Genomic DNA, 57,231 nt, shown 5'->3' on the forward strand with positions numbered 1-57,231 from the left:
CGCCCGGTCCCATTCCGAACCCGGAAGCTAAGCCTGACTGCGCCGATGGTACTGCAACCGAAGGGTTGTGGGAGAGTAGGACACCGCCGAACTTAACCAAACAGTCTGGGCCCCGGTCCGAGAACCCTCGCGGTTCTCCCGGGGCCCAGACTCATTTCCCGGCCCGCACGCGGCAAGGCCCGAACCCCGCCGGGGTTCGGGCCTTCGTCATATCCGGGTCACAGCGGCAACCCGCGGCCTCGGACGGGGGACGAGAACACCAGCGAGGTCGTCGTCTCGCCGTAGCGATGGGCTCGCTCCACGAACTGCTCCAGCTCCGCTGTCGTACGGCAGTGCACCCGGAGCAGCCAGCACTCGTCTCCGGTGACATGGTCGGCGTCCGTGATCTCCGGCAGCGGGAGGATCGCCTCGCGGAACCGCGGGCCGTCCAGGCTGCGGACGCGGACCCGGACCATCGCCTGGATCGGACGGCCCAGCTTCTCCGGATCGACCCGCGCGGCGTAGCCGGTGATCACCCCGCGCTGCTCCAGCCGGCGCACTCGTTCCGTCACGGCCGGCGCGGACAGCGAGACCCGGCGGCCGAGCTCCGAGAACGTCAAGCGGCCGTCGGCCTGGAGCAGCTCCAGCAGGTGCCGATCGACGTCGTCCAATTCCACCTTCAGCACCTCTTCCACAAACTCCAGGCTAACTGCCGTCCAGGCCCGGAAAACCCTGGTGAGAGCGGCGGAACACCTGGATCTTCCCCTGTCTCCCACTGCCCTGGGAACGGAAGGATCAACAGCGTGAAACCTCGCATCCTCTCCCTTCCCATCGAAGCTCCTGCCAACGCCGTCGAGTGCTTCGGGCGCGAACTCGCCTTCGAGGTCGACCCGGTCGACCTCGCCCTGGACCTGGCGGACGGACGCACCGACGGCTACGTCCTCGTCGAGACCCGCAGCCCCGGCGCCTACGCCGAAGCGCATCTGCCGGGCGCGATCTGCTTGCCGTACCGGGAAATGACCGAGGAAAGCACCCGCGACCTCGACCGGAGCCTCGTCTACGTCTGCTACTGCGAGAGCATCTACTGCAACGCCGCCACCCAGGGCGCGTACCGGCTCGCGCAGCTCGGCTTCACGGTGAAACGGCTCTCCGGCGGCATCACGACCTGGCTCGCCCACGGCTATCCGACCGAGGCCGGCATGGCCGTACCCTGGACGGCGTGACTCGTCTGCTCATCATCCAGCCCGATGCCAGCAATCCCGTCGGGCCGCTCGGGGAGTGGCTCACCGAGGCGGGCGCTGAGCTCGACGTGCGGCTGCCGCCGGAGCAGGACCTGCCCGCGAGTCTCGACGGCTACGACGGGCTGATCTGCCTCGGCGGCGGCATGGGTGTGCTCGACGACTCCCAGCACCCCTGGCTCATCGACGTCCGGAAGCTTCTCGCCGCCGCGGCGGGCAAGGCCGTGCCGACGCTCGCGATCTGTCTCGGCGCGCAGCTGCTCGCCGTCGCGACCGGCGGGCAGGTCGCGGAGGGCGGGGCCGGTCCCGAGGTCGGGCCGGGGCTGGTGTCCAAGAAGGACGCCGCGTGGATCGATCCGCTGTTCGCGGACATGCCCTTCCTCCCGGATGTCCTGCAGTTCCACCGCGATGTCATCACCGTCTTGCCGGCGAGCGCCGAGCTGCTCGCGTCCACGCCGAAGTACGCGAACCAGGCCTACCGGATGAACCGTTGTGTCTACGGTGTCCAGTTCCACATCGAGACCACGCCGGACGTCGTCCTCGCCTGGGCCGAAGCGGAGCCGGAAATGGCGGAACTCACCCGTCCGGGCGCGCTCGAGGGCGAGAGCCTGATCTCTGCGCATGCGGAAATCGCGGAGACGTGGCGTCCGTTCGCGCGCCGGTTCGTCCAGTTGGCCGCCGGGCAGCTACAGGCGGCTCCGGAAAGTCAACGCCAGTTGCCGTTGGCTTAACGGATGACGTCGGGATCACTTACGGCGCGTTAACGGTTCACCCAAACGGTCAGGTACCTTGCGAGAGGTATTTCCGTAGGGTTCGGAGGTCGGGGTGGACCCCTCGCTGCTCGTCGTCGTCGTGATCTGCACGGCGCTGGTTTTCGATTTCACCAACGGCTTCCACGACACGGCGAACGCGATGGCGACCTCGATCGCCACCGGAGCACTCCGGCCCCGCGTTGCCGTCGCGATCTCTGCGGTCTTGAACCTGGCGGGCGCGTTCCTGTCGGTCGAGGTCGCGAAAACGATTTCCAGCGGTCTGGTCGACGAGACGAGGATCGGGCCCGCCATCGTGTTCGGCGGGCTCATCGGGGCGATCGTCTGGAACCTCTTCACCTGGTACGTCGGCCTGCCGTCGAGCTCGTCGCACGCGCTGTTCGGCGGCCTGATCGGCGCGACCTGGGTGTCAGCGGGCGCGGACTCCGTGCACTTCGCCAAGATCGTCGACAAGGTGCTCGTTCCGGCCGCCGCGTCCCCGATCATCGCGGGAGTGGCGGCGGCCGCGGTCACCTTCCTCGTCTACCGGTTCCTGGTCCGCAAGCGCGGCGGGCGCGGATTCCGGGTTGGCCAGATCGTCTCCGCGTCGCTCGTCTCGCTCGCGCACGGCACCAACGACGCGCAGAAGACGATGGGCGTCATCACCCTGACGCTCGTGGCGGCTGGCAGCCTCCCTGCCGGGTCGGCGCCGCCCGTCTGGGTGATCATCAGTGCCGCGTCCGCGCTCGCGCTGGGCACGTATCTCGGCGGCTGGCGGATCACCCACACCCTCGGCAAGGGTCTCACCGACATCGAAGGCCCGCAGGGCTTTTCCGCGCAGACCAGCAGCGCTGTCGTGATCCTGCTGTCCTCGCACCTCGGTTTCCCGCTGTCGACCACGCACGTGTGCTCGGGCGGCATCGTCGGCTCCGGCGTCGGCCGGCGCGAGGCTCCGGTGCGCTGGCGGATGGCAGGCCGGATGGTCATCGCTTGGCTGTTCACGCTGCCCGCGGCGGCGATCGTCGGCGCGGCGGCGGGCAAGATCGCTTCGCTCGGCGAGGCCGGGACCATCTCGGTCGGCGTCGCGGGAATTCTCTTCGCGGCCGGGATTTACCTCCTGTCGCGGCGCAAACCCGTCACCGCACACAGCTTCCAGGTCCCCGAGCCGTCCACCGCCGATACGGAACCGGACCGCCTGGCTGCCTGAACCGCCCCGTGTCCGGCTACGGTGTGAGCGATGGCAGAGCGCGCGCGGACCACAGCTTCGGCGGCCAGGTACGGCTTCACTGACACCCGGGCCGACGGTCAACTGCGCGCGGCGGGCTGGTGGACCGAAGGCGGACCCGCCGACGGTGCCACGGACGTCCTCCTCGCCTTGTCTCGCGCCGCGGATCCCGACCTTGCGCTGGCCGGGCTCGACCGCATCCGCGAGGCCGACGAGCCCGGCTGGCCCGACCTGGACAGCGCGCTCCGAGAGAACCGCACGTTCCGCGGGCGGCTCCTGGGCGTGCTCGGCACCTCCACCGCGTTGGCGGACTTCCTGGTCGCCAATCCCGGTGAGTGGCGTTGTCTGGCGGACAACCGCTGCACTGATCCGGCGAAGTTCGCGGAACGGCTGCTTGAGCGGGTCCGGCAGGACGACGGAACGTATGTCACCGGAACCGCGGCCGAACACGAGCTGCGTGCTGGCTATCGCGGGCTGCTGCTCGGCATCGCCGCCGCTGACCTCGGACACCTCGTGGAGCCCGGGCTGGAACACCCGCAGTTCCGGGACGTCGCCAGCGAGCTGACCACCCTCGCCGAAGCGTCGCTGCAGGCGGGGCTCATGGTCGCCGAGCAGGAGGTCGGGGCGTCCGCCGAAGGCACGCTCGCGGTGATCGCGATGGGCAAGACCGGCGGTCGCGAGCTGAACTACGTGAGCGACGTCGACGTCATCTTCGTCGGGGCCGGCGACCTCGGCGTCGCGACCCGGCTGGCCAGCACGATGATGCGGCTGGTCGGCAACGCGTGCTTCGAGGTCGACGCGGCGTTGCGGCCCGAAGGCAAGAGCGGCGCGCTGGTGCGCACGCTCGAAGGACACACCGCGTACTACCGGAAATGGGCGAAGACCTGGGAGTTCCAGGCTTTGCTGAAGGCGCGTCCGGTGGCGGGAGACGCCGAGCTGGGGCGGCAGTACGCCGAGATGGTCGCGCCGATGGTGTGGTCGGCCGCGGACCGCGACAACTTCGTGACCGAGGTCCAGCAGATGCGCCGGCGGGTGGAGGACCACGTCGCGTCGGAGCATCTCGAACGCGAGCTGAAGCTGGGGCGCGGCGGACTGCGGGACGTCGAGTTCGCGGTGCAGCTGCTGCAACTCGTGCACGGCCGGGTGGATCCCGCGCTGCGCTCGCCGTCCACTTTGGATGCCCTGGCCGCGCTTGGCGACGGCGGGTACGTGGGCCGTGCGGACGCGGCGGAGATGAGTTCGTCGTACGAGTTCCTGCGCACCGTCGAGCACCGCCTGCAGCTGCGCCGGTTGCGGCGGACGCACCTGTTCCCCGCCTCCTCGGACACCGATGAGCTGCGGATTCTCGCCCGCGCCTGCGGGATTCGGCCGGTTCGCGGGCGCAGCCAAGGCGAGGCGCTGCTGGCCGAGTTCCGCCGCCACGCGCAGGGGATTCGGCGGCTGCACGAGAAGGTCTTCTACCGTCCGCTGCTGCAGTCGGTCGCGAATGTGCCGACGGAAGCGTTGCGGCTCACCACGAAACAGGCCGCCAGCCGGCTCGCCGCGCTCGGGTACGCCGCGCCGGAAGGGGCGCTGCAGCACATCAAGGCCCTGACCTCGGGGGTGTCGCGGCGCGCGGCGATTCAGCAGGCGCTGCTTCCGGTGTTGCTCGACTGCCTGGCCGATACGCCGGATCCGGACGGCGGTCTGCTCTCGTATCGCAAGGTGTCCGAGGCGCTTCAGGACACGCCCTGGTACCTGCGGGTGCTGCGTGACGAGGGCACTGTCGTCGAGCGGTTGGCCTTCCTGCTCGGCACGTCGAATTTGGTGCCGGACCTGCTCGTCCGCGCGCCGGAAGTGCTTCAGCTGCTGGGAGATCCGGCGCGGCTGACCGGACGCACTCCGGCAGAGGTGGCGACGTCGCTGCGGGCTGCCGTGCGTCGTCAGCCCGGGTTGAGCGCTGCCGTCACCGCGGCCCGGTCGTTGCGGCGGCATGAGCTGCTGCGTGTCGCGTGCGCGGATTTGTTGGGACTGCTGGATGTTCCGTCGGTCTGCGAAGCGCTGTCGAGCGTGTGGGTGGCGGTGCTGCAGGGTGCGTTGTCGGCGGCTTACCGGCAACGGCAGGCTGAGCTGGGGCGTACCCCGGCGACGATCGCGGTGATCGGCATGGGGCGGCTCGGCGGAGCGGAACTGGGCTACGGCTCGGACGCCGACGTTCTCTTCGTCTGCGAGCCCGCCGAAGGGGTTCCGGACGCCGAAGCGCTGCGGTTCGCCTCTTCGGTCGCGGAGACGGTGCGGAAGATCCTCGGCGCGCCGAGCGCGGACCCGGCGCTGGTCGTCGATGCCGATCTCCGTCCGGAAGGACGCAGCGGGCCGCTGGTCCGGACACTGGAGTCGTACCGGGCGTACTACCAGCGCTGGGGCGAGGTGTGGGAGTCGCAGGCGTTGCTGCGGGCCCGGTTCGTCGCCGGTGACGAGGAGCTCGGCCAGCGGTTCATCGAGATGATCGACCCGTTGCGCTATCCCGACGGCGGGCTCGACCCGACGGACGCGCGCGAGATCCGGCGCATCAAGGCCCGGGTGGAGACCGAACGTCTCCCGCGCGGAGCCGACCCGACGCGGCACACGAAGCTCGGCCGCGGCGGTCTCGCCGACGTCGAGTGGACCGTCCAGCTTCTGCAGTTGCAGCACGCGCACGAGGTGCCTGGCCTGCGGACGACGTCGACTCTCGACGCACTGACCGCCTTGGCCGAAGCGGGCCTCGCGCCCGCCGAATCGGTGGAGTCGTTGCGCGAGGCATGGCTGCTGGCCACGCGCGTGCGCAACGCGACGATGCTGGTGCGCGGCAAGGCAGCGGACGAGGTGCCCGGCACCGGCCGCGACCTGGCTGCGGTGGCGCGCGTGTTCGGCTACTCGGTGGACGACGACCCGGGCGAGTTCCTCGACGCTTACCGCCGTGTGACGAGGCACGCGCATGCCGTGGTCGAGGAACTTTTCTACGACAACTAACGTGGGCTGCGTGACTGATCGCGAACCGTTCCGCACCCGGATCAAGGTGCGCCACTACGAACTCGACACGCTGGGCCACCTGAACCACGCCGTGTACCACTCGTACGGCGAGGTCTCGCGACTGGAAGTCGTCGAGGCAGCCGGCGGCGCGGGCCTGTACGAATCCGGGCTCGCGGCGGTGCTGCTCGAGTCGAACATCGTGTACCGGCGGGAACTGCGTGCCGGTGACGTGGTGGACGTAACCTGCGACGCCTCGTTCGGCGACGGCAAGGTGTTCTGGATGACCTCGCGGATTGTGAAGCTGGACGGGACGCTCTCGGCCGAGATCAAGTGCACGCTGGGGCTGATGGACCTGGAGAAGCGCAAGCTGGTGCCGGATCCGCGGGGGCATTTCGAGCGGGCCGGGGTTGACCTGAAGGTGTTGTCCACTTCGGAATGAGGTTTGCGGCGGCTGTGCGAGGAACCCTGGGCTCCGAGGAGGTCAGTCCAGCCGCATTCCGTGCCACACCAGGTCGACCACTCCTTCGGTCTCTGCCTTCCAATTCCCTTCCGGGGTGAGGAAAAACAGCCCGCCGAGGCCGCGCATCAGGGTGTCCGTCTTCAGGTCCGGCCGGATCGTGCCCGCCTCCGCGTTGGCCTTCCTCAGGGTGTCCAGCGCGTCGAGCATCCGCGCGTACGCCTGCGTCGGCAGTTCGCTCTGCGACGCGCGCAACGCGTTGGCCAGCCCGCGTTTCGTCATCATGTAGTGCGCCAGGTGGTCCACGATCCAGACGCGCAGCGCCTGATCGGGGGAATGTTTGGCGAGTAATTCGGGCACGATCTCGACGAGCTGGTTCACCTCGCGCTCGTAGACGGCCAGCACCAGCGACTCCGGCGTGGGGAAGTGCCGGTACACCGTGCCGACGCCGACGCCCGCTTCCTTGGCGACCGCGTTGAACGACACTTCTCCCGCTCGGCTCACGGTTTCCGCGGCCACCGCCAGGATCCGTTCGTGGTTGCGCCGGGTGTCCGCCCGCCGCGGGCTCACCGGCATCGCGCCTCCCGCGTTTGCTTCGCCTTGTCTGACCTGGAGCTGCTCCAGCCCCACCTGGAGCAGCTCCACTTCGTTGCGTAGCGGATTCTAATCCGCTAGCCTCGTTCAAAGCGAGCCAAGCGGATGAATATCCGGTTTACCCCGGCGGCTCGTGTTCCCGAAGGGCCGTCACCACCACCATCACGCTGCAGGACGTCCGCCGCGGACGGGCTGCGGGAAAGCGAACCCTACTGTGGACATTTCCCTTGAAGTCAATGGAAGAACCGAACAGGTCAGCGTCGAGCCGGGAGTGACCCTCCTGGACGCGCTGCGCGAGCGGCTCGGCGTCACCGGTCCGAAGAAGGGCTGCGACCGCGGCCAGTGCGGCGCGTGCACCGTGCACGTCGACGGCAAGCCGGTGCTGTCCTGCCTCACGCTCGCGGCCGCCGTGCGCGGTCCCGTCACCACCGTCGAAGGACTGTCCACTGAGGACGAACTGCACCCGGTGCAGCAGGCGTTCGTGGACCAGGACGCGCTGCAGTGCGGGTTCTGCACGTCCGGTCAGGTGATGTCGGCGGTCGCCGCGGTGCGCGACGACGTGTCCGACGTCCGCGAGTTCATGTCCGGAAATCTGTGCCGCTGTTCGGCTTATCCGAACATCGTGCGCGCCGTGGAGCAGGCGAGGCAGGCCGATGCGACCGTTTGAGCTCACCGCACCCGCCACGGTCGAGGACGCGCTGGGCAGCGCGGGAACCTACCTGGCCGGTGGCACCACCCTGGTCGACCTGATGAAGCTCGACGTCCTCACCCCGCAGCAGGTGCTGGACATCAACGACCTGCCGCTGCGGGGCATCGACACCGCCGACGGCCTGCGGTTCGGCGCGCTGGAGCGGATGGGCGACATCGCCGCGCATCCCGGCGTGTACCCGGCGATCTCGCGCGCGCTGCTGCTCAGCGCGTCGCAGCAGCTGCGGAACATGGCCAGCATCGGCGGCAACCTGATGCAGCGCACGCGGTGCTCGTACTTCCGTGACGTCGCCATGCCGTGCAACCGGCGTTCGCCGGGCAGCGGGTGTTCGGCGATTTCCGGCGTCAACCGGATGCACGCGATCCTCGGCACCAGCGACTCCTGCGTGGCCACCCACGCCAGCGACGTCGCGGTCGCATTGGTCGCGCTCGACGCGGAGGTCGTGCTGGCCAGCGCCGAGGGCACCCGCACGGTCGCGCTCACCGAGTTCTACCGCGAACCGGGCGACACCCCGGAAATCGAGCACGACCTGCGTCCCGGCGAGCTGATCACCGAGGTGCGCGTGCCGCGGCTCGACTGGGCGGAGAACTCCACGTACGTCAAGATCCGCGACCGGCAGTCGTACGAGTTCGCGCTGTGCTCGGCGGCGGTCGCGCTCGACGTGCGCGACGGGAAGATCGCCGACGCCCGCGTGGCGGCGGGCGGGGTCGGGACGGTGCCGTGGCGGCTGCCCGCCGTGGAAGAGGCGCTGCGCGGCGCGGAGCTGACCGAGGAAGCCTTCGCCGCTGCCGCCGCGGTGGCTGTCGAGGGGGCAAAGCCGTTGTCCGGCAACGTGTTCAAACCTTCGCTGCTGAAGCGGACGATCGTCCGCGCGCTGCTCGAACTGACCGAAGGGAGCCGGGCATGACGGCGCGGCTGGACGGTCCGCGGAAAGTCACCGGCCAGGCCGATTACGCGCTGGACCGCACGTTCCCGGGCATGCTGTACGGGTACATCGTGCTCAGCACGATCGCGCACGGCGAGGTCACCGCGATGGACGTGACCGCGGCGAAGGGCGCGCCCGGGGTCGTCGGTGTTTACAGCCCGTTCGACCCGCTCGAGCTGCACCCGTTCAAGTCGCAGCTGATGGGCGACGTGTGGCTGCCGCTGCACGACCGGGACGTCGTGTTCTACGGGCAGCCGATCGGGCTGGTCGTCGCGGAGACGTTCGAGCAGGCTCGGGACGCGGCGGGGCTGATCGAGGTCTCGTATCAGGAAAAGCCCGCGCAGACGTCGATGGAGGACGGGCTCGCGACCGCGGAGGACGCGCCGGAGAGCCGGGGAGCCGCGCCGTCGATCGAGGTGCTCGCCGACGGCGTCGAGTCCATTGTGGACGCACTGGCGCAGAGCCCGGTCGTCGTCTCGCAGACGTACCGCACCGCGACGCAGAACCACGCGGCGATGGAACCGCATTCGGCGGTCGCGAAGTGGGACGGCGGCGAACTCACCCTCTACAGCGGAAACCAGGCCAGTCACCTGCAGGCCATGGAAATGTCCGGGGTGCTGGGCATCGAACCGTCGGCCATCCACGCGGTGAATCCGTATGTGGGCGGGGCGTTCGGCGGCAAGGCGGGCACTTCGGCACCGGGCATGCTGGCCGCGGCCGCGGCCAAGGCGCTGGACCGTCCGGTGAAGTGCGCGCTCACCCGCGAGCAGGTGTTCACGGCGACCGCGAACCGGCCGGCCACGGTGCAGAAGGTCGCACTGGGCGCGGACCGCGACGGCACGCTGATCGCGGTGCAGCACGATTCCTGGTCCGCCACGTCGATGAGCCGGTCCTTTGTGGAACCGACGTCGCACGGCACCTCGCGCGAGTGGTACGCGACGCAGAACCTGTCGATCAGCCAGAAGATGGTGCCGCTGCACATCCCGCCGGGCACGTTCATGCGCGCGCCGGGGGAGGCGTCGGGGTCGTTCGCGCTCGAAAGCGCCGTCGACGAACTCGCGATCGCGCTCGAGATGGACCCGATCGAACTGCGCAGGCGCAACAGTTCGCTCGCTCCTCCCGGGGTCGATCTGCAGTGGTCGAGCAAGCACCTCGACGAGTGCTACGAGATCGGGGCGCAGCGGTTCGGCTGGGCGAACCGGTCGCCGCGCGGGCACGTCGACGGGGACTGGCTCGTCGGCATGGGCACGGCGACCGCGATGTTCCCGGGGCTGCGCTTCCCGGCGACGGTCGAGATCACGCTCAACGCGGACGAGACCGCGGACGTGTCCACGAGCGGGGCGGACCCGGGCACCGGGCTGCTCACCGTGCTGGCCACGATCGGGGCCGAATCCCTCGACATCGAACCGGACCGCGTCACCCCGCACCTGGGCGATTCGCGGTACGCGCCGGGCGGGATGTCCGGCGGCTCGACCGCGACGGCTAGCACCGGCACCGCGATCATGCTCGCGGCGACGGAGTTGCTCGACGAACTGGTGGCGCTCGCCGCCGAACCGGGCGCGCCGTTCGAGGGCGAGGTGGTCACGTACGCCGAGGGTCTGCTGCACGGCAACCGCGGCACCATGCCGTTCGGTGAACTGCTGCGCGCGATCGGCCGGGAGTCCTTGTCCGCCAAGGGTTCCTCCGCGCCGGGTGAGGAGATGACGAAGCATTCGTTCAGCTCCTTCGGCGCGCAGTTCTGCGAGGTCCGGGTGCACCGGCTGACCCGGGAGGTCCGGGTGTCGAGGATGCTGGGCGTCTTCGACGGCGGCCGGATCATCAACCCGACGCAGGCGAGGAGCCAGCTGTCCGGCGGCATGATCTGGGGCGTGTCCGCGGCTCTGCACGAGGGGCTGGAAGTGGAGCCGAGCGGGCGCTTCGCGAACGCTGACTTCGCGAGTTACCTGCTGCCGGTCAACGCCGACATCCCGGAGATCGACGTGCAGTTCGTCGAATACCCGGACACGCTGCACAACGCGGTCGGCGCCCGCGGTGTCGGCGAAATCGGCGCGGTGGGCATGGCGGCCGCGGTGGCGAACGCGGTGTGCAACGCGACCGGCGTTCGGGTGCGGAGCATTCCGATCATGATTGAGGATCTGCTGGTGGACTGATCCGGGTGGGGGCGTCCGGGTTCGGGCGCCCCTTCGCCGGGGTCCGGGGTGATGTGGGGGAGTGCTGCGGGTGGCGCGCTGGATGCGGCGCTGCGGCGGGTAGCGCGCTGGAATGCCGGGCGGCGGATCTCCGCTGGTGGGCAGGTAGCGAGTCGGGCTGGGCGTGGTGTGTCGGGGTGATGCGTGGCGGGGCCTGGAGTGGCGGGTCGGTGGTGCGCTGGAGCCTTGTGCGCAGGCGAATTCCGAGTGCGGCGGGTGAGCGGTGCGGTCTCACGTGACGGCCGGATAGCGCGGGGCGGAGTGTTGCGCAGCGGGCAGTGGGCGAGTCGCGCATCGGAGTGTTGCGCGAAGTCGGAGCGCGGCGGCGGGTGGTGCACCGGAGGGCTGCGTGCCAGGTCTCCGTCCACAGCCTGCAGATCAACGGCATGCGGCGGGTGGACGATCTGCACGCCGGGGCAAGCGAGTGCGTGCGCAGGCGGTCCCGGAGCGGCGGGCAGCGCATTCCGGAGTGTGTGCGCACGGTCGTGGAGCAGCGGCGAAGGCATGGCACCGGGCCACGAAGGCGGTGACCTCTGCGGTTCGCCCAGCACAGCCGAACCTGGCTAGATCGCCGCGCACGCCGTTTCCGCAGAGCACCTCGAACCGCCTCCGGAACTGCTCCTCGGCATCATTCACCCCATTGCCCACATCCGGAAAATTGTCCTCAGCTGTGCCTCGCCAGCCTGACCCGAGCGGCCTTGATGCGTCCTCCGCAGGTCAGCGGCCAGATTCTCCTCGCCATTTCCCCTAGTGAGAAATTCGCTCGTGCTTCCGCTCCCGAGCGGTATGGTTTCGTGGGCACTTGTTCGGGGAGGCTGGCGAATGGACGCAGCACCGGCCGGGAGTGCGGACCTGCCGCGAAGAGGCGGGGTCGGCTCGTATCGCGGATCTGAACCGGGCGTTCCGCTGATCGGCCGGGACGCCGAATTCGCTGTGCTGGCAGGGGCGATCGCCGCCGCGGGCCGGGGAAAAGGGGGCGCGGCTCTGGTGTGCGGGCAGCCGGGGATCGGCAAGTCCCGGCTGGCCGCGGAGGCGATCGGGGCGGCGCGCGGCAAGGGATTCGCGATTGTCGAGGGGCGCGCGGACCCGTTGTTGTCGGGCCTTTCGTACGCGCCGATCGTCCAGGCTTTCCGCGGCCATCTGAGTGAATCCGCCGGATTTTCTCCGGAGCTCGGTAATCTCGGCGCATTGTTCCCCGATCTGCGTCCGGTTTCGCCCGAATCCGGGGATCCCGGACTGCAGCGCACCCGGATGTGCGAGGCGGTGCTCGCGGCGACCCGGCAGCTCACTGTCCGCGGCCCGGTGCTGCTCGTCGTTGACGACCTGCATTGCGCTGATCGGGGGACCATCGAACTACTGCACTATCTCGGGCGCAACGCGGAGGAACTCCCGCTGCTCGTGATCGGGTGTTTCCGCTCGGGCGTCGACAACGAGGCGCTCGACGCGATGGCCGAGGCGACTCGGCGGCATCAGGCGGGAAGGCTGCTCGAACTCGCGCCGCTCACCGACCAGGCGGTGCGCGATCTGGTGCAGCACGTCCTCGGCACTCCGCCGCCGCTCGCGTTGCTGCGCGCGGTCACGGCGCGGGCGTCCGGGTTTCCGTTGTTCGTCGTCGCGCTGACCCGGCATCTTGTCGCCAGCCGGATGTGCGGGCCGCTGCCCGAGGTGATCCGGGACATCGTGCGGGAGCAGATCAGCAGGCTCGGCGAGGTGGACCGGCGGCTGCTGGAGGTGGTCGCGGTCGCCGGGACGCACGGGCGGCCGGAGGTGCTCGCCGACGTCTCCGGGATGAGCTTGTCCGCGCTGCACGCGGCGTTGCGGCGGCTGGTCGGGCGTCGGCTGGTCACTGAACACCAGTCCGAGGTCGAGCCGCATTATCAAGTGGCGCACCCGCTTTACGCCGAGGCGGTTTATCACGAACTTCTGCTCGGCGAGCGGAGGGCGCTGCACGCGGCGATCGGGGCGGCGCTGCATCGTGCGGACCGGACCGTCGCGGCGGCGCCGCACTACGCGGCCGGCGGGAACAGCGTTCCGGTGGACCGGGCGATCGAGGCGTTCAGCGCGGCGGGGACTCGGGCGCTGACCGTCGGGGACTTGGACGAAGCTGCCGAGTACCTCGCGGCCGCATTGCGGCGGGCGCGGGACGCGCGGCCGGACGCGGTGCCTGCGTTGCTTGTCGACTTAGCGAGATTGCAGCAGGGACGTGGCCGGTTGGACGAGGCCGCTGAGCTGTTGCGGGACGCGGTCGCGCTCAGCGAGCGGCGCGGGCAGGACACTGAGCGCCGACGGGCGTGGCGGCATTTGCAGGCGCTGCTCGAAGTCGAGCGCGGGAATCTTCCGGCGGCGGTCGGGCTGGCCAGGGCCAGCGGCCGACGTCCGGACACGGATCCGCCGACCCGGTTGCTGATCCATTGGATCATCGCGCTGCGGCACGGCGATTTTCCGGAACTGGCGGTGATTTCGCGGGAACTCGTCGCGCTTCCGTCCACAAGCGACACTCCGGGGGCGCATTCGGTCGCGCATCTCGGGGCCGGTGCGCTGGCGGCGTTGGCGGGTGATGTCGAGACGGCGGTCGTTGAGCTGCGCAGTGCGCTGGAGCTTGCGCTTCGCTGCGGTGACGAAGGTCCGCGGCTCGCGTTCGCTCCGCGGATGATGCTCAACGGGTTGTCGACGCTGCGCGGCGATCTCGTCACGGCGATCCGGGTCGCGGACGTCAGCAGTACTCCGGCGGTCCGGCAATGGCTGCCGTCCGCCACGTGTTATCTGCAGACGATGCTCGCGACCACGCGGTACTTCTCCGGCGATCTCCGGACCGCACTGTCTGAAATGGACAGTGCGGTGGCGGAGGCACGCCGGGTCGGGCAGGACCGGTTGGTGGGGCGAACCCTTGCGGGGCGGGCGTTTGTCCGTGCCGAACGCGGTCACCTGGACGAGGCGGCGGCGGACCTGGCTGACGCGCGCCGCCACTACGACCCTTCGCAGATCGACCTCCTGGACGCGTTCGACCTGGCGGCGACGGCGCTGGCGGTGCGGCGCGGGGTGGCGGCACAAGCCCCGGCGTTGACCGACACGCTGCCGTTCGGCGACACGCAGCTCAACTGTCTTCGGGTGTCCTTCGCCGGGTACGCCGCGGTGCAGCGGGGAGATCTGGCGGAGGCTGACCGCGTGGTCGGCCTGCTTCGCGGGGCGGGCAGCAACGCTCCGGTCCTGCACGCGCTGGCCGACCGTCAGCAGGGATTCGCCGAGGCGGCCCGGGGGAACGCGACAGAGGCGGTCGACCGGCTGCGCGGTTCGGCCACCGTGCTTCGCGGGTTCGGGATGAATCTGCTTGCCGCGCAGGCGGAATTGGAGCTGGCGGAACTGCTGGAACCGCCGGAAGCGGAGGTGGTGGCGTCCTCGGCGACGGCGGCGTTCACCGCGGCGGGCAGCGCGCCCTGGCCGGAGCGGATCGTGAAGCAGGGGCATTCGGTGCCGGCGCAGCGGTCCGGGCCGCTCACCCGGCGGGAGTCGGAGATCACTGTGCTCGTCGGGAAGGGACTGTCGAACGCGGACATCGCCTCCGCGCTGTTCCTCAGCGAGCGGACGGTGGAGACGCATCTGCGCAACGTCTACCGCAAGCTCGGGCTCAAATCCCGGGTGCGGCTGGCGCAGTGGGTTCGCGACCGGCGCGCTCGCTGACCAACGACAGTGCCGCGGAAAAGGAATATGTCGAATTGACCGGCTGTCGCTGGGAAAACGGTGACGTCGCGGTGACGGGTCTCGATCACGCTGCCCGGGTGGTCCAGTGATCGGGAGGGTCCTCGATGGAGCAACGCGTCCAGGTGCCCGCGCCGGCTGAACCCGGACCTGAGACCGTGCGCGGAGGGAATCCTCTCGAACCGGACATCCGACACTTCATGGAGCAGCGCTTCGGCCAGGACTTCAGCCAGGTGCGCGTGTACTCGGACCGGACGGCGGCCGATTCGGCGGCCTGGCTGGGCGCGAAGGCGTACACGGTGGGCGAGCGGATCGTGTTCGGTACTAGGGAATACCGGCCGGAGACGACGCCGGGCAAGCGATCCCTCGCGCACGAACTGGCGCACGTCGTCCAGCAGCGTCGTGGCGGTGGACCGGCGACAGGGCATCAGCTCGAACGGTCAGCGGACGTGGCGGCGGACGCGGCAGTCAGCGGCGAGCCGGTAGCGGTGGCCGGGGCCAGTGCGCCCGGCGTCGCCCGGCAGGCTGAGCCGGATACCCGGGTGGTGGTCACGAATCTTCGCGGCAACCGGATCTTCGGGGCCGCGCGGGCGGCCGCCTCGGTGTTGTCCGCGCCGTTGCGGTTGCTGGGGTGGGCGATCACCGGTGCCGCGATCGGGATGCGCGCTTCCGGCAATGCCGGTGCCGGATTCGGGGCGGGCGCGGGGCAGGACACGATGCTCTTCGTCAACATCGAGTCCGGCGAAGTGACCACGGACGTCATCGGCTACGGCGAACTCGGGGTCGGCGTGACCGCGGGAGCCAGCGAAGCGATCGTCGTGGCGTTCCGGCTCGGTCCGGCTGGCCGGGCGGGCAATGTGTCCGGCGCGTATGCGGGCGGGAGCGTCAACGTCGCGGCGAAGCTGCTCGCTGGGGTGGGATTTTCGGTCAGTACCGGGCTTTTCTCGGGGGAGGAAGGATGGGTGGCGGCCGCGTTCAGTCTCGGGGCCGAGGCTGGCGCGCGAGCGTCGGGCAGTTACGGCGTGAGCGTGACGGACACAGTCGCGCCGGCGGTCGCCGCGTGGACTCAGCGAGTCGCGACCGGACTGGCGTCGGGGGTGCAGACGGCGGGCGTGGTCGCACAGGGCGTCAGCAGTGTGGTGGCGCAGATGTTCGGCAATGTGATCGGCATTTTCGACTCGGCCAACTGGGACCTCAGCGGGTACACGCCAGCGGAGCAGCAGGCGTGGCGCGAGTTCGGCGGATACCTCGCGCGGGTCATCACCAGCACCACCCTCGACCGGTTTCTCGCCGGGGAAGCTCAGGGCGTGCCGGTGTCGCGGCGGATCGCGTCGATCGGCGACGTGGGGGTGTTCATCCGGGTTTCCGAGGCGATCAACGCGCGGTACCGCCGAATGGCTGGCGCCGCGCTGCGGGCGGGTGACGAGATCTGGCCCGCCAACGCGTTCAACCAGCGCACGTATCTTCAGTTCCTTTCCTTCCTGCGCGACCAGCGACTGCTGGCCGGGGCCGGTCCGGGAGGGTCGTTCGCGCCGGTGCGGGAACGACCGTGAGCGAAGTTACGTGGTAGCACGGATGGCGCGGCGGCGGGACGGTCACGATCATCGGAGTTCGACCGGCAGTGCTCCCGGGGGACGCTGCCGAGGATCGAGGGGGTGTCGGTTCGGATGGTCGGTTCGCGGACAGAAACGGTGGACTACGAATCGGGAGAGGGAACTGGAACGGCGTCGGTGCTTGTCGTGCAGACGTTGCCGGCCTTCGCGGTGGACGGCGCGGCTGACGCGCGTCCGCTTTCCCGTGCGGCTCAACGGTTAGTGACTTACCTGGCGCTTCGAGACCGTCCCGTGCGGCGGGCCGAAGTGGCGCACGCGTTGTGGGCGGACTCGTCGGAGGAACACGGTGCGGCGAGTCTCCGCACCACGTTGTGGCGGATCGGCCGGGTGCATCGGGATCTGGTGCAGGCGACGGCCGAGCGGCTGTCGCTCTCGGACACCGCGGCCGTCGACGTGCAAGCCGCGTCTAGTCTGGCGCGTTCGCTCGCGTCGGCCGGTGCGGAGCTGCCCGACGACAGCGAACCGGTGATCGGCTTGCTGTCGACCGATTTGCTGCCGGACTGGTACGACGACTGGTTGTTCGTCTTCCGTGAACGGTGGCGGCAGCTTCGCTTGCACGCGCTGGAATGCCTGGCGGGACGGCTCGGCGAAGCGGGCCGGTTTTCCGAGGCGATCGACGCCGCGCTGACGGCGGTCGACGCTGAGCCGTTGCGGGAAAGCGCGCATCGCTGTTTGATCCGCGTTCATCTTCTCGAGGGGAATCGCGGCGAGGCGGTGCGGGCTTATCGCGCGTTGGCGGAATTGCTGCACACCGAACTCGGCGTGCGGCCCAGTCAGGGGGTGCGGGCTCTGCTCGCCTGAACCGGGTGACTGTGCCTTTGCCGTCCGTGAGGGCCTCCCTGAGGGAATCTGATTCCCTCAGGGAGGCCCTCACGGACGCGCGGAAACGGTCATGCGAGCCTTCGCCGGTGCCTCGCCGACCTTGACGTCCTTTGTGGATCGTCGGCGGGCTGAGGCCGCCCGGTGCGAGTCCCTGGCATCGGGTGACGGTGCGGTGACGGGGAACCGTTGTACTGCACCGTATGGCAGGTGCGGACCCGGAGCGAATCGCGCTGCACGTCCTTCGGGCGTGGTGCACGTCCGAAGGACAGTTGCGGGTCCGCATCACGACCACCGCGGACGTGCGCACCGACGCGACGACGTCGGAGGTTCTCACGACCCGCGAACAGGTTCTCGCGTCGGTGGACCGCTGGCTGAGCCGGATCGGCGCGCGGGACGGCGACGTGACGCCGCGGTGACGGAACCAGTGCACGCTCACGACCACGGCCGAGAAAGCCGCGGAGGGAGACGGCCATGCCCATCACGCCCACCTTTCCGGGTGTCTACATCGACGAACTGCCGAGCGCGGTTCGGACCATCACCGGGGTGCCCACCTCGGTCGCGGCTTTCGTCGGCACCGCACCGCGCGGCGTCACGAACGTGGCGGTGCACATCACGAGCTGGGAGGACTACGAACAGCAATTCGGCGGCCTCGACCCGGCGAGCGACCTCAGCTACGCGGTCTGGCAGTTCTACCAGAACGGCGGCAGCGAGGCCGAAATCGTGCGGGTGACCGGCACCGCGCCGCCTGCTAGTGCTGATCAGCCAGCGGCCGACGACGCCACGTCGGCCAAGGCGGTGCCGGCGAAGATCCTCCTGCCGCCGAACGGGCCGACGCTCTACGCGCGCGGAGAAGGGGTCTGGGCCAACGGCACGCTGCTGGCGCGGGTCGACTACAACACCGCCAAGGACGACCTCAACCAGCTGTACAACCTGACTGTGCACGATCGGACCAGCAAGGTCACCGAGCAGTACCTCAACGTCAGCATCGACAAGAACTCCCCGCGCGCGTTGAAGAACGTCATCGCGTCCTCGGGACTGATCGGGTCGGTGGAGAACACCGATCAGCGGCCGACCGCGCACAGCTCCGACAAGCTGGAAGACGGGCAGGATCCGTTCCAGGACACCACGAAGAAAGACATCTGGTACACCGCGGCGGGCCAGGGCGCCGACGGACCGACGCCGAGGCGCGAGGATTACCTTGGCGACAAGGTCCAGCAAACCGGCATGTACGCCTTGCTCAAGACCGACATTTTCAACATGCTCTGCCTGCCGGGCGCACCGGGGCTGATCGGCGGTGCGCGGAGCGTGCTGGACGACGCGATCAAGTTCTGCGTGGACCGCCGGGCGATGCTGATCGTGGACCCCGATCCGCAGTGGCAGGCGCCGGATGCCGTCGCCAGGGCCGTAAAGGCGGACGGCTTCGTGATGAACAACGATTTCGCCCGGAATGCGGCGCTCTACTTCCCGCGGGTCAAACAGCCGGATCCCAAGCAGGAAAACTTCGTTCGTGATTTCCCTCCCTGCGGGATGATCGCCGGTACGTGGGCGCGCACGGACGTCCAGCGGGGCGTCTGGAAGGCTCCGGCCGGGACCGAGGCGACGCTGAACGGGGTCAGCGGTCTCACCGTCCGGCTCACTGATCTGCAGAACGGCGTGCTCAACCCGCTCGGCGTCAACTGCTTGCGCGGCATGCCTTCGGTGGGGAACGTGATCTGGGGCGCGCGTACTCAACGCGGCGCGGACGTGCTCGCGAACCAGTGGAAATACCTGCCGGTGCGGCGATTGGCGCTCTTCATCGAGGAAAGCCTGTTCCGCGGCACGCAGTGGGTGGTGTTCGAACCGAACGACGAACCGTTGTGGTCGTCGATCCGGCTGAACGTCGGCGCGTTCATGAACAATCTTTTCCGGCAAGGCGCTTTCCAAGGGCGTACGCCGAAGGACGCCTATCTCGTGAAATGCGACGCGACGAACAATCCGCAGAACGACATCGACCGCGGCATCGTCAACATCCTGGTCGGGTTCGCCCCGTTGAAGCCCGCCGAGTTCGTGCTCATCCACATCCAGCAGCTCGCCGGCCAGATCCAGGTGTAGCAGGAGGCAGACGTCATGTCCGAAAGCAAGACGAGACGGCGCGACCCGTACAAGAACTTCCGGTTCCGGGTGAAGTTCGCCGGCGGCGACTATCTGCTCGGGGTCAGCAAGGTCACCGGGTTCAAACGGAGCACCGAGGTGATCAAGCACCGCTCCGGCGGCGATCCGGCGACCAGTGCGAAGCTTCCCGGGCGCACCGAATACGACGCGATCACCCTCGAACGCGGCGTCACCGCGGACAAGGTGTTCGCGCAGTGGGCGAACCGGGTGTGGAGTTTCGCCAACTCCGGGCAGGGGCTGGAGACCTCGCTCAAGGACTTCCGCCGCGACCTCATCGTCGACGTCTTCGACGAGGGCGGCCAGAAAGTCCTGTCCTATCAGGTCTTCAACTGCTGGGTCTCGGAATGGCAGCCGGTGTCCGATTTGGACTCCAACGCCAACGCGGTCGCCGTGCAGCACATCAAGGTCGAGAACGAGGGGTGGGTCGCCGAGGAGGTTTCGGAGCCGCAGGAGACGTCCTTCGAAGACCCGGCGTGATGTTCACCGAAGCGAGCCTCCTGGATGTCTGGGAGGCGGCGCACGGGCTGGGCGCGCTGCGGCGGGCGCTCGCGCTGGCGGTGGCGGGCGGTGCGGAACCGGCCGAGGTCGGCGATCTCGCGGTGGGCCGGCGGGACGAGTTCCTGCTGGCCCTGCGGGAACGGTGCTTCGGGACCGCGTTTCCGTGCCTGGTGAGTTGTCCTTCGTGCGGCGAGGAGCTTGAGCTGGAACTGTCGAGCCGGGATCTGCGTCCGTCGCAAGTGGACGCTTGCGCGGTCGTGGCTGTCGACGGGTACGAGGTTGAGTTCCGTGCGGTGACGAGCCGGGATCTGCTGGCAGTCCACAGTAGACGGTCTCTGCTCGAACGGTGTGTGGTGACCGCGCGGTTAGGCGACCAGGAGGTGGAGCGATCCGAGTTGCCGGACGCGGTGCTCGGCGCGCTCCCGGACGCGTTGGCCGCGGGGGATCCGCAGGCGGACGTCCGGATCGACCTGGACTGCGCGGTGTGCGGTCACCGGTGGGCGTCTCCGTTCGACATCGCGGTTTATCTGTGGACGGAACTGGAAGCTTGCGCGCGGCGGTTGTTGTACGACGTGCACGCGCTGGCGCTCGCCTACGGCTGGTCGGAGGCGGAGGTGCTCGCGGTGAGTCCTGGGCGGCGCCGACGGTATCTGGAACTCGCGGGGACGATGGCATGAACGATTTCGTGGACCGGTTGCTCGGCCGGATCGACGCGCCGCCGATCCGGCCGCTCGTGCCGACGTTGTTCGAACCCGCCAGCCCGGTCGGGGCGGAACCCGGATTGCCGATGGGCACGTTCACCGAATCGGCCCGGAAGCCGGTGGTCGCCAAGGAAACAGAACGTGCCCGTGAGGTTCCGGGCCTCGGGCAGGTTATCCGGGAAACCCTGGCAACGCTTCCGGGGCCGGTCGAGCGCGTCCGCGAGAGCGAAGTGTCGCACACGGAACGAGTCGAAAGCGTCCATGAAACCCGGGTGCCGCAACCGGAACCATACGAACGAGTTCTCGAAACTCCGGTGCCGTCCCCGCAGGTGGTTGAGCGCGTCCGTGAGGTTTCGGAGCCGGGCGAGCCGGGCTCGGTGGTTCGAGAAAGCGTTGTCGAGTCACGGACGCACACCGAGCACGCGACCGTATCAAGCTCGGAGCGGGTCACTGAATCGTTGCGGGAGCGCGAAGTGCGAACAGAACGCCTGCAGCGAGAGACGACGGTACCGCAGCCAGCCGCCGCAGCGGAGCCAGAAACCGCCCCGACATCGCCAGAACCGGTCCGGGCCGCCCCGGTGCCGACGGTCGAACCGGTCCGGGCGCACCCAGTCGCGCGTCCACGGCCGGAACCTGGGCCGCAGCCGCAACAACAACTGCAGCAGCCCCTGGTGATCCGGCGACAGAAGGCACCGGCTCAACCGGACGTGCACATCAGCATCGGCCGGGTCGAGGTCACCGCCCGTCCGGTGCCGGCAGCGGCGCCGAAACCGCGGCAGGAACGGAAACCGTTGCTGAGCCTCGACGACTACCTCCGGGAGCGGGGATGAGTGACGCCAACGCGATCGAGGCGGTGACCGAGGCGCTGGTCCAACTGGTGCTCGAAGGCGCGCGCGAGGTCGAGAGCGGCGCGAAGGTCGAAGCGCGGCCGCCGCACGAGACGCCGGGGCCGAGCGGCGATCCGCAGCTGAACCTGTTCCTCTACCAAATCGGCATCGACGAGTCGCTGCGCAACGAGGATCCGGTAGGGCTGCGGCCCGGGGAGCACGGCGATCCGCAGCTGCCGCTCGTTCTGCACTATTTGCTCACCGCGTATGTGCCGGGCGGTGCGGACACCATCGCGCACCGGATGCTCGGCGGTGCGCTGCGGACGTTGCACGAGCATCCGCACCTCAGTCGTGCGCGGCTCCGGCAAGTGCAGTCGCCCAGCAACGTGTCGGAACAGTCCGAGCTGATCCGGCTGACCTGGCAGTCCTTCGCGGAGAAGGACATCTATTCGCTGTGGTCGGCGTTCCAGACCAGCTATCGGCTCACCGTCGCGTTCGAGGCCGGGCCGGTGCTCATCGACAGCCGCCGCCCGCCGCGTACGGCGGTGCCGGTGCTGCGCCGGGGCGCGCTGGACCGAGGTCCGGAAGCGGCGGCCAGCGTCGAATCGCCGTACCCGCAGCTCACCGCCGCGGTACCGGTCGCGGTCGGTCCCGACGGTCTCGAGCACGAGCAGGCGTCGGTGAAGCTCGGCGGTCGCGTCGTGCTGCGGGGTGCGAATCTCGATCAGGCGAACGAGGTCCGGTTGTCGCATCCGCTGCTGGCCGGGCCGGTCTCGATCCCGGTCGTACCGGGGAGCGCGGCCGAGGTCCGGTTCGAGCTGACCGGGCCGCCGCAGGCGTTTCCGGCCGGGCTGTGGTCGGTGGCGGCGGTGTCCGGCACGACGGCGACGAACGAGGTTTCGCTCGCGGTCGCGCCCGAGATCACCAGCGGGATGCCGATGACCGTGCAGCGCGACGGGACCGCCGCGGTGGTCCGGCTGGCTTGCCGCCCTCCGGTGCGGACCGGGCAGCCGGTGCTGCTGGTGCTCGGGTCGCGATCGGTGCTGGAGCGGCGTGCGGTCGCGGCGCAGCCAGAAGACCCGGTGACCGGCGCGGACCTGACCTTCGACGTGCCGGACGCGCCGGTGGGCACCCATCTCGCGCGCCTCCGGATCGGCGGGGTGGACAGCTTGCTGGTCGACCGCACCGGGCCGAAGCCGGTGTTCGACGCTACCCAGACGGTGACGATCTCATGACCTGGGAAGCGGCGAACGGACGCTTCCTCGCCGCGTCGCTGGAGTGGCTGCGGGAGGTGCTGCGGCGTCCCGGCGAAGAGGTCCCGACCGCCGCTGTCGAGGAAGCCGAGGCGATCAACCCGCCGCCGGCGTTGACAGTGCTGGCGGCGCGGCTCGGGTTGTCCCGGTTCGAGCGGGACACCTTGCTGTTGTGCGCGGCGGTCGAGCTGGATCCGTCGATCGCGGGGCTTTGCGCCGAGGCGCACGGCAATCCGCACATGGCGTATCCGACGTTCGGGCTGGCTCTTCGCGTGCTGCCCGATCCGGCATGGGAAGCCGTGTCGCCACAAGGCGGACTGCGGTATTGGCAGCTCATCGAGGGTGTTTCCGGGCAGGGCGTGGTGTCCGCGCCGCTGCGGGCGGCCGAGCGCGCGGTCAACTATCTGAAGGGGCTCAACAGCCTCGACGACCGGCTGAGCCCGCTGGTCACGCCACTGGCCCGCACGGAGTTGTCGGCCTCGCAGCAGAGGGTTGCCGAGGAAGTGGCCAGTCAGTGGGCGCTCGCCGGTCCGGTTCAGCTCACCGGTGCCGACGAGGCCGCGAAACGACAGATCACCGCACACGCCGCAGAGCTCTCCGGACTTGCCGCGTATCGACTTGAGGCTTCCGCGTTGCCCGCGCAGCCGGTGGAGTTGGACCTCCTTGCCCGGAGCTGGCAGCGCGAGGCCGCGTTGCTGCCGCTGGCGTTGTACCTCGAAGACGAGGGTGGCGCCCGGTTTCTCGACCGGATCACCGGACCGGCGGTGCTGGCGGTGCGGGAAGGCGGGCCGGGACTCCGGTCGATCGAGGCCAGTCCGCCGACGCCGGCGGAACGGGCGCTGGCGTGGCGGGAAGCGTTGGGGAGCGATCAGCCGGTGATCGACGCGCTGGCCGCGCAGTTCGCGCTCGACCTGCCGGGCATCGCGGCGGTGGCCGCGGTCGCCGGGGCCGATCCGGAGAAAGTGTGGCAGGAATGCCGCGTGCGCACCCGGCCGCGGCTGGACGGACGCGCGCAGCGGCTCGAATCGACGGCGAGCTGGGACGATCTCGTGCTGCCGGAGCAGTCCCGCCGGTTGCTCGGCGAGATCGCCGACCAGGTGGGGCAGCGCACGCGGGTGCACGAGACGTGGGGCTTCGGTGAGCGCGGCCTGGGCTTGAGCGTGCTGTTCGCCGGGCCGAGCGGAACGGGCAAGACGATGGCGGCCGAGGTGCTCGCGAACCGGCTGGCGCTGGATCTTTACCGGATCGATCTGTCCACAGTGGTCAGCAAGTACATCGGGGAGACCGAGAAGAACCTGCGGAAGCTCTTCGACGCGGCCGAGGGCGCGATCCTGTTCTTCGACGAGGCGGAATCGCTGTTCGGCAAACGCGGCGAGGTCCGCGACGCGCACGACCGGTACGCCACCATCGAGGTCGACTATTTGCTGCAGCGGATGGAAGCCCACCGCGGCCTCGCGATCCTGGCGACCAACATGCGCTCGGCGCTGGACACCGCGTTCATGCGCCGCCTGCGGTTCGTGGTCGAGTTCGCCTTTCCCGGCCCGGTCGAGCGGAAGACCATGTGGCAGAAGGCGTTCCCGACCCGTGCGCCGTGCGAGGGGCTCGACTTCGGCCGGTTGGCGCAGCTGCAGACGAGCGGCGCGATGATCCGCACCATCGCGCTCAACGCGGCTTTCCTCGCCGCGGCGGCCGGGTCGTCGATCACGATCGAGACTGTGCTGGCTGCCGCGCGCACCGAGTTCCGGAAGCTCGAGCTTCCCGTGCCGGAACGGGATTTCCGGCGGTGATCGAGGTCCGGATCGACCGGCTGGTGCTGACCGGCTTGGCTGAGGAGCCCGGTCAGCTCCGCGAGGCCGTGCAAGCCGAGTTGGCGCGTCAGATGGTGGCTGCCGCGCCGCGCCGGGGTTGGCGGGAAGCACAGCGGCGGGTCGTGGCGGCTCAGCTGGCGGAGGGCACGCTCGCGGAGGCGATCGCACGGTCGATTCACCACGGCATCCGCCAGGTGGCCGATTGAGCGGTGACGCCTCGGTGACGGGGTCCCGCCACGCTTGGGGGCAAGGCGTTCCGCCGTTCGCTGGGGAGGACTACGACGATGACCACCTTTCCGCAGAGCCTGAATCCCGTCCGGGGCGGGTTCGTGCTGGTGGATCCGGACAGCGGGCGGGCGTCGAAGACGATTCCGTTCCAGTACAACCCGGACACGCTCACCCGGACCCTGCAGGTGCAGGGCATCGGCGGCGAACCGGGCGACCGGCTGGAAGCGTTGCGGCTCAAGGGACCTTCGCACGAGTCATACCGATTCGAGGCCGAGTTCGACGCCACCGCGGCATCCGACAAGTTCCCCGACGGATTGTTCCCGGTGCTGTGCGCGCTGGAGAAAAGCCTTTCGCCGACGTACGCCCAGCTGCAGAACGAAGACCAACTGGCTGGGCAAGGACAGCTGGAAATCGTGCCAGTAGAGGCACCGCTGACGGTGCTTGTGCTGGGGCCTAAACGCGTGCTGCCGGTGCGGATCACCGACTTCAGCGTCGCCGAGGAAGCCTTCGACGCCGCGCTCAATCCGATCCGGGCCAAGGTCAGCATCACCGTCCGGGTGCTCACTGTGGACGATCTCGGCTACCCGCGTCCCGGCGATCCGGGAGCGCGCGCCAAGGGCGGAACGCTGTACCTGACGTATCTCCAGCAGAAAGAACGCTTCGCGGACGGGGTCAACAACCCGGTGACCGACGTCGGCGTGCCGACCGTCTAGGAGGTGCTTGATGTTCTCCGCGACCAGTCGTTACTACAGCCTGCCCACCGCGGTCTGCGACCTTCCGGACGGTCGTTCGGTCCGCTTCGTCCAGCGGCGGTTGCTGCCCCAGCCTGAGCAGCTCGCGCAGATCGGCGAGCGCGTGGTCAAACCCCGCGACCGGCTCGATCGCATCGCGGGCGAGGTGTTCGGCGACGCCGAGCAGTACTGGCGGATCGCCGACGCGAACCGGGCGATGGACCCGGACGCGCTGACCGCGGAGCCGGGCCGCCGGCTGCGGATCACGCTGCCGCCCGGGATTCCGGCGGGAGGGACCGGTGGGTAAGAGCTTTCAGCTGCAGTTGATGATCGGCCGCGTCCTCGCCGCGCCGGTCCCGCACGAGCTGATCGACGCGTTGCAGTCCGTGCAGGTCACCTCGTCCGCCGGCGAGCGCAGCGGGTTCCAGCTGACGTTCGCGGTGAGCCGGAAATCGGTGCTCACCCGGACGTTGCTGCCGTCCGGGCTGCTCGATCCGCCCGCGCGGGTCGTGCTGTCGGCGATCGTCGGCGGTTCGGTGGACGTGCTGATGGACGGCGTGATCACCCGGCACGAGATGAGCCCGGGCGCGGGTCCTGGCGAATCGAGGCTCACGGTGACCGGCGAGGACCTCACCGCGCTGATGGACCTGCGGTACGAGAAGGAGACCTTTCCCGGGTTGCCGCTGCACGTGCAGGTGCTGAAGACCCTCGCGAAGTACGCGATGTACGGGATCGTGCCCGCGCCGACGCCGGTGCTGCTGTGGGAACCGGAGCCGCCGCAGGTGAAAATCGACGGCCAGTCCGACACCGATCTCGGCTATCTCCGGGAACTGGCCCGGCAGGCGGGGTACGCGTTCTACCTGGTCCCGGGACCGGTGCCGGGCGCGAGCATCGGGTACTGGGGTCCGGAGATCCGGGCCGGGGTCGTGCAGCCCGCGCTCACCGTCGATTCCGGGACCGCGACCAACGTGGAATCCCTGTCGTTCAGTTTCGACGGAATGTCCGGGAAGCAGTACACGATCCGGATCCCCGAGCCGCACACCAAGATCGGGTTTTCCATTCCGGTGCCGGACCTCGCGTTGCTGCGCCCGCCGCTGGCCGCTCGTCCCGCGGTGGCCCTGCAGGAGCGGCCGTTGCCGGACCTGGACGGCCGGTCCACGACGGAGATCTTGTTGCGCGGCCTCAGCAAAACCGCGAAGGCCGCCGACGCGGTGACCGGGCAGGGAAAGCTCGACGTGCTCCGGTACGGCCACGTGCTCAAGTCCCGCGCGCTGGTCGGGGTGCGTGGCGCGGGCCTCGCGTACGACGGCCTCTACTACGTCAACCGGGTCACCCACGAGATCAAACGCGGCGAGTACAAGCAGAGTTTCGGACTGGCCAGGGACGGTTTCGTCCCCTTCTCCCAGCAGGTGAGCGCATGACCGAAGAAACGCGGTTCGACGGCACCTACCAGGGCGAGGTGGTGTCCAATGTAGATCCACTCGGGCTCGACCGGCTGCTCGTGCGGGTCGGCGAAGTACTGGGCGACAACGCCATCTGGGCACGGGCGAGCACCGCGACGCCGGGCATGAACGTGGTGCCGCTGATCGGTTCCGGGGTGTGGGTCGAGTTCCAGGGCGGAGACATCGGCCGCGCGATTTGGACCGGGTTCCGGCGCGACGTGGCCGAGGAAGGGCCGCCGATCGCGTCGAGCATCCTGCCCGGCGTGCCGCAGGTCGTCATCGGGACGCCGCTGACCCCGTTCGGCGTTCCGCCGCAGAACTACCTGCTGATCACCCAGCAACCCGGTCCGACCGGCGGCATCCAGCTGCAGATCCTGGGGCCGTCCGGGCCGTACATCAAGCTCAACGAGACCGGGATCGAACTGTCCTGCGGCCCCGGTCTGGCCTCGATCCGGCTGGCCGGGACCTCGGTCATCGTCAACAACGGCACTTTCGTCGTTCCGAACTAGGAGGTGCGGGCATGCCGGGGTTCTTGCTCCACAGCGGAATGACGATGACCTGCCCGCACGGCGGCGCGGTGACCGCGATCCCGGCCGGGCCGCCCGCGGCGCTGGTGAACGGAATGCCGGTGCTCACCACGAAGGACCAGCTGATCGTCGCCGGGTGCACGTTGACTCCGCCTTGTGCGACGGTGCAGTGGACGAACATCTCGTCTCTGCTGGGTGGCGGAACGCCGATGCTCACGCAACTGCCTCCGGCTGGCCAAGGCGGCGGTACCTGTCTCGGCTCTCTTTCTCCTGGCCCGCCGATAGTGCTTGCCATGCAACAGTTCGTCACGGGGAGGTGACCACTGTGGACATCGACTTCCCGTTTCATTTCGACCAGCGCGGCAGGGTCGCGGAAACCGGCTACGCGAACCACGTGCTCGACCTGATCGAGCAGCTGCTCTTCACCACGCCGGGAGAGCGCGTGATGCGCCCGGACTTCGGCTGCGGACTGCTGGACCTGGTGTTCGAGCCGAACAGCCCGGAGCTGGCGGCGGCGGTGCAAGCGTCGGCGGAAGGCGCGTTGCACCGCTGGCTCGGTGACCTGATCACCGTGCAGCACCTGGAGGTCACCGCTGAGGAAAGCACCTTGCGGATCGAGATCGGCTACATCCTCCTCACGACCGGCGAACGGCGCGAGGACGTCATCACCGGGAGGGCGGCATGATCGGCTGTGCGGACGAACGCCGCCGGGCGGACGTGCGCGTCGCGGGCGGCAACGGGATCGACTCGGTGGGCGTGAGCGACGACGGTCGTTCGCTCACGGTGGGATTCTTCGGCAAGGCACCGGAAGATCTGGTACCGGCCAACTTCCGGATCGACGGCGGACGACGCGTGACCGGGATCGCGGTCGTCGCGGTCGAACTGTGGGCGAGCGACGATCCGGACCTCGCCGACGCGGTGCGGCTGACGGTCGACCGGGCCGGAGATCTGTCGACCTACCGGTTGTCCATTGTGGAGTCCGGGCCGATCGGCAAACCGGGAACAAGGCCTTACCCGGGCTTCGATCCGCGGTACTCCTCTGTGGACTTCACGTTCGGCAGTTGCGGCGACGTGGACTGCGCGCCGGTCGAGGAAAGCGCGCCACCGGTAGAAGCAGCGGTCGAGATCGACTACCTCAGCAAGGATTACGCCAGCTTCCGGCAACTGCTGCTGGACCGGTTGAAGCTGACGATGCCGTCCTGGACCGAACGGCACGTCCCCGACGTCGGCATCATGCTCACGGAACTGCTCGCCTACGAGGGCGATCGGCTGAGCTACCAGCAAGACGCCGTGGCGACTGAGGCGTATCTGGACACCGCGCGGCTGCGGGTTTCCGTGCGGCGGCACGCCCGGCTGGTCGACTACCCGATGCACGACGGATGTTCCGCGCGGGCTTGGGTGTGTATCGAGGCGGACGAGGAGGTCCCGCTCCCGAAGGGGGCTTTCCGGTTCAGCACACTGCCCGGTATCTCCTTGAAGGAAAGCGATCTCCGCGGTGCTCCGGAGGTTTTCGAGCCGGTCCACGACGAAGAGGTCCGGCTGATCCCCGCGCGCAACCGGATCAGCCTGTGGACGTGGGGCGATCACGACTGCTGCCTGCCCGCCGGGGCGACTTCGGCGACCCTGGTGGACAGTGACCGGGCGTTGGGTCTCGCAGCGGGCGACGTGCTGCTTTTCGAGGAACTGATCGGCGTGCCGTCTGGTCTTCCGGCCGACGCGGACCACACGCACCGGCAGGCCGTCCGGCTGACGTCGGTCACCGAGACCGAAGACAAGCTGTACCGGCAAAAGCTGCTGGAAGTGACCTGGGCCCGGGAAGACGCGCTCACTTTCCCGTTGTGTGTCAACGCTCGTGGCGGACCCGAATGTGCCGAGCTCGAGGTCGGCGTCGCTCGAGGGAACGTGGTGCTGGTCGAGCACGGCCAGCGGATCGACCCGGAGTGCCACTGCGTTCCCGACCCCGCGCCGGACGAGCCGCAGTGTCCGCGCGACTGCGGCTGCGGTTGCGGCGGCGAGACCGAACCCGAACCTGGTTACCCGCCGCTGCCGGTGGTCGTTCAGCCGCAGTTGCGACACCAGCCGGTCACGCAAAGCGTTCCGTTCCCGGATCCCGCCGACATCGCGGCCGCGCAGGCGCGCTGGCTGGTGGGTCTTCCCGGCCGGATCCGCGCGAGGCTGACCAAGCTGTGGCGGAGTGAACTGTCCGAAGAGGACATCAGGTTCGTCACCGTGCTCTTCGGGGCCAAGCTCGTCAAGAAGCTGGACCTCCGCGAGCATCCACGACGCGCGCTGCGGTATCTGCTGGCGTGTTTCGACGACTTGCTGGAAACCAAACTGGAGCGGCTGAAAGACCTCGCCCGCCAGGCTCGCGCGGGATATGTGCTCACCGCGAAGAACGAGGGCTGGGAGGTCGGCCAGAGCTGGGGTGCGGACGAAGGCTCGAAGCTCGACGAGCGACGTGAGGCGTTCCGCGGTCCGGCAAGCATCGCCACCCGGCCGGATCCGCGCGCGGCGCTGCCCGCGGCGACGGTCACGGACCGGAACCACGGTATTTGGCTGCCACAGCGGGATTTGCTCGAGAGCGGACCGGCGGACCGGCACTTCGTCGGCGAGGTCACCGACACCGGCGCGACCGTGCTGCGGTTCGGCGACGGCCGCAATGGCGCGAAGTTTCCGTTGAGCGGGGAGCTCACCGCGGCACTGCGGGTAGGGACCGGACTGGCCGGGAACGTCGGCCGTGAAGCGATCAGCAGCATCATCTTCGACCGCACGGACGTGCCCGGCATCCGCAGCGTGCGGAATCCGTTGCCTGCCATCGGCGGGGTCGACCCGGAGCCGGTGTCCGAGGTACGGCTGCGCGCTCCGCAGGAGGTCCGCCGTCGTCTGCTGCGTGCCATCACGGCGGACGACTACGCGACGCTGGCCGGTGCTTCGCCGAGCGTGCAGCGGGCCGCGGGCGACCTGAGATGGACAGGCGGCTGGTACGAGGCACAGGTCGCGATCGATCCGCTCGGCACGGAGGTCGCGCCGACCTGGCTGCTCGACGAAACCCGCGCCGGACTGTACCGGTACCGCCGGATCGGCCACGACCTTTCGGTCTTCACCGCGACCCTCGTCCCGCTCGACCTCACGGTGCACGTCGAGGTGCTGCCCGACCACATCGCCGGACACGTGCGCGCAGCCCTGCGACGGGCGCTCGGCGCGTTCTTCCAACCGGACCGCCTCACCTTCGGCACCCCGATCCGGGTCGGCCAGATCGTCGCGACCGCGGCTGCGGTACCCGGGGTCCGGCACGCCGAGGTGACCCGGCTGGAGCGGCTGTTCGGCCCGCCCGGCACCGCACTCGCCACCGGAGTCCTCCCCATCGGACCGCTCGAAGTGGCGCAACTGGACGACGACCCGAGCCGGCCCGAAAACGGGCAGCTCACCCTCGACCTGGCAGGCGGACGATGAACTGCGCGCGCACCGGCCCGACCACCCCGGCCACGACCTACCAGCGCCCCGGCCTGCCCGCGCTGTCCCGGCGGGTCGGCACCTACGCGCGGTTCCGCCAGTCGATGCTGGCCCGGCTGGCGAGCCGGGCGGCGCTGGCCCCGCTCACCACGCGGGACCCGGACGACCCAGCGATCGCGCTGCTCGACTGCTGGGCCGTCGTCGGCGACGTGCTGACCTTCTACCAGGAGCGCATCGCCAACGAGGGCTACCTGCGGACCGCCACCGAACCCGAATCGCTCAACCACCTCGGCACTCTCGTCGGCTACACGCCGCGGCCCGCGCTGGCGGCGACCACCTTCCTCGCGTACACGCTGGATCCCGGCGCACGGACGGTCATTCCGGCGGGCACCGCCGCGAAGAGCGTGCCCGCTCAGAACCAGCTGCCGCAGACCTTCGAGACCACGGCGGAACTCCAGGCGCGCGAGGAGTGGAACGCGCTTCAGGTCGCCACTGCCGACCCGGTGGACGTCACCGCCGATACGGCCCCGGCCATCGCACAGATCGGGATCCAAGGCACCACCGCGGCGCTCAAACCGGGGGACCGGTTGCTGCTCCTGTTTGGCATGTTCCCGCCGGTGACCCGCGTGGTCGCCGAAGCGACGGCGGACTTCCCGGCCAACCGGACGACCGCGAAGCTGGTCACCACGGGCCTCGACGACCTGAACCAGGCGATCGCCCACCTCCTCGAGGTGATCGGCACCGCGCTGGAGCGAAAGCCCGCGCCGTCGGACTGGATCAACGACACGGTAACCGCGTTGAACAACACCCAGACCTATCTGGCCAGTCTCGGCGCCTCGGCCACGGTGACCCGGGTCCTCGCTCGCACGGCCTACCAGGCGAGCACCGAGTTGGCAGAGGAGGCCGCGCTCGCCCGGGCGCACGCGAGCTGCGCGATCCAGGACTGGTTCCGCGATTCCGTCGGGCCGGTTTCGGACGCGACGGACGTCTTGCTGACGCTCTGTACCGCCGCGTTGCGCGAAAATGATCCGGAACTGCACTATCTGAACAACTTCGCCAGAGCACTGTTCTGCTCGCCGCCGGGATACCGCTTCGACGGCAGTGGCGACGGCTGCGGATGTGGCTGCGGCTCCGGCACCGACTGCGACCGGGCGGCGGCATTGGCCGGGCTCACCCCGGTGCTGCCGTGGCTGCGGCGCGAGCCGTCCCGGCCGCCGCGCAAGGCGGTCGATCTTCCGTCCACAGTGGACCAGCTGTTCCACGCCGGTTCCGACGTGCACCCGAAGCTGCTCATCGAGGCCGACCCCCGGCTGGGACCGAACCTGCACCACGCGTGGGCGAACGAGCAGATCGCGAAGCCGCCGGCGCTGTCCGGTCTCCAGGTGCTGCGGACCAGGGCGGTCGCGATTGCCCGCCCGGCCGGTGAGCAGGCGGATCCGGCAGGCACCACGAAGGTGTGGCTGGACGCGGTGTACGACGGCATCGCCGGCGGCAGCTGGGTCGTGCTCGAATCGCCGGACGGCAATCGGTCGGCTGCGCAAGTGACGTTGGTGGAGCTGGCCAGCGTCGACGTCACCGTTCCGGGAAAGTCCGAGTCGATCGGGAAAAAGCAGGTCACCAAGATCACGGTGAACCGGGTCGTCTCGCCGGTTCCGGGGGCGGGCACGGTCGTCTGGGCGCGCGGCGAAACGCTCACCGCGATCGGCGACCCGATCACCAAGGACGTCGGAGGCGCCGAGATCGAACTGTCGCGGGTTTACGACGGGCTGCGGCCGGGCCGGTGGCTGGTCGTGTCCGGAGAACGCACCGACGTGCCGCACACCAGCGGGATCCAGGCCGCCGAGGTGACGATGGTCGCCGGGATCCGGCAGCGGGTCGAGCCGACCCGCCACGGCAGCCGGGTCCGCACGTTCCTGTCGCTGGCCACGGAGTTGTCCTACCGGTACCGCCGGGACACCGTGACCCTCTACGGCAACGTCGTGGAGGCGGACCAGGGCGAGACCCGCACCGAGGTGCTCGGCAGCGGCGATCCGGGCGTCGCGAATCAGGTTTTCCAGCTGCGCCAGGCCAATGCGGGCAACCCGCTCACGTTCCGGCCGTCCGCCAACGCTTCCGGCGCGGAGAGCACGCTCACCGCTCGCGTGGCCGGCGTGCGCTGGCACGAAACCGAGGGGCTGGTGTGGTCCGGGCCGACGGGTCACGACTACGAGGTCTCCGTCGGCGCGGGCGGTACTCGGACGCTTCGGTTCGGCGACGGTGTCCACGGCGCGCGCATTCCCGCAGGGGTGGAGAACGTGACGGCGGTTTACCGGATCGGCGCGGGCCACGACGGGAATGTCGCGGCCGGGCAGATCAGCCAGGCCACCGGACGGCCGCCGGGCGTGCGCGCGGTGACCAATCCCTTGGCGTCGGGCGGGGGAGCGGACGGCGACGGACCGGCGGACGCCCGGGCATCGATCCCGCTGCGGATGCTCGCGCTCGACCGGCTGGTGTCGATCCGCGACTACGAGGACTTCACGCGCGCGCGGGCCGGGATCGGGAAAGCCAAGGCAGTCAAGCTGTCCGACGGCGGACGGCGGGTCGTGCACGTGACGGTCGCGGCGACCGGGGACGCGCGGATCGACTCGTCCTCCGGTTCGGTGGCCGCGTTGGAAGCGGCGTTGGCGAGCTTCGGCGATCGCGGCGTCGAGGTGCGGGTCGCGGTGCGGGAACGGGTGCTGCTCGTGCTGCACGCCGGGATCAAGGTGCTGCCGGACTACTCGTGGGAGCTGGTGGAACCAGCCGTGCGCGCCGCGTTGCTCGACAGGTTTTCCTTTGCCCGCAGGGAACTTGGCGAACCCGCGTTCCTCAGCGAGGCCTTCGCCGCGATCCAGGCCGTGCCGGGGGTCGACTACGGCGCGATCACCGTGTTCGACGGCATCGGCGGCGACGTCACGCCGATCGAACTGGCGACGGTCGCGGACCGGCTCACCGAGGCGAAGCCGTGCGTCGGGGCGTCCGGGGCGCGGTTCGAGGAGGTTTTCGACGAGGTGGGCTACGTGAACTCGTTCGGCGAGGACACGTTGACGACGATCGCGCTCCGGCACGGGCTGACGGTGGACGAACTGGTCCGGCTGAACCCGGGGGTGGAGTCGACGAGGCTGGAGTGGGGGCAGAAGTTGACCGTGCACCGCGGAATCCGGCCCGCGCGGCTCGCCGTGCTTCCGGCGGGAGTGCCGGAGGCGCTGATGTTGGTGAGGATCCCATGACTCGCAATCCGGACCGGCTCTACGACCTGATGCCGTCGGTCTACCGGCGGCGCGACGAGGAGAACGCGGGGCCGCTCAAGGCGTTGCTCGGCGTGATCACCGAACAGGCCGACCTGATCGGCGCCGACCTGGACGCGCAGTACGCGGACTGGTTCATCGAGACCTGCCAGGATTGGGTCGCGCCTTACCTCGGCGATCTCGTCGGGTACCAGATCCTGCCCGGCGCCGACGAAACGCTCGCGACGGGCTCGGCGGCGGCTCGGAGGCTGTTGTCCGCTCTCGCGCCTCGTCGCGACGTCGCGCACACCGTCGGCAATCGGCGGCGCAAAGGCACCTTGGCGTTGCTGGAACAACTCGCCGCGGACGTCGCGGAGTGGCCCGCGCGGGCGGTCGAATTCCGGCAGCTGCTTGCGGTTTCGCAAGCCGTCCGGCTGCACGGCCGAGACCCGCGAGCGGACCGGCGAAGGCTGACCAGGGGACAACTGGCGGACCTGCACGGAGCCGACGCGCTCGACCGGCTCGACGGACCGTTCGACGAGCTGGCGCATTCGATCGACGTCCGGCGGATCACCTCGCATCGGGGGACCGGCCGGTTCGGCATCCCGGAGATCGGCCTGTACGTGTGGCGGCTGAAGCCGTATTCGATCACGCGCGGGCCCGCGTATTGCGAGGACCGGGCGCGGACCCGGTTCACGTTCAGCATCCTCGGCAACGACACTCCGCTGATCGTCTCCCCGGTGCGAGAGCCGTCGCCGACCCATATCGCGGATGAGACAAACGTGCCGGTTTTCATTCGGCGGCAGGCATTTGCCGAGCGACCGGCAGTCTACTATGGACCCGAGAAGAGCCTGTGCGTCTATCTCAGCGACGGGAAGCCGATCCCGCTTGCCGACATCATTCCGGCGGATCTGTCCGGATGGCGTTACCGGCCCGCGCACGGGAAGGTAGCGCTCGACCCGGTGCTCGGCCGGATCGCCTTCCCCGCCCGGCAGGCCCCGGAATCCGGGGTGTGGGTCGACTATCACTACGGGTTCTCCGCCGACATCGGCGCCGGTGAGTATCCGCGAGCGCCGGAAACGGCGAAGCACGTCTATCGCGTCGGTCCCGGGCACCACGAACTCGTCATGGAAGCCGTCGAGGAGTGGCAGCGGGACAAGGAAACCGACAAGACGGCGCGCAAGGCGGTCATCGAATTCACCGACAGCGGGGCGTACCAGGAACAAATCAAGCTGGTGCTCGACCGCGGCGATTGCCTGACCCTGCGGGCGGCGAACGGAATGCGTCCGGTGCTGCGCCTGCTCGACTGGAACAGCAACCGGCCGGACGCGCTGCGGATCATCGGGACCGACCGCGGCGCGAAGGACGATCCGCTGCCCAAGGTCGTCTTCGACGGGCTGCTGATCACCGGACGCAGCGTGCAGGTGCACGGTCCGGTCGGACAGTTCGCGTTGCGGCACTGCACTTTGGTGCCGGGATGGTCGCTCGACGCGCAGTGCTGTCCGGAACACGAGGAAGAGGCGAGCGTCGAACTCACTGACACGCCAGCTTGTCTCTGCGTGGACCGCAGCATCCTCGGCACGATCCTCGTCACCGCTGACGAAGTGCATCGCGAACCCAACCAGATCCGGCTCACCGACAGCATTCTCGACGCCGCCGGACCCGGCCTCGCCGCGCTGTGCGGTCCGGACGACGGCTGCGCGCACGCGGTGGTCGACTTCCGCCGGTGCACGGTTTTCGGCTCCGTCTTCGCCCACGCCGCCGGATTGCTCGAAAACTCCATTATGGACGGTCGGGTGCGCATTGCCCGCCGGCAGGACGGCTGCGTGCGGTTCTGCTGGCTGCCGGAGAGTTCGCGCACCCCGCCCCGATTCCATTGCGAGCCGGAGCATTCCGGCGATCCGGTCCGCGTCGTCCCCCAGTTCGCCTCCGTCCGCTACGGCGCCCCGGGTTACGCGCAGCTCGCGCGGTCCGGGCCGGAAGAAATCAGCCGCGGCGCGGAGGACGGTTCGGAAATGGGGGTCTTCCACGACCTGTTCCACCCGCAACGCGAGGACAGTCTCCGGCTGCGGCTCGCCGAGTACACCCCGGCCGGCACGGACGCCGGCATCCTGTTCGCCACTTAGGAGACCGCCATGCAAGCCGACTTCTCGCGCCGCACCTTCGACTCGCTGAAGCACTTCTCCGCGGTGCTGGCGCAGCAGGGCCGGGTCCAGCTCGACGCGGACGCGAACGAGCAGGCCGCGATCCTGCTGCACCAGCTGCGGACCACGGTGGCCGACCTGCTCGGCCAGTCCGCCGCGCCCGCCGGGGCGCACGGATTCCGGATCGATCCGCATCAGGACCACGCGAAGATAGCCGACCTGAATATTTCGGCTGGCCGGCTGTACGTCGACGGGCTGCTGGTCGAGAACGACGAGGCCACGAGCTACTGGACCCAGCCCGAGGGCTACCTCGACCAGGAGAAGGACGAACTTCCCGAGACCGGGCCGTTCGTGGTGTACCTGCGGGTCTGGGAACGGTTGATCACCTCGTTGCAGGATCCGGCGATCCGGGAGATCGCGCTTGGCGACCCCGGACCGGACACCGCGGCGCGGGCCAAGGTCGTCTGGCAGGTGGCCTGGTGCGCGGGACAGACCGTCGACGATTTCGAGACCTTCCGGAAATCCCTGAATCCGGAGCCCGGTCTGCTTGCCGCCCAAGCGAAACACCCGGGCGACACCGACGCCTGCCATCTGCCGCCGGAGGCGCGGTTCCGCGGTCAGGAAAACCAGCTGTACCGCGTCGAGGTGCACACCGGCGGCCGCGGGTGGACGGATTCTGTGCCCAACAAGGGTTTCCGCCACACTCTGCACGGGGCGACCTTCAAGTGGTCGCGGGAAAACGCGTCGGTGGTGTTCCCGATCGTCTCGGTGTCCGGTGCGACGGTGACGCTCGGCACGCTGGGCCGGGACAGCAAACTGGACCTGGACGTCGGCGACTGGGTCGAACTGCTCGACGACGCGGCCGCCACCCGCGTCGCGGACGACCTCCCGGCGGAGGACCGGCCCAAGTCCGCGCCCGCACTGCGGAAGGTCATCGCGATCGACCCGGCGGACCGGCTGGTCACCCTCGACGACGAACTCGACGAACGCTGCGGCCCCGGTTCCGACGCGGACCTGCATCCGTTCCTGCGCCGCTGGGACCACCTCGCCCCGGACGACAGCGAGGACGGCGCGGTACCGCTGGTCGAGAACACCTGGATCGACCTGGAGGACGGCGTCCAGGTCCGGTTCGAGGCCCCGCCGAGGTCGTCGGCGGAGGTCGCGGCCGGACAGCCGGGCACGTACCGGCGCGGAGATTACTGGCAGATCCCGGCCCGCACGGTGACCGGCGACGTCGAATGGCCCCGCGACGACGACGGCCCGCGTCCGGTCCCGCCGCACGGGGTCGAGTACCGCTACGCAGTGCTGGGCGTCCTCGACGGGGACGGGAAGGTGACCCATCCGCCGGACACCTTCGAACCGCTCTTCCGGCCGGGATCGAATCCCGTCGCACCCGCGCCTCCCGCGGAGACCCCGAAGAAGGCGACCGTGATCGACGCACCGCCGCCGGCGGCGCATCCGACTGATCCAGTGGTGTTCGCGGCGGAGAAATCAGCCGGTGCGGCCACCGGTGCGAAAGCCGTTTCCCCGGCGCCGAGCCCGACTCACGCGACGGGCACCGCAGGCGCGGGCGGCAACGGTTCGGCCGCATCCGTCGTCCCGGCGCGCGACGTCGCCACCGAACCGGATCTCCCGGACGCCGCTGTCACTTCGCCGAGCACCGCTGTCACTTCACCCACCGCCACAGTCGCTTCGCCGACCACCACCGAGCCGTCCGCACCCCAGACCACACCCGCCACCGAGCCGGAGAAACCAGCCATGACCCAACCGACCAAGCAACCGACCACGCAACTCGGTGACCACTTCACGTCCTGGCTGCGCACCGTCGTCCCCGGCCTGTGGTCGGCGCTCGTCGCGTGGCTCGTCACGCTGGGCCTGCCCGCTTCGGTGACCGAGGCGGTGTCCGGGCTGGGCAACCAGGTGATCGTCCCGGTCGTGCTGGCCATCGTGTACGCGTTGCTGCGGCAGCTCGAACCGCGGATGCCGCCGTGGCTGACGCGAGTCCTGCTCGGCTCCAACCGGCCGCCGAGCTACGCCGAAACCGGGGCGGACCACCATGCGCTGGGCTGACTACTCCGCCGGCGCGCCGGGCCCGGGGTCGCTCAAGGCGGCCGGTTTCGGCGGCGTGATCCGCTACGCCGGGCTGGGCCGCGGCACGAAGCGGCTCACTGGCCGCGAATACCGGAACCTCGTCGGCGGCGGGGTCGCCGTCGCGCTGGTCGTCGAACTGGGCACCGACGACGCCTGGGGCAGCGGCACCGACGACGACTTCGCCCGCGGCGCCGCGTTCGGGCGGGCGGGACTCGCCGACGCGCGCGGCATGGGCATCGCGGACTCGGCGCTGATGGCCTGCGCCGCCGACTCCCACGCGGCGGCCTACCAACTCGACGACGTCGTGCGGTTCGCGAGCGGCTTCGCCAGCGTGGTCGGCCGGAACCGCGCCGGGTTCTACGGGTTTTCCGAGACGCTGCGCGCGGTGCACGACGCCGGGGTCGTGTCGTGGTACTGGCGCTGCGGTTCGCGGCCGACGGCCGCCGAGCGGACCTGGACGCATCTGTGGCAGCGCAACGACGGCACGGTCAGGGTCGACCGGATCCCGTGCGACATCAACGAGCAATACATCCCGCTTCCCGGCGGCGGCACCGGGTCCGCCCCCGGCAACGACGAGGAGACTCTGATGCTGATACCCGCAGCCCCGAACGGCGACCACTTCTACATCCCGCTCGCGGGCCGTCCGCCGTACCTGTACCTGTTCGCCGGATACGGCGACACCATCGAGATCAAGCAGATGGACTTCGTGCGCTCGACCAAGGAAGGCACCCAGGGCGATTTCGTGCCCGGCGCGGAGATCCGGAACTTCACGTTCCTGTCCGACCGGCCGGGCCCGCTGGACCTGCGCAGCGTGGCCGCGGCCGGCGCCATCGGCATCTCGATCTGGTACCAGGCAAAGCATTCCTTCACCGCGTACGTCGGCTGAGGCTTCGGCAGGTGCCCCCAATGTGGCATTGGGTGCATCTGACGCACCGAACGCCACATTGGGTGCATCCCACGCACCCAATGCCACATTGGGGCGGCGGCGCCGGGGCCAGTTCAACCGGGCAGCTGGGCGCCGTCCGGGAAGTCGGTGGACCGGCTCAGCTCGGCCCATTCCTCGATCTCCTTGTCGACCGCGGCGCGGCCGTTGGCGACGAGACGCAGCGCGTCCGAGCCGAGGACCAGGTGCGCGGGCGGGTGCGGGACGTCGAGGATGCGCAGCACGGCCTCGGCGGCTTTCCGCGGGTTGCCGAGCTGTTTGCCGCTGGCCGCGAGACGGTGGTCGCGGACCGGGTTCATCACCTGGTCGTAGTCCGGCACGGAACGGTCGGTGCGGACCATCGACCGGCCCGCCCAGTCGGTGCGGAACGATCCCGGCGCGATCGCGGTGACGTGCACGCCGAACGGCGCGACCTCCTTGCCGACGGTTTCGAGAATGCCTTCCACGGCGTACTTGCTGCCTTGATAGAAGGACGTGCCGGGCACAGTGATCAGCCCGGCCATCGAGGTGACGCCGAGGATGTGCCCGCGCCGCCGCTGCCGCAGGTACGGCAGAACCGCCTTCACCGTCGCGACGACCCCGAAGACGTTCACCTCGAACTGCGCGCGCAGCTCCGCCATCGTCGACTCTTCGAAGACGCCCTCGTGGCCGTACCCGGCGTTGGCGATGGCGACGTCGATCGGGCCCACTTCGGCCTCGATCTCGTCGACGGTCCGGAACACCGCGTCGTCGTCGGTGACATCAAGGATGCGCGCGAGGCATTTCCCCGGCTGGAGCTGCTCGAACGCCTCGGCGTCGGCCTGCTTGCGGACGGTGCCGACGACGGTGTGCCCGGCCTGGAGCGCGGCCTCGGCGAACGCGCGGCCGAGACCGGAGCTCGCGCCGGTGATCAGGAAGATCTTGGTCATGAAGCAAACTCTACACCGCGTTGAGAAAAATCTGCACAGCGTCAAAAATAGTCAGCGTGATAGAACGTGCAGGTGGAAGAGCGAGACACCCGCCCGCGTCGCCGGACAGCTCCGACCAAGGGAGACCTGCGCGAACGCGCGATTCTCGACGCGGCGGAGCAGCAGCTGAACTCGACGGGCGGGGCGTGCATGACCGTCGCGACGATCGCGCAGGAGGCCGGGATCACCCGGGGTGCGCTCTACTTCTACTTCGGGTCCAAGAACGAGGTGCTCGCCGCGCTGGTCGAGCGGACGGTGACGAAGCTGCGCACCGAGGTCGACGCGGTGGACGCGGCCGCCGCGGCTCCCGGCGACGCGGTCCGGCAGGGGCTCGAGCAGACCGCGCGGATGTGGCGCGAGCACGGCACGGTGATGCGCACGGCGGTTGAACTGTCGCCGTCGGTTCCGGCGATTGACCAGGCGTGGCGTTCCGCGGTGGTCGCGCTCGCCGACACCATGGGCGGGGTCGCCGAGCGCGCCGGACTGCCGGCCGGAACCGCGGCGGAGGTCGCCGCCGCGCTGGTCTGGATGACTGAACGCGTCTTCTACCAGGCGGTTGTCGCCGACAGCTCGCTGGACGACGCGGCGGCGACGCTGACTCGGGTGTGGCTGGCGGCGCTCGGCCTCGCGGCCTAGCCCACCGCGATGGCGACCTTGCCGCGCGGACGTCCGCCGGCAGAGCCGCCTTCGACCAGCGCGTGCGCTGACGCGATGTCGGCCAGCGGCAGCACGGCACCGATTACCGGCCGGAGCTTGCCCTGCTCGATCAGCCGAGTGAGGGCTTCGAGCTTCGCGCGGCCGGGGCTGACGAAGAGGAAGTGGTAGGTCGCGTTGACGCCCCACGCGGCGAGCAGGTTCTGCGGCTCGGGAATGTCCACAATAGACACGACGCGACCGCGATCGGCGAGTGCTTCCGGGCTGCGAGCGAGGGTGTCTCCGCCCACGGTGTCCAGCACGACGTCCACCCCGCCTAGAGCGCGGACCTGTGGCACGTAGTCGCCAGCCGAGAAGTCGATCGCGGCATCAGCGCCCAGTCCGGCGACGAACTCGTGGTCCCGCTCCCGCGCGGTGGTCACCACCTCGGCGCCCAGCGCGCTGGCGAGCTGGACGGCGACCGAGCCGACCCCGCCCGCTCCGCCGTGCACCAGAACCCGTTCCCCGGCCCGCACCGCGGCGCGTTCGACCAGCGCCTCCCACGCCGTGATGCCCACGAGCGCGAGACCGGCGGCTTCGACGTGCGACAACCCTTCGGGCTTGCGGGCGACCAAGGCCTGGTCGACCACGTGGTACTCGGCGTAGGTGCCCTGCCCGGCGAATACCGGCGCCAGGTACCAAACCTCGTCGCCCGGCTCGAAGTCGCTTGCTCCAGGACCGGTCTCGACGACCACGCCGGACACGTCGTTGCCGATCACCGCGGGCAGTGCGACCTGGTCGCGGTAGTCGCCGCGCCGGGTCTGCAGGTCGAGCGGGTTCACGGACGTGGCCGCCACGCGCACCAGCACCTGGCCGGGCCCGGGAACGGGTCTTGGCAGCTCACGGGCGGCGAACGCGGCGTCCGCGGCACCGAAGCGGACGAGTTCCACCACCTGCGTCGAAGTCGGCATGCGGCGAACATAGATCTACATATCGCGAATTGTCAATATGAGGGTGCGGGTTAGGATCGTCCGGTGTTCTCGGAGGCGGAGTTGCTGGCGGTGTTCCGCGCCCTGTCCAACCCGACCCGCCGCCAGCTGCTGGTCTGGCTGAAAGATCCGATGAGCTTCCCCGGCCAGGAGCCCGAGGACGTCGAGGTCGGCGTCTGCGTGACCGACATCCAGCAGCGCGCGGGCCTCGGCCAGTCGACCACCTCGCAGTACCTCGCGATGCTGCGGCAGGCGGGCCTGGTCGTCGCCACGCGGCGGGGCAAGTGGACCTACTACCGCCGCGACGAGGAGAACATCGCCCTCCTCCTGGAGACCCTGCGCGACGTGTTCTAGGCCGGGGTTGCGAGGCCCGCCGAGGTCCTGCCCGCGCGGACCGGGCGGGGGCGACATTGGGGCAACGATGGCTCTCCGCGGAACTTCCGGGCAACGTCATTCGGTGCTTCACGTCTTTGGGGTTAGAGATTCGCCAAAGACACGGGGAGCGCACAATGGGATTCACCGCGATGAAGTCGATGAAGCTGGTCATGGTCGGCGGGGCTGTCGCCGCGACCGCGTTGCTTTCCGCGTGCAGCGGAAACAGCGTCGACGGAAATGGTTCCGCGGCGAAGAGCATTTCCGACGCGGCGGCGGTCAAGCAGGGCCCGCAGGGCGGTTCGGCCGGTGCGGCGGGCACCGCGGCCACGGCGAACGGCGACGTCAACTGCAGCAAGCTCGGCGGACAGGTCGGCCCGGCCGGCGGCAAGCAAATGGACCTGATCGCGGTGGAAAGCACCAACGGAAGCATTCCCGGCTGCACCGAAGCATTCAATGTGATGACGAAGTACTACGAATTGGCTCCGTCGCAGGGCGAAGGCCCCGGCCACCGCGTTCTCGGAATCGAAGGACACTGGGACTGCGCATTGGGCGCGGAAGAGGAATTCACCCAGGGCGTCGTGAACTGCGGCAAGGACGGCGGCTCCGAGTTCATGATCAAGACCGCGCCGACCGCGGGCAAGGGCTCCGGCCAGCAGCCCGCCGCCCCGACGCGCCGCTTCCCGAACACGACGCAGACCGTGCAGTTCACCGGGTTCGACCGTTCGGTCAACATGGCCCAGTTCCAGCTGATCACCTGGAAGAAGGGCGGCGCGGACAACGGCCACTACGTGCCCGTCCCCGGCGACGGCAAGACCTACCGGCTGCCGGTGAGCAAGACCGCGCAGGTGTTCGGCGCGGCCGAACTGTGCCCCGGCGGCGACGTGGCCATCGACCAGCAGGGCCGCGGCACGAACCCGTGCACCGAGCAGGCGCTGATGGAGGCCCTGACCGGCCCGACCCCGCCGCTCGCCGAGATCCACGTCGACAAGAACGACAACATCGACGTCGCCAAGGAGCTTTACCGCCCCTGAGCGGATGACTGACGCGAACCGGCGGCCGGTACTCCTGGCCGCCGGTTCGCGCTATGCGTCGAGTTTCTGTTGTCCGGCGTCGAAACTGCGCAACGCGGCACCCACGGCTGCGGCGACGGTGATCTCGTAGACCTCGTCTTCGCGGTATTTCGTGGCCAGCTCAGCGAAATCTCCATCGGTGAGCCGGTAGGACGCGTCACGAACCTTCGCCGCGAACGGCTGCAACGGCGCGGGCAGGCCGTCCCCGGTCACCGCCGCGCCGCGAAGCGCTTGATCGGTGACCGCAGGCGCGGCGAACACGGAATACCGCATGTTCTCCACCGGATCCTCGTGCGTGCCCGCCGGGCCGTCGGCGAGCAGGAAGCCCGGGAACCGGTACCCGAACCGGTGCAGGGCACGGGTTCCGCTCTCCAGCTGACCTTCGCGAAGCACGAAACCGAACGCGTTCGCGAGCCGGTTCACAATGTTCCACACCAGGTTCACCCGCAGCGCCTCGCGAATCGCCGCCGGAGGAAGATCCGGCAGCACGATCTCGTCCGGCTTCAGCGTGACGGTCTCCAGAAACGCCCGAACAGTCCGCACCTCCGGCCGCGCCGCGTCGGGTCGCAAGGGATCGATCTCGCCGTGTCCGGCGATCCGCGTCAGCTCCGCGTGCGAGTCGACGCAGAACGGGCACTCGTGCAGCAACGCCGTTGACATGGCGAGAAATTCACGTTCCCCGGCCGTCCAGTACGACGGGCCGCGCATCGCCGGAGCGGTGAGATCCAGCAACGGCCGGGTGAGAAAACCGGGACGGTACAGCAGCATCTTCACGATGTCCGGCGGCTGTTTCGACGTGATCGACAGGAACAGCCTGGCCCGCAGGCGATGTCCGTTGTCGAGAATGGACAGTCTCATCAGGACTCCAAGGTGGCTAAGCGGCCTGCGAGGAATCGCCGGTCGGCTGGGTTGACGGCGAGTTCGTGCGCGCGCCGGTACGCGGCCGTCGCGTCGGCGGTCCGCCCGAGACGGCGGAGCAGATCGGCCCGCGCGGCGTGCAGCAGGTGATACCGGTCAAGGCCTTCGATGCCGTCGATGAGCGCCAGCCCTTCCGACGGGCTCGTGGCCATGGCGACCGCGACGGCGTGGTTCAACGCGATCACCGGCGAGGGATTCGTGTCGTACAAACGGAGGTACAGCCCGGAAATCGCAGCCCAGTCGGTGTCCGTCGCGGAACGAGCCTGCGCGTGCTGGACGGCAATAGCGGCCTGCAGCTGATACGGCCCCACCATCTCGAAACGCAGCGCACGGTCCAGCAGCCCGACCGCTTCGGCGATTTCACCGTGGTCCCAACGACTTCGATCCTGGTCTTCGAGCAACACGACATCGCCGTCCGGCGTATGCCGGGCGGCGGCGCGCGAATCGTGCACCAGCAACAGCGAAACCAGCCCGAGCGCTTCGGGTTCGTCCGGCATGAGTGTCGCGACCAGCTTCGCCAGCCGGATCGCTTCCTGTTGCAGCTCACGATCTCCGAAAGCGGTGTAGCCTTGAGTGAAGATCAAGTACACCACCGCCAGAACCCCGGACAGTCGTTCGGACAGCAGATGATCGGGCGGGACCGCGAGGCTGATCCCGGCGTCGCGGATCTTCCGTTTGGCCCGCACCAGCCGCTGCGCCAGCGTCGCCTCGCTGACCAGGAACGTCCGCGCGATCTGCCCCGCGGTCAGCCCGGCCACGGCCTGCAGCGTCAACGCGACGCGGGCTTCCTCGGCGAGCGCGGGATGGCAGCAGGTGAAGACGAGGCTGAGCCGTTCGTCGCCGATCTCGAGCAGGCGGCTCTCGGTCGGCTCCGCGCTCGTGGCTGGTTCCTCGAGTTGAGCGAGCTTCTCCTGGCCGCGGCGGGCGCGCCGGAGCCGGTCGATCGCGCTGTTGCGGGCGGCGGTCAGCAGCCACGCCACGGGGTCGTCCGGCGGCTCGTCGCCCCAGTTGCGCAGAGCGAGCGCGCACGCGTCCTGCAGCGCGTCCTCGGCGAGTTCGAAGTCGCCGAGGACGCGGACCAGCGCCGCGAGCATCCGGGCCCGGTGCTCGCGGTAGGTCTCCCGCAGCAACGCCGAGGTCATGCCTGGTGAGACAGCCCAGGCACCCCGGCGACCGGCCGCACCTCGACGGTGCCGACCTCGGCCATCGGGCACAGCGCGGCGAGTTCGAGGGCCTCGTCGAGATCGCGGCAGTCGAGGACGTAAACGCCGCCGAGATGCTCGTGGGTCTCCAGGAACGGCCCGTCGGTGATGAGCGTCTTGCCCTCGCGGACGCTGACTGTGGTCGCGGTGTGCTCGCCCTGCAGCGGATGCCCGGAGACGAACACCCCGCGCCGCCGGCATTCGTCGGCGAACGCGTTCACCCTGGCCAGTGCGTCCGGGAAGGCCGGATCGCCGGGTTCGGGACGGTCGCAGTTGTAGATCACCAGCAGGTACAGCATGTGTGTCCTCCGAGGGCCGGTCCGGCGTCGTCGCAATGGAAGACGAATGCGTCGACCGTAACTCGACAGCGCGGGGGAGGCTTCCCGGAAAAACGGAGAACGGCGGGCCCGGGGGAGCCCGCCGTTCTCTTCAGGAGGGGGTCAGCCCTTCTGCCACAACGCTGGCGCGTTGGGCGGTTCCCAGCCCTGCTGGGCGGTGTGGCCCTGCAGGCACACGTAGGTGACCCCGTTGTAGGTGACGCGCGTACCGGCGGGGTACGCCTTGCCGGTGGCCCAGGACGTCCCTCCCGGCTGCCCGGTCGGCGGTCCCGTGGTCGGTCCGCCGGTCGGCGTCTGCGCGACGTTCAGCACGAAGTCGAACGCCGCCTCCTTGGCGTTGTTCGGGGCGTCGCGGACCGTCATGAGCAGCCGCGCGTCGAAAATCGTGTCGGTGTTGTTCCGCGGCTCGCCCGGGAAGTACAGCTGCGTCGTCAGGATCGGCTCGTTGGGGGCCTGCACCTTGACGTGGATGTGCCGCGTCCGGCCGGGGTAGAGGCCGGGCACGATCGTGGTCAGCTTGAACTCGCCGAGGTCGTTCGTGTACTGGTGGCCGCGGAAGTTGTAGCCGACGTTGTCGTACGCGCCGTTGTCGTCCGCCTGCCAGAAGTCCAGCAGCGCGCGGCTGATCGGCTGGCAGGCCGTGCCGAAGACGTACCCGCTCACAGTCAGCCGCGTGCCCGGGGTGCTCCCGTCGACGAGCACGCCGCGCTCGGGCGAGCCCGGCGTGAAGTACGGGCCCTCGGTCTGGTCGATCGTCGGTTCGTCGCCGTCGTGGCAATACGGGGTGGGCTCGACCTTCTGGCCGCCCGCGAAATTCGTGCGGGCGAGCGCGGGTCCGCCGACGAGGGCGACCGGAGCCGCGACTCCGGCGGCCAGTGCGGCCTTCAGCACTGTCTTGCGGCTGAACTTTCTTTCTTCGTCCATGCCTGCTCCTCGGTGGGGGCTCGGGATTCCCTTCGACGGTAGGGAGAAGATCAGCCCGCAGCGATGGACGGAGTCATGCAGTCGTGGTGAATCTTCGGGGCGGCGTCGCCGGTGCGGCGGAATCCGCCGGGGCTCAACCCGGTTTCGCGCCGAAAGAACCGACAAAAGTAGGCTGGATCGGCGAATCCGACGCGGCTCGCCACCTGCCGCACGGACAGATTCGTCCGCAGCAGGAACCGTTTCGCCTCCTGCGTTCGCGCCTCGCGCACCAATTCCGCCGCCGTACGCCCGGTTGCCGCCTTGACGGCCTCGGTGAGGTAGCCGGGAGTGACGCCGAGCCGTTCGGCGTGCGCGCGCACCGACCACAGGCCCAGCTCGGATTTTTCCGCCTGCTGCGCGAATTCCGCCGCCACCGCGCGGGCGCGGGCGGGTGCGGGCGCGGCCGGAATGCCGGGAAGTCTTCCGGCGCGCACGATCAGCACGTGCAGCAGCGCGCGCAGCACGGATTCGCCGTCCTCGCCGCCGCGCCGGAATTCCTCCTCGAGTTCCGCGATCAGCCGCGCGGTCCGGTCGTGCTCGGGCCCGTCCAGTTGCAGCCACGGCCGTTCCCGCAGCCTGCGCAGGGTTTCCCGGTCCGCCGGATGGTCGAAGAGGAAGTCGTCGGTGAACAGCACGACCGATCCGGTGAGCCCGCTCGCCTCCCAATGGTGCACCTGGCCCGGCGTGACGACGCCGAGGTGCGGCGGGCTCAGTTCCCACCGCGTCAGGTCGACCACGTGCGCGCCGGTCCCTCCGGTGACGAGCACGATTTCGTAGAATGTGTGCCGGTGCGGGAATTCGGCGCGCGACAACGGTCCCACCGCGTCGAAAGAGCCGACCGCGAACGGCACCGCGTCGGGCGCGGGCACCTCGAGCCGGTGCAGTGGAAGTTCACCGGTTTTGACCGGTCTGCAGCACATTCCCGGGGGCACCGTCGTCCCTCGCATCAGTCCGTCCTTTTCGCCGGTTTCGGAACGAAAAGTCTAGACCAATTCCCGGGCGAATGCCTCCGACGGAAGTATCAGTAACTCGGTGGAGTGACGCTCACGAGGAATCGGGCGGTGGTCCGGCCGTCGTTGCGGAAGCGGTGCGGGATGGCCGAATCGAAGTGGCAGCTGTCGCCGGTCTTGAGCACGTGCGTCTGCTCGCCGACCTGGACGGTCAGCCGTCCGGCGATCACCACCACGCATTCCTCGGACGGATGCGAACGCAGTTCGTCGGACGAGGCGCCGCCGGGCTCGAGCACGCCTTCGAGCACTTCGAGCTTCGCGCCGCCCGGCGACGCGCGGGTGTAGGTGATCGCGTGGTGCGGCGAGGAGATCCGGTACCGGTCGTCGTGCCGGATCACCGCGACGGTCTCCTCGTCCGGCTCCTGGAACAGGCTGAACAGCGGGATGTCGAGCACCTCGGCGATCCGCCGCATGGTCTCCAGGCTCGGGTCGGTCACGCCCCGCTCGACCTGGCTGATCAACCCGGTCGACACTCCCGCCTGGTCGGCAAGCTGGCGCACGGTCAGTCCGCGCAGGGTGCGGAACTCGCGGATCCTCGTCACGGTCACCCGATCATTATCATCGAACGGCGCTCCGGCGCAGGTCACCGGCCTCGGCGGGTCCCGCTGGGCGGTCCCCCGCGCCGACCTCGATCGCGGTCTTCGACGGCGGCCGGGTCACCAGGCTGACCGCCACCGTCACGATCAGGTTGACGACGAGCGCGGGCAATCCGACGACGGTTCCGGGCGGCATCGTGGGCGCGACGAGCGAACCCAGCGCGGGCACGCCGACGATCAGCCCGCCGCACAACGCGCCTGCCGCGAGCCCTGGCGCGGTGACCCGTCGCCACAGCATCGAGAGGAACAGCGCGGGGGCGAGTTGCCCGACGGCGCTGTACACGTTTGTCATGATGCTCAACAGTTTTTCGTTGCTGTGTGCGACAAGAAGTACGGAAAGCGCAGTGAAAACGAGAACGCCCACGCGCATCGCAGTCAGCGACGAAGCCCATTTCTTCGAGCGCGCCCCGAGCACATTGCGGGTGAACAGACTGCTGGCCGCGAGCACCAGCACCGCGGTCGGCACGAGCGCGACGAGAATGCCCGCGCCGCCGAGCAGCCCGATGACCCATTCCGGATACTTCTCGCGCACGAAAATCAGCAGCGACGCGTTGGCCTGCTTGTCGGTCAGCTTCGGCAGCGCGAGCACCGCGGCGAGCGCGATCATCACGATCAGGACGTAGAACAGCGAGTACAGCGGCTGGACCACCTGATTGCGGCGGATCGTCGCGACGTCCTTCGCGCTGTAGGACACCTGGAACATGTGCGGCAGCGCGAACGAGCCGAGCGGCGTGAGCAGCAGGAAGCTCATCCACCACCAGGTGGTCGTCGCGGTCGACCCGTGCAGCCCGGGCAGCGTCGCGCCGCTCGGATGCGCTTGTTTCATCGCGTCGAACACGCCCATGGGACCGCTCACCCCGGCCGCGTTCGCCGCGCCGATCGCGACCACGAGCAGGATCGCGATCAGCAGCACGTCCTTGACGATGGCGGTGAACGCGGCGCCGCGCATCCCGCCGACCAGCACGAACCCCGCGACCAGCACGCCGCCGGCGATGACGTAGACCAGCGACGGGACCTCGCTGCCGAACAGGCTCGCCAGGATCAGGCTCAGCCCGGTCAGCTGGACCTGGGCGTACAGCAGCAACGCGACGATGCCGAACGCGGCGACCAGGCCGCCGAACCAGCGGGCTTCGAAGCGGGCGGTGAAGTAGTCGGCCATGGTGACCAGGCCGTGCCGCTTGCCCGCGCGCCAGATCTTGGGCACCACCCAATAGCCGACCGCCGCGGTCAGCACGACTGTGCCGAGCACGTAGAACCCGGGCGCGCCGTTGCTGAACACGCCTTGCGAGGCGCCGAGCAGCGCGAAGGTGGTGAACGTTTCGCCGACCAGCAGGAACCAGAACAGCCAGGTGCCGAACCGGCGTCCGCCGACGGACCATTCCTGCAGATTCATCGCCCGCCCGCGCGCGGCGGCGACGGTGCCCCAGACGATCGAGCCGACCGCGATCAGGAGAGCGAGCGCCAGTGCCATCGCTACACCCGGTCCAATTCGCCGCGGCGGCGGTCGATCGCGTAGACGAGACCGATCGCACCGGAACCGATCAGCACGCCCGCGGTCATCCACACCAGCAGGAACGGGATCGAGCCGAAGACGTAGTCGATCCGGTTGACCAGGGGAATCGCCGCGACGCACCACGCGAACGGGACGACGAGCAGAAGCCAGTGCCAGCGGCGTTTTCTCGGTCGGGCCATTGATCGCTCCTCAGCTACCCACGTCGCTGTGTTCAGCCTGGATGAATGGGCATCAGTGTGAGCGATGAACTGTGCCGCGTCAATGACGACGATCGGGTGGACGCAAGAGAGACTTGCGCAGTGGAAGTGCTGACTGTTCACTGTGGCTAATGGCAGCTCAACGCATCTCCGCGGAGGCAGGCATGATTTTCACCGCCGCACGACTGCTGACCGACGCGTCCGCCCCGCTGATCCACGACGCCGCCGTGGCCGTCTCGGACGGCGTGCTCACCTATGCCGGACCAAGGAATTCCGCCCCCTCCGGCGACGTCACCGATCTCGGCGACGTCACCCTGCTGCCCGGCTTGATCGACTGTCACGTCCACCTCTGCCAGGACCCAGGTTCTGGCGAGGTCACCCTGGAAATGTCCGCCGACGACGATGCACTGAGCCGCCGGATGATCGCCAACGCACAACGATTGCTGGACGCAGGAGTCACCACCGCCCGCGATCTGGGCGCACCCGGCACCCTGGGCACCCGCGTACGAGATTTCCTCGCCACCACACCGGAAGCCACCCCGCGAATGCTCGCCGCGAACGCGCCGATCACCGTCACCGGCGGCCACGCCGCGTCGATGGGCGGCGTCGCGGACGGCGTCGACCAGGTCCGCGCTTTGGTCAAACAACACTTCGACGACGGCGTAGACCTGATCAAAGTCATGACCACCGGCGGCTTCATGACCCCTGGCAGCCATCCGTCGGAAGCGCGCTACACCGTGGACGAGCTAACCGCCTTGGTGGCTGAGGCGCACTCTCACGGGTTGCCGGTCACGACGCACGCTCTCGGCGTCGAAGGCATCGAACGAGCCGTACTCGCCGGTGTCGACTGCATCGAGCACTGCGGCTGGGTCACCCGTACTGGCACCGAATTCGATCCCCGGATCGCCGAGATGATCGTCGCGCGCGGCGTCGCCGTCAGCCCGACCATGAACACCGCTTGCACCGCAGCGGATTACATGTGCCCGTGGGACGAACGCGACGCTGTCGTCGGCAACCTCCGCGCGCTGATTTCCTTGGGTGCCACCATTGTCGCCGGAACCGACGCCGGAATCCCGTTAGTCCACTTTGAACGCTACGCCGACTGCCTGGACACCTTCGCCGAAGCCGGAATGACTCCCCGGCAAGCAATCGCCAGCGCCACTTCAGTGGCCGCCCGCGTCTGCGGTTTGGCGGACGTAACCGGTCGCCTTGCACCCGGCCTCCGCGCAGACATCATCGCGGTGGACGGCGACCCAACCGAGTCTTTAGCGACCTTGCACCACCCCCGTTTCGTCATGGCCGACGGTCTCCGCCACGAAATCCGCAGCACCGACCCGGGAACCGGAGACTCCGCGGCCCGGGACCGAATCCGCCGGAACCTCGAACAGGGAGCCGGACGATGACCCCGCGCCCCGCGTGAAGACCCGCCCGTCTCGTGATTGACTGGCTGGCATGGCCGTACTTCCGCATCCGGGCGCTCGGGGTCTCCAGTGACCTCCGAACCGGCTGCGGCCACTCGTCCGCGCAATCGCAAGCAGCTCATCGTCGAAGCGGCGGGCCGGGCCTTCAGCGAACGCGGCTACCACGCGGCGTCCATGGAAGAGATCGCCGCCGCCGTCGGAATCACCGCGGCGGCGCTGTACCGGCACTTCCCGAACAAGTACGCCCTGTTCACCGAATGCGCCAACGTCATGGCAGACCGACTGGTCGCCGCCCTGGGCACAGTCCCGGCCGACGCCCCCGCGGACGAAGTCCTCCGTCCGTTGGCCCACGTAACGGTCGCGCACCGCGAGTCCGGCGGCCTGTACCGCTGGGAGGCCCGCTATCTCGACCGAGCGGACCGTCGCGTCCTGAGCGCCAAATTCGCCCAGGTCGTCGCGCGCGTGACGGACGTGGTGCAACCGTCGCCGGACGCGGACCTCCGTGCCGTAGCGGCACTCGGCGCGATCGGTTCGATCACCATGCACCACACGTCGATCGCCCACCACCGCGCCGAGAACCTGCTGACCGAATCCGCCCTGCGCCTGGCCACCGCAACGACCACCGCGCCCGCGCCTTCGGTCGCGCTGCCCACTCAGCCCGTCCCGCGAACCCGGCGCGCGCAGATCCTCGCCGCCGCCGTCCCGCTGTTCGAGCGCGACGGATTCGCCACCGTCACCAACGCCCGAATCGCCGAGGCCGTAGGGCTGGTTCCTTCCGCCCTCTACCGCCATTTCCCCAACAAAGCCGAAATCCTGGCAGCCGCCTGCCTGCAAGCCGCCGGGCTCCTGTCGCAAGCCGTAGAACAAAACCTCCACGGCACCACCGGCGCGGAAGCCCTGCCCGTACTAGCCGCGACCTACGTGGCCTACAGCTTCGAACACACCGCCCTGACCAACGTCGCCGCCGCCGAGTTAGGCGGCCTGCCCGCCGCGTTGCAACGCCCGCTGAACCTCGCCCAACGCGAGCACATCGCTGTGTGGGAACAACAACTTCGCCTGGCCCGCCCGGATCTGGACGCACACCAAGCCCGCGTGCTGGTGCACGCGGGCTTCGGCGCGGTAGTCGAAACCGGCCGGCGGCTGCGGTGGGAGGACACCCCCGACCACCGCGCCGCCGTCACCGGTTTTCTGCTGAGTGCGCTGGGACTCTAAGCACCCGGCCGATTCGCCGTGGGAAGCGTGATCGGCGTCTGTGTCGGCGACGTCCCGTTGTTGAGGTACAGCATCGAAATGCCGCGCACGAACTGATCGAAGAGGGAGAAACTGCCCGGCATGATCTTGGACGCCCCCTCCCTGAACGCGACATACGCCGGCCACTCGATCCGGATCAGTGCCGCCTGCGCGTAATCCCGGGGGAGCCCGAGCCAATCGCCCATCTGGTCGTTGAGGAGATACCGCACCAGTTCATTGACGAACCCGGAATCAAGCCCGAGCGTCGGCTTCTCGATATACCCGAGCAACGTCTTCGCCAGGCTGACCCCTTCGTCCGTCGGCCCGAGCACCGGCCACAACATCTGCTGTGCCTGCGCTTCCGCGTCCGCCCAAGTCTGCGGGATGAACTGCTCCTGGACGCCAAGCAGGTGCAGCGCGACCTGCCAAGCGTGCAAATCCGCGTCCTGCTCCGCCGTCGACAACGCGATGTTCCACTTGAGCATGTTGCTGCGCGCGAACGTCGCTACTGAATGGAACGTCCGCAAAATGTCGCCATTGCTGATCGGCTTAGGCTGATCAGCTCCGTCCTGGTATTTCGCGGACGTGGGCAGCAAATTCCGCACGACAGCGTGCACCAGCCGCGTCTTGTTAGCTGTAACGACGAAATGCCCGTCCGGTGCCCAAGCTTTGGAATTATGCAGGTCGTACCCGAAGGTGAACGTCTTGGCCGCCCGCTGTTTCATGTCCGCGCCGCCAGCCGACCAGTAAACCGCCCGCGCCTCCCGCGGAATGACGGTGCTCATGATCCCGCTGCCAAGAGTCTCCGAGACGAACAGATAACTGCTCAGCCGGGTATAAAGCTTCTCCGACGCAGCAAGCTTGGCCGGATCCGCCCACGACGGAAGCTTGTTGACCTGCCGCAGATACGCGACCACATAGTCCGGCATGCCAGCAGGCAACGGCGCGTTGTTGTCGATCCAGCTCTGCCAAGCCGTATTGACCGCGGGAATCCTGCCCTCGGCCAGCAATGCCCTGGCCACCGCGTCCGCCGTGTCGTCCCAGACCTGGAACGGATCGGCCCCCGTCCCGCTCCCGGCGATCGACCCCTTGCCCGACCACGCCCACGCAGTGCCGGTGGTGCCCGCCATGCCCGCGATGCCCAACGCCGCGCCGAGGGTCAGCACCTTCCTTCTGCTGAGATTCTCCATGTACTTGTCTGCCTCTCTGGTAGGCGTCGTTGCCATCCCATCACCGGCCAGGGGCTGCTCGCCGCCCCGTGTCGACAGTCTCGGAAGAAGTGATTTCTCATTAACATAACGGCGCCGGTCGGCTGGTGGCAAGAGGTGTCGCCGCTCCGGATCGCCAAGTCGGCGAGGACATGCCGCTCTCGTCGGAGCCATGGCACCGGCCGAAGTAGAAGGCCGCGGTGGGGTGCGGAGGCGGGAACTCCGGCGGCCGGTCCGGGCGAATCAGGCCGGGCAGCTTGCGAGCGCAGGCTCAATGCCGCCGCTTCTTGCGGGCTTTCTTCGGGGACCGGGAAATTCCGGCCAGCGGATGCACGGTCGCGTGCCCAGGTCGCCGCCGCGTGAATACCTCCCGCAGTTCAGCCAGGCCCGCCTCGTCCGGATGGCCGGAGGCGAGCAGGTTCGCGGTCAGACCGCGGGCCTCGTCGGGAGGGATCGCGGCGAGTGCGTCCGAGACCGCGTCGAGGCCACCGGCCTCGAGCAGGTGAATGAAGTGCTCGGCGATGCCGCGCAGGGCTTCCCCCTCGCCGAGTTCCTCCATCGTGAACTCGCCGTCGTCGATGAGGAGCTGCACCGCGATCGGTCCGAGCAGCGGGTCGTGACGCAGCTTCCGAAGCACCGCGGCACCGTCGGGAACACCCTGAACGAGCACGTCGAGCATCGCCCGCGCACGCGTGCGGAACGGGGAGCGGCGGATAGCGTCCAGCAGCAGCGGCAGCCCGTGTTCCCGCCCGCCGTGGACGGCTAGCCATCCGGCCAGCTCCGCTTTCGCGGCCTCCGGGGTGTAGTGCTCGGAGAGCGTGCCTAGCAATCCGGCGGGTTCGGCGTCCGACAGCTCCCCGACCAGCGGTGCGTGGCGGCCGGCGGCGATCAGGCCGACGCGGACCGCCCTGGCCGCCAACGGGGTCAGCGTCACCAGCTCAGTGGCTCCGGAGGACAGCGCGGTCCGCAGGCGGGCATCGGTGTCCGGAGGGAACCCGGCGGGCCCGTCCGGGCCGAGATCGGCACGGAAAATCGGGTCGGGCACACCGGTCGCGAGCGTGACCGCGCCGAACTCCGCGAGTGTGGCGAACACCCGGCGCAGGTCGGCGCCGACTCCGTGCCGCCACTCCGCCTCGGTCGTCTCGTCCAGGTCCGCGTACCAGATGGTTTCGAGGAAGGACAGCCAAACGGTTTCCTCGAGCCGGACCACCGGCATCGGCTCGGGAAAGCCGTAGAGGGTGTTGAGAATGTCGGGCAGCACCACGTCGATGATGTCGCCGAAGATGACGGTGTACTCAGGTGCCCAGTGGTTCCCGCGCGTGACGAGTTCGGGGGAGGGCAGGCTGCCGAACGCCGCGGTCCAGAGGGCGAGGCTGTCCCGAAGCAGCTTCGCGTTCTTCGCGACTCGCACCAGCTTGCCCTTGACCACGCGGAGGACGCGGATCTCTTTCGCCAGCTCGACCAGACCGGCCAGGACCGGAAGATCCTCGCTGCTCTGGGTCCGGTAGGTGTGGTCGCCGATCTGCGGATCGATCCGGTCGCCGGTGCCCAGCAGCTCCACCAGCTCGCGGGCATCGGCCAGTTTGAGGTTGCCTTTCGAGGTCAGCGCCCGGCCGTCGCCGACCCATTCGACCAGTGCGCGCAACCGGGCGACGACCGGCGTCCGCTCGGCGGCCGCGGCGAGTTCGGCGTCCGGCGGAAGCGACACCGGAAGCTGAGGCACGGCCCGCTCTGGCAAGCCGCCTCCATCGAGGAGGTGCCGCGCCGTGATTTTTTCGAGCACTTCGGCGTTGTAGCCGACCTCGCCCGCCCGGACCTTGTCGAGAAAACGTTCCATCGCCACGTCGTCCGCGGGATCGACTCCGTGCCGGAACGCGGTCATCACCCAGAACTTGGCCACGCCGAAGTTGAGCTCGTCGGCCATCGCGGCGGCGAAACCGGCTCCGGCTTTCGTGATGGCCGCGTCGAGATCCGCGAGCGGGTCTCCGGCAGGGTCGGCCAGCCCGGTCGCGTGCACATAGCGCAGGAACAGCCGCAGGTTTTCCGGGACGTGGCCCGCCTCCTCAAGGGGGACTGACAGCGCCCGGGGCGCGTACGACAGCAGAAATTCTTCGACCAGGCCGGCGGTCCAGTACCCCAGCCGCCCGTCGATGCTGCAGTGCCGGAAATTCAGTGCCGACCCCAACGCCAGCGGATCGAGGTCTTCGTGCTCGGCCCAAGCCGTGCAGCGCCGGATCAGCAGGTCCTTGGCCGCCTCGAACGCTTCGGAGTCCTCGGGTTCGAAGTACATGCGCATCGCGGTCTCAGCGTCCTTGTCGCAGGTCGGGGTCGGGGTTTTCGGCAATGAAGCGGTCCGCGGCTTCCTGGCTGACCAGTGCTTTGCCGCTCAGCCGCATGACGCCCGTTCGAGGCTCGACGAGGCGGCGGAGTTCGCAGGCGCTCTGGTCCTGCAAAGCCTCCGCGATCCGGTCGAGGTCGAACCGGTCCAAGGCGAGCACGTGGGCAGGGTAGGGGGTCCGTCGGCTTCGGTGCCGTGCCCGGCCCCGAAACGCCGGCGAAGGCGTTCGTTCAGGCGCAACAACCGTCGGGCTTGGCGGCACTGTCGGAGCCGAACGCCGGCGAATCCGCCTTGACGGTGTAAACCTCCCAAGGCTCCCGGCCCGGCCCGTGCACCCACACCTTGTCCTGCACCGCGTAGCAACAGGTGGTGTTGTCCTCGGTCAGAGTCTCCAGGCCCTCCCCGGTGAGGCGCTTGCTGGCCTCGTTGACGTCGTCCGTCGACTCGACCTCGACGCCGAGATGGTCCAAAACGGTGTCCTGTCCAGGCTCGCCCTCCAGGAGCACGAGCTTGAGCGCGGGTTCGGTGACGGCGAAGTTGGCATAGCCGGGCCGGAGTTTGGCGGGTTCGACGCCGAAGAGCTTCGAGTAGAAGTCGATCGAACCTGCCAGGTCTCCGACGCGAAGCGCGAGCTGAACGCGGGCCATCCGTCCTCCTTGAATAGATGTCTGTCGAAACAGGATGGGACCTAGATTGCTGTCTATGTAGAGATCTGTCAAGATAGACGAATGTCGAAGCAACTGCCGCTGGTCGCGATGGACGCGTGCTGCTCCCCGTTGGCGCGCGAGCCGCTGACGGCCGACCAGGCCGCGGAGCTGTCGAAACTGTTCAAGGCGATGTCCGACCCGGTGCGGCTGCGGCTGCTGTCGCTGATCGCGTCCCACGCCGGCGGGGAGGCGTGCGTGTGCGACTTGACCGACGCGTTCGACCTGACCGGCCCGACGATTTCCCACCACCTGAAGGTGCTGCGCGAATCCGGCCTGATCACCGGGGAACGGCGCGGCACCTGGGTCTACTACCGGGTTCACCCCGAAGTGCTGGCCCGGCTCTCGGCCGT

General features: G+C 69.2%; 52 protein-coding genes and 1 rRNA gene (1 of these 53 only partly in view). 37 read left to right on the top strand and 16 right to left on the bottom strand.

Annotated features, from left to right (window positions below):
* Positions 1 to 92: ribosomal RNA gene (rrf, locus tag ABZX37_RS37450) — 5S ribosomal RNA — on the top strand; the annotation flags it as partial.
* A 126-nt stretch (positions 93 to 218) separates the two neighbouring features.
* Here the strand turns inward: rrf and ABZX37_RS37455 are convergent.
* Positions 219 to 656, bottom strand: coding sequence for an Lrp/AsnC family transcriptional regulator (locus ABZX37_RS37455; protein WP_354747918.1), 438 nt, complete (start codon positions 654 to 656; stop codon positions 219 to 221).
* 126 nt (positions 657 to 782) lie between these two features.
* Here ABZX37_RS37455 and ABZX37_RS37460 point away from each other — a divergent pair, with 126 nt between their 5' ends.
* From ABZX37_RS37460 to ABZX37_RS37480, 5 genes are all read left to right on the top strand, one after another.
* Positions 783 to 1,202, top strand: coding sequence for a rhodanese-like domain-containing protein (locus tag ABZX37_RS37460; RefSeq protein WP_354747802.1), 420 nt, complete (start codon positions 783 to 785; stop codon positions 1,200 to 1,202).
* Entirely contained in the window at positions 1,199 to 1,948 is a 750-nt protein-coding gene (locus ABZX37_RS37465; protein ID WP_354747804.1) for a type 1 glutamine amidotransferase, read from the top strand. The genes ABZX37_RS37460 and ABZX37_RS37465 overlap by 4 nt, the downstream gene beginning before the upstream one ends.
* Positions 1,949 to 2,042: 94 nt before the next feature.
* Positions 2,043 to 3,173, top strand: a complete 1,131-nt coding sequence (locus ABZX37_RS37470; protein WP_354747806.1) for an inorganic phosphate transporter — start codon at positions 2,043 to 2,045, stop codon at positions 3,171 to 3,173.
* A 30-nt stretch (positions 3,174 to 3,203) separates the two neighbouring features.
* Entirely contained in the window at positions 3,204 to 6,179 is a 2,976-nt protein-coding gene (locus ABZX37_RS37475; RefSeq protein ID WP_354747808.1) for a bifunctional [glutamine synthetase] adenylyltransferase/[glutamine synthetase]-adenylyl-L-tyrosine phosphorylase, read from the top strand.
* Positions 6,180 to 6,189: 10 nt separating this feature from the next.
* The gene (locus tag ABZX37_RS37480; RefSeq protein ID WP_354747810.1) at positions 6,190 to 6,618 is read left to right on the top strand and encodes an acyl-CoA thioesterase; all 429 of its coding nucleotides are present in this window, start codon (positions 6,190 to 6,192) and stop codon (positions 6,616 to 6,618) included.
* Positions 6,619 to 6,660: 42 nt separating this feature from the next.
* On the opposite strand, the gene ABZX37_RS37485 is transcribed toward ABZX37_RS37480, so the two are convergent.
* On the bottom strand, positions 6,661 to 7,212 hold the full coding sequence (locus ABZX37_RS37485) for a TetR/AcrR family transcriptional regulator (protein WP_354747812.1): 552 nt from the start codon (positions 7,210 to 7,212) through the stop codon (positions 6,661 to 6,663).
* A 232-nt stretch (positions 7,213 to 7,444) separates the two neighbouring features.
* Here ABZX37_RS37485 and ABZX37_RS37490 point away from each other — a divergent pair, with 232 nt between their 5' ends.
* The 25 genes from ABZX37_RS37490 to ABZX37_RS37610 all read left to right on the top strand — a co-directional run bounded on the left by ABZX37_RS37490 (position 7,445) and on the right by ABZX37_RS37610 (position 39,169).
* Entirely contained in the window at positions 7,445 to 7,897 is a 453-nt protein-coding gene (locus tag ABZX37_RS37490) for a (2Fe-2S)-binding protein (protein ID WP_354747814.1), read from the top strand.
* Positions 7,884 to 8,846, top strand: a complete 963-nt coding sequence (locus ABZX37_RS37495; RefSeq protein ID WP_354747816.1) for a xanthine dehydrogenase family protein subunit M — start codon at positions 7,884 to 7,886, stop codon at positions 8,844 to 8,846. Before ABZX37_RS37490 ends, ABZX37_RS37495 begins: the two co-directional genes overlap by 14 nt.
* A complete protein-coding gene (locus ABZX37_RS37500; RefSeq protein WP_354747818.1) occupies positions 8,843 to 11,014 on the top strand; it encodes a xanthine dehydrogenase family protein molybdopterin-binding subunit in 2,172 nt (723 codons plus the stop codon). The genes ABZX37_RS37495 and ABZX37_RS37500 overlap by 4 nt, the downstream gene beginning before the upstream one ends.
* An 861-nt stretch (positions 11,015 to 11,875) precedes the next feature.
* Positions 11,876 to 14,731 carry an AAA family ATPase gene (locus tag ABZX37_RS37505; protein WP_354747819.1) on the top strand — a complete coding sequence of 952 codons (2,856 nt, stop codon included), beginning with the start codon at positions 11,876 to 11,878 and terminating at the stop codon, positions 14,729 to 14,731.
* 125 nt (positions 14,732 to 14,856) lie between these two features.
* Positions 14,857 to 16,302 (top strand): DUF4157 domain-containing protein, encoded by a 1,446-nt coding sequence (locus tag ABZX37_RS37510; RefSeq protein ID WP_354747820.1) that lies wholly within the window; start codon positions 14,857 to 14,859, stop codon positions 16,300 to 16,302.
* A gap of 102 nt (positions 16,303 to 16,404) precedes the next feature.
* Positions 16,405 to 17,163 carry a BTAD domain-containing putative transcriptional regulator gene (locus ABZX37_RS37515; protein ID WP_354747822.1) on the top strand — a complete coding sequence of 253 codons (759 nt, stop codon included), beginning with the start codon at positions 16,405 to 16,407 and terminating at the stop codon, positions 17,161 to 17,163.
* Between the two features lie 221 nt (positions 17,164 to 17,384).
* On the top strand, positions 17,385 to 17,600 hold the full coding sequence (locus tag ABZX37_RS37520) for a hypothetical protein (RefSeq protein WP_354747824.1): 216 nt from the start codon (positions 17,385 to 17,387) through the stop codon (positions 17,598 to 17,600).
* Between the two features lie 55 nt (positions 17,601 to 17,655).
* A complete protein-coding gene (locus tag ABZX37_RS37525; RefSeq protein ID WP_354747826.1) occupies positions 17,656 to 19,275 on the top strand; it encodes a phage tail sheath C-terminal domain-containing protein in 1,620 nt (539 codons plus the stop codon).
* Between the two features lie 15 nt (positions 19,276 to 19,290).
* A complete protein-coding gene (locus ABZX37_RS37530) occupies positions 19,291 to 19,812 on the top strand; it encodes a phage tail protein (protein ID WP_354747828.1) in 522 nt (173 codons plus the stop codon).
* Positions 19,809 to 20,510: a hypothetical protein gene (locus tag ABZX37_RS37535; RefSeq protein ID WP_354747830.1), complete on the top strand. Its 702-nt coding sequence runs from the start codon at positions 19,809 to 19,811 to the stop codon at positions 20,508 to 20,510. Before ABZX37_RS37530 ends, ABZX37_RS37535 begins: the two co-directional genes overlap by 4 nt.
* A complete protein-coding gene (locus ABZX37_RS37540; protein ID WP_354747832.1) occupies positions 20,507 to 21,364 on the top strand; it encodes a hypothetical protein in 858 nt (285 codons plus the stop codon). Before ABZX37_RS37535 ends, ABZX37_RS37540 begins: the two co-directional genes overlap by 4 nt.
* Positions 21,361 to 22,596 carry a DUF4255 domain-containing protein gene (locus ABZX37_RS37545; RefSeq protein ID WP_354747834.1) on the top strand — a complete coding sequence of 412 codons (1,236 nt, stop codon included), beginning with the start codon at positions 21,361 to 21,363 and terminating at the stop codon, positions 22,594 to 22,596. Before ABZX37_RS37540 ends, ABZX37_RS37545 begins: the two co-directional genes overlap by 4 nt.
* Complete coding sequence (locus ABZX37_RS37550; RefSeq protein ID WP_354747835.1) at positions 22,593 to 24,401, top strand: ATP-binding protein; 1,809 nt, start codon at positions 22,593 to 22,595, stop codon at positions 24,399 to 24,401. The genes ABZX37_RS37545 and ABZX37_RS37550 overlap by 4 nt, the downstream gene beginning before the upstream one ends.
* Positions 24,398 to 24,628: a hypothetical protein gene (locus ABZX37_RS37555; RefSeq protein WP_354747837.1), complete on the top strand. Its 231-nt coding sequence runs from the start codon at positions 24,398 to 24,400 to the stop codon at positions 24,626 to 24,628. The genes ABZX37_RS37550 and ABZX37_RS37555 overlap by 4 nt, the downstream gene beginning before the upstream one ends.
* A gap of 78 nt (positions 24,629 to 24,706) precedes the next feature.
* The gene (locus ABZX37_RS37560; protein WP_354747839.1) at positions 24,707 to 25,363 is read left to right on the top strand and encodes a hypothetical protein; all 657 of its coding nucleotides are present in this window, start codon (positions 24,707 to 24,709) and stop codon (positions 25,361 to 25,363) included.
* Positions 25,364 to 25,373: 10 nt separating this feature from the next.
* Positions 25,374 to 25,688, top strand: a complete 315-nt coding sequence (locus ABZX37_RS37565; protein ID WP_354747841.1) for a LysM domain-containing protein — start codon at positions 25,374 to 25,376, stop codon at positions 25,686 to 25,688.
* Positions 25,681 to 26,802, top strand: a complete 1,122-nt coding sequence (locus ABZX37_RS37570; protein ID WP_354747843.1) for a hypothetical protein — start codon at positions 25,681 to 25,683, stop codon at positions 26,800 to 26,802. Before ABZX37_RS37565 ends, ABZX37_RS37570 begins: the two co-directional genes overlap by 8 nt.
* Positions 26,799 to 27,332: a phage baseplate assembly protein V gene (locus ABZX37_RS37575; RefSeq protein ID WP_354747845.1), complete on the top strand. Its 534-nt coding sequence runs from the start codon at positions 26,799 to 26,801 to the stop codon at positions 27,330 to 27,332. Before ABZX37_RS37570 ends, ABZX37_RS37575 begins: the two co-directional genes overlap by 4 nt.
* A gap of 11 nt (positions 27,333 to 27,343) precedes the next feature.
* Positions 27,344 to 27,670, top strand: a complete 327-nt coding sequence (locus tag ABZX37_RS37580) for a hypothetical protein (RefSeq protein ID WP_354747847.1) — start codon at positions 27,344 to 27,346, stop codon at positions 27,668 to 27,670.
* A gap of 5 nt (positions 27,671 to 27,675) precedes the next feature.
* The gene (locus ABZX37_RS37585; protein ID WP_354747849.1) at positions 27,676 to 28,035 is read left to right on the top strand and encodes a GPW/gp25 family protein; all 360 of its coding nucleotides are present in this window, start codon (positions 27,676 to 27,678) and stop codon (positions 28,033 to 28,035) included.
* The gene (locus ABZX37_RS37590; RefSeq protein WP_354747851.1) at positions 28,032 to 30,803 is read left to right on the top strand and encodes a putative baseplate assembly protein; all 2,772 of its coding nucleotides are present in this window, start codon (positions 28,032 to 28,034) and stop codon (positions 30,801 to 30,803) included. Before ABZX37_RS37585 ends, ABZX37_RS37590 begins: the two co-directional genes overlap by 4 nt.
* On the top strand, positions 30,800 to 34,051 hold the full coding sequence (locus ABZX37_RS37595; protein ID WP_354747853.1) for a putative baseplate assembly protein: 3,252 nt from the start codon (positions 30,800 to 30,802) through the stop codon (positions 34,049 to 34,051). Before ABZX37_RS37590 ends, ABZX37_RS37595 begins: the two co-directional genes overlap by 4 nt.
* The gene (locus ABZX37_RS37600; protein ID WP_354747855.1) at positions 34,048 to 36,174 is read left to right on the top strand and encodes a hypothetical protein; all 2,127 of its coding nucleotides are present in this window, start codon (positions 34,048 to 34,050) and stop codon (positions 36,172 to 36,174) included. The genes ABZX37_RS37595 and ABZX37_RS37600 overlap by 4 nt, the downstream gene beginning before the upstream one ends.
* 9 nt (positions 36,175 to 36,183) lie before the next feature.
* Positions 36,184 to 38,262, top strand: a complete 2,079-nt coding sequence (locus ABZX37_RS37605) for a DUF6519 domain-containing protein (protein ID WP_354747857.1) — start codon at positions 36,184 to 36,186, stop codon at positions 38,260 to 38,262.
* Positions 38,249 to 39,169 (top strand): glycoside hydrolase domain-containing protein, encoded by a 921-nt coding sequence (locus tag ABZX37_RS37610; protein ID WP_354747859.1) that lies wholly within the window; start codon positions 38,249 to 38,251, stop codon positions 39,167 to 39,169. Before ABZX37_RS37605 ends, ABZX37_RS37610 begins: the two co-directional genes overlap by 14 nt.
* A gap of 113 nt (positions 39,170 to 39,282) precedes the next feature.
* Here the strand turns inward: ABZX37_RS37610 and ABZX37_RS37615 are convergent, their stop codons facing one another.
* Entirely contained in the window at positions 39,283 to 40,134 is an 852-nt protein-coding gene (locus tag ABZX37_RS37615) for an oxidoreductase (RefSeq protein ID WP_354747861.1), read from the bottom strand.
* Between the two features lie 72 nt (positions 40,135 to 40,206).
* On the opposite strand from ABZX37_RS37615, the gene ABZX37_RS37620 reads away from it, so the two are divergent.
* A complete protein-coding gene (locus tag ABZX37_RS37620; protein ID WP_354747863.1) occupies positions 40,207 to 40,809 on the top strand; it encodes a TetR/AcrR family transcriptional regulator in 603 nt (200 codons plus the stop codon).
* On the opposite strand, the gene ABZX37_RS37625 is transcribed toward ABZX37_RS37620, so the two are convergent.
* Positions 40,806 to 41,777, bottom strand: a complete 972-nt coding sequence (locus ABZX37_RS37625; protein WP_354747865.1) for a zinc-binding dehydrogenase — start codon at positions 41,775 to 41,777, stop codon at positions 40,806 to 40,808. The two genes, ABZX37_RS37620 and ABZX37_RS37625, sit on opposite strands and share 4 nt — an antisense overlap.
* 63 nt (positions 41,778 to 41,840) lie before the next feature.
* Between ABZX37_RS37625 and ABZX37_RS37630 the strand changes: the two genes are divergently transcribed.
* Complete coding sequence (locus tag ABZX37_RS37630; RefSeq protein ID WP_354747867.1) at positions 41,841 to 42,149, top strand: metalloregulator ArsR/SmtB family transcription factor; 309 nt, start codon at positions 41,841 to 41,843, stop codon at positions 42,147 to 42,149.
* A 155-nt stretch (positions 42,150 to 42,304) separates the two neighbouring features.
* Positions 42,305 to 43,201, top strand: a complete 897-nt coding sequence (locus ABZX37_RS37635) for a hypothetical protein (RefSeq protein WP_354747869.1) — start codon at positions 42,305 to 42,307, stop codon at positions 43,199 to 43,201.
* A 51-nt stretch (positions 43,202 to 43,252) separates the two neighbouring features.
* Here the strand turns inward: ABZX37_RS37635 and ABZX37_RS37640 are convergent, their stop codons facing one another.
* From ABZX37_RS37640 to ABZX37_RS37675, 8 genes are all read right to left on the bottom strand, one after another.
* Positions 43,253 to 44,098 (bottom strand): hypothetical protein, encoded by an 846-nt coding sequence (locus ABZX37_RS37640; RefSeq protein ID WP_354747870.1) that lies wholly within the window; start codon positions 44,096 to 44,098, stop codon positions 43,253 to 43,255.
* Positions 44,098 to 45,300, bottom strand: coding sequence for a sigma-70 family RNA polymerase sigma factor (locus ABZX37_RS37645; RefSeq protein ID WP_354747872.1), 1,203 nt, complete (start codon positions 45,298 to 45,300; stop codon positions 44,098 to 44,100). The genes ABZX37_RS37640 and ABZX37_RS37645 overlap by 1 nt, the downstream gene beginning before the upstream one ends.
* Positions 45,297 to 45,659, bottom strand: a complete 363-nt coding sequence (locus tag ABZX37_RS37650) for a YciI family protein (RefSeq protein WP_354747874.1) — start codon at positions 45,657 to 45,659, stop codon at positions 45,297 to 45,299. Before ABZX37_RS37650 ends, ABZX37_RS37645 begins: the two co-directional genes overlap by 4 nt.
* Before the next feature lie 141 nt (positions 45,660 to 45,800).
* A complete protein-coding gene (locus ABZX37_RS37655; RefSeq protein ID WP_354747875.1) occupies positions 45,801 to 46,622 on the bottom strand; it encodes a carbohydrate-binding protein in 822 nt (273 codons plus the stop codon).
* A gap of 50 nt (positions 46,623 to 46,672) precedes the next feature.
* Positions 46,673 to 47,608 (bottom strand): AraC family transcriptional regulator, encoded by a 936-nt coding sequence (locus ABZX37_RS37660; protein WP_354747876.1) that lies wholly within the window; start codon positions 47,606 to 47,608, stop codon positions 46,673 to 46,675.
* A 74-nt stretch (positions 47,609 to 47,682) separates the two neighbouring features.
* Entirely contained in the window at positions 47,683 to 48,219 is a 537-nt protein-coding gene (locus ABZX37_RS37665) for an XRE family transcriptional regulator (RefSeq protein ID WP_354747878.1), read from the bottom strand.
* A gap of 10 nt (positions 48,220 to 48,229) precedes the next feature.
* The gene (locus ABZX37_RS37670) at positions 48,230 to 49,738 is read right to left on the bottom strand and encodes a sodium:solute symporter family protein (RefSeq protein ID WP_354747880.1); all 1,509 of its coding nucleotides are present in this window, start codon (positions 49,736 to 49,738) and stop codon (positions 48,230 to 48,232) included.
* Between the two features lie 2 nt (positions 49,739 to 49,740).
* Positions 49,741 to 49,959, bottom strand: a complete 219-nt coding sequence (locus ABZX37_RS37675; protein ID WP_354747882.1) for a DUF3311 domain-containing protein — start codon at positions 49,957 to 49,959, stop codon at positions 49,741 to 49,743.
* A gap of 149 nt (positions 49,960 to 50,108) precedes the next feature.
* On the opposite strand from ABZX37_RS37675, the gene ABZX37_RS37680 reads away from it, so the two are divergent.
* A complete protein-coding gene (locus ABZX37_RS37680; protein ID WP_354747884.1) occupies positions 50,109 to 51,380 on the top strand; it encodes an amidohydrolase family protein in 1,272 nt (423 codons plus the stop codon).
* Between the two features lie 87 nt (positions 51,381 to 51,467).
* On the top strand, positions 51,468 to 52,610 hold the full coding sequence (locus ABZX37_RS37685) for a TetR/AcrR family transcriptional regulator (protein ID WP_354747886.1): 1,143 nt from the start codon (positions 51,468 to 51,470) through the stop codon (positions 52,608 to 52,610).
* On the opposite strand, the gene ABZX37_RS37690 is transcribed toward ABZX37_RS37685, so the two are convergent.
* The 4 genes from ABZX37_RS37690 to ABZX37_RS37705 form a co-directional block, all read right to left on the bottom strand.
* Entirely contained in the window at positions 52,607 to 53,818 is a 1,212-nt protein-coding gene (locus tag ABZX37_RS37690; protein ID WP_354747888.1) for an oxygenase MpaB family protein, read from the bottom strand. The genes ABZX37_RS37685 and ABZX37_RS37690 overlap by 4 nt on opposite strands.
* A 289-nt stretch (positions 53,819 to 54,107) precedes the next feature.
* A complete protein-coding gene (locus ABZX37_RS37695; RefSeq protein ID WP_354747890.1) occupies positions 54,108 to 56,132 on the bottom strand; it encodes a hypothetical protein in 2,025 nt (674 codons plus the stop codon).
* A 7-nt stretch (positions 56,133 to 56,139) separates the two neighbouring features.
* Positions 56,140 to 56,334 carry a hypothetical protein gene (locus ABZX37_RS37700; protein WP_354747892.1) on the bottom strand — a complete coding sequence of 65 codons (195 nt, stop codon included), beginning with the start codon at positions 56,332 to 56,334 and terminating at the stop codon, positions 56,140 to 56,142.
* Positions 56,335 to 56,404: 70 nt separating this feature from the next.
* Entirely contained in the window at positions 56,405 to 56,821 is a 417-nt protein-coding gene (locus tag ABZX37_RS37705) for an ArsI/CadI family heavy metal resistance metalloenzyme (protein ID WP_354747893.1), read from the bottom strand.
* Positions 56,822 to 56,902: 81 nt separating this feature from the next.
* Here ABZX37_RS37705 and ABZX37_RS37710 point away from each other — a divergent pair, with 81 nt between their 5' ends.
* Positions 56,903 to 57,231, top strand: the 5' portion of a protein-coding gene (locus ABZX37_RS37710) for a metalloregulator ArsR/SmtB family transcription factor (RefSeq protein ID WP_354747895.1). Its footprint extends 34 nt past the window's final position; 329 of the gene's 363 nt are visible here — the first part of the coding sequence; it begins with the start codon at positions 56,903 to 56,905; the stop codon falls past the right edge of the window.

It is taken from the genome of Amycolatopsis sp. NPDC004079 (genome assembly GCF_040610415.1).
Taxonomy (GTDB): Bacteria; Actinomycetota; Actinomycetes; order Mycobacteriales; family Pseudonocardiaceae; genus Amycolatopsis; species Amycolatopsis halotolerans.

Bases quoted from the DNA above. Each gene is read 5' to 3' on its own strand.
- ABZX37_RS37475 (WP_354747808.1), top strand. From the start codon at position 3,204: ATGGCAGAGCGCGCGCGGACCACAGCTTCGGCGGCCAGGTACGGCTTC.
- ABZX37_RS37485 (WP_354747812.1), bottom strand. From the start codon at position 7,212: ATGCCGGTGAGCCCGCGGCGGGCGGACACCCGGCGCAACCACGAACGG.
- ABZX37_RS37495 (WP_354747816.1), top strand. From the start codon at position 7,884: ATGCGACCGTTTGAGCTCACCGCACCCGCCACGGTCGAGGACGCGCTG.
- ABZX37_RS37500 (WP_354747818.1), top strand. From the start codon at position 8,843: ATGACGGCGCGGCTGGACGGTCCGCGGAAAGTCACCGGCCAGGCCGAT.
- ABZX37_RS37505 (WP_354747819.1), top strand. From the start codon at position 11,876: ATGGACGCAGCACCGGCCGGGAGTGCGGACCTGCCGCGAAGAGGCGGG.
- ABZX37_RS37510 (WP_354747820.1), top strand. From the start codon at position 14,857: ATGGAGCAACGCGTCCAGGTGCCCGCGCCGGCTGAACCCGGACCTGAG.
- ABZX37_RS37520 (WP_354747824.1), top strand. From the start codon at position 17,385: ATGGCAGGTGCGGACCCGGAGCGAATCGCGCTGCACGTCCTTCGGGCG.
- ABZX37_RS37525 (WP_354747826.1), top strand. From the start codon at position 17,656: ATGCCCATCACGCCCACCTTTCCGGGTGTCTACATCGACGAACTGCCG.
- ABZX37_RS37530 (WP_354747828.1), top strand. From the start codon at position 19,291: ATGTCCGAAAGCAAGACGAGACGGCGCGACCCGTACAAGAACTTCCGG.
- ABZX37_RS37540 (WP_354747832.1), top strand. From the start codon at position 20,507: ATGAACGATTTCGTGGACCGGTTGCTCGGCCGGATCGACGCGCCGCCG.
- ABZX37_RS37545 (WP_354747834.1), top strand. From the start codon at position 21,361: ATGAGTGACGCCAACGCGATCGAGGCGGTGACCGAGGCGCTGGTCCAA.
- ABZX37_RS37550 (WP_354747835.1), top strand. From the start codon at position 22,593: ATGACCTGGGAAGCGGCGAACGGACGCTTCCTCGCCGCGTCGCTGGAG.
- ABZX37_RS37560 (WP_354747839.1), top strand. From the start codon at position 24,707: ATGACCACCTTTCCGCAGAGCCTGAATCCCGTCCGGGGCGGGTTCGTG.
- ABZX37_RS37565 (WP_354747841.1), top strand. From the start codon at position 25,374: ATGTTCTCCGCGACCAGTCGTTACTACAGCCTGCCCACCGCGGTCTGC.
- ABZX37_RS37575 (WP_354747845.1), top strand. From the start codon at position 26,799: ATGACCGAAGAAACGCGGTTCGACGGCACCTACCAGGGCGAGGTGGTG.
- ABZX37_RS37580 (WP_354747847.1), top strand. From the start codon at position 27,344: ATGCCGGGGTTCTTGCTCCACAGCGGAATGACGATGACCTGCCCGCAC.
- ABZX37_RS37590 (WP_354747851.1), top strand. From the start codon at position 28,032: ATGATCGGCTGTGCGGACGAACGCCGCCGGGCGGACGTGCGCGTCGCG.
- ABZX37_RS37595 (WP_354747853.1), top strand. From the start codon at position 30,800: ATGAACTGCGCGCGCACCGGCCCGACCACCCCGGCCACGACCTACCAG.
- ABZX37_RS37600 (WP_354747855.1), top strand. From the start codon at position 34,048: ATGACTCGCAATCCGGACCGGCTCTACGACCTGATGCCGTCGGTCTAC.
- ABZX37_RS37605 (WP_354747857.1), top strand. From the start codon at position 36,184: ATGCAAGCCGACTTCTCGCGCCGCACCTTCGACTCGCTGAAGCACTTC.
- ABZX37_RS37610 (WP_354747859.1), top strand. From the start codon at position 38,249: ATGCGCTGGGCTGACTACTCCGCCGGCGCGCCGGGCCCGGGGTCGCTC.
- ABZX37_RS37615 (WP_354747861.1), bottom strand. From the start codon at position 40,134: ATGACCAAGATCTTCCTGATCACCGGCGCGAGCTCCGGTCTCGGCCGC.
- ABZX37_RS37625 (WP_354747865.1), bottom strand. From the start codon at position 41,777: ATGCCGACTTCGACGCAGGTGGTGGAACTCGTCCGCTTCGGTGCCGCG.
- ABZX37_RS37635 (WP_354747869.1), top strand. From the start codon at position 42,305: ATGGGATTCACCGCGATGAAGTCGATGAAGCTGGTCATGGTCGGCGGG.
- ABZX37_RS37640 (WP_354747870.1), bottom strand. From the start codon at position 44,098: ATGAGACTGTCCATTCTCGACAACGGACATCGCCTGCGGGCCAGGCTG.
- ABZX37_RS37645 (WP_354747872.1), bottom strand. From the start codon at position 45,300: ATGACCTCGGCGTTGCTGCGGGAGACCTACCGCGAGCACCGGGCCCGG.
- ABZX37_RS37650 (WP_354747874.1), bottom strand. From the start codon at position 45,659: ATGCTGTACCTGCTGGTGATCTACAACTGCGACCGTCCCGAACCCGGC.
- ABZX37_RS37655 (WP_354747875.1), bottom strand. From the start codon at position 46,622: ATGGACGAAGAAAGAAAGTTCAGCCGCAAGACAGTGCTGAAGGCCGCA.
- ABZX37_RS37660 (WP_354747876.1), bottom strand. From the start codon at position 47,608: ATGCGAGGGACGACGGTGCCCCCGGGAATGTGCTGCAGACCGGTCAAA.
- ABZX37_RS37670 (WP_354747880.1), bottom strand. From the start codon at position 49,738: ATGGCACTGGCGCTCGCTCTCCTGATCGCGGTCGGCTCGATCGTCTGG.
- ABZX37_RS37675 (WP_354747882.1), bottom strand. From the start codon at position 49,959: ATGGCCCGACCGAGAAAACGCCGCTGGCACTGGCTTCTGCTCGTCGTC.
- ABZX37_RS37680 (WP_354747884.1), top strand. From the start codon at position 50,109: ATGGCAGCTCAACGCATCTCCGCGGAGGCAGGCATGATTTTCACCGCC.
- ABZX37_RS37690 (WP_354747888.1), bottom strand. From the start codon at position 53,818: ATGGAGAATCTCAGCAGAAGGAAGGTGCTGACCCTCGGCGCGGCGTTG.
- ABZX37_RS37695 (WP_354747890.1), bottom strand. From the start codon at position 56,132: ATGCGCATGTACTTCGAACCCGAGGACTCCGAAGCGTTCGAGGCGGCC.
- ABZX37_RS37705 (WP_354747893.1), bottom strand. From the start codon at position 56,821: ATGGCCCGCGTTCAGCTCGCGCTTCGCGTCGGAGACCTGGCAGGTTCG.